General features: G+C 68.4%; 54 protein-coding genes and 1 tRNA gene (1 of these 55 cut by a window edge). 30 read left to right on the top strand and 25 right to left on the bottom strand.

The features are described from left to right. A partial coding sequence (locus ACFYE3_RS05990; RefSeq protein WP_387607008.1) for a serine hydrolase domain-containing protein occupies positions 1-652 on the top strand: 652 nt, incomplete at its 5' end. A gap of 572 nt (positions 653-1,224) precedes the next feature. Here ACFYE3_RS05990 and ACFYE3_RS05995 read toward each other — a convergent pair. The 3 genes from ACFYE3_RS05995 to ACFYE3_RS06005 form a co-directional block, all read right to left on the bottom strand. Beyond that, on the bottom strand, positions 1,225-2,469 hold the full coding sequence (locus tag ACFYE3_RS05995) for an alpha/beta hydrolase family protein (RefSeq protein ID WP_387607010.1): 1,245 nt from the start codon (positions 2,467-2,469) through the stop codon (positions 1,225-1,227). A 417-nt stretch (positions 2,470-2,886) separates the two neighbouring features. Then, complete coding sequence (locus tag ACFYE3_RS06000) at positions 2,887-3,222, bottom strand: AI-2E family transporter (RefSeq protein ID WP_387607012.1); 336 nt, start codon at positions 3,220-3,222, stop codon at positions 2,887-2,889. A 60-nt stretch (positions 3,223-3,282) separates the two neighbouring features. Further along, entirely contained in the window at positions 3,283-3,876 is a 594-nt protein-coding gene (locus tag ACFYE3_RS06005; RefSeq protein WP_387806079.1) for a recombinase family protein, read from the bottom strand. A gap of 239 nt (positions 3,877-4,115) precedes the next feature. Here ACFYE3_RS06005 and ACFYE3_RS06010 point away from each other — a divergent pair, with 239 nt between their 5' ends. From ACFYE3_RS06010 to ACFYE3_RS06020, 3 genes are all read left to right on the top strand, one after another. Next, positions 4,116-4,607, top strand: a complete 492-nt coding sequence (locus tag ACFYE3_RS06010; RefSeq protein ID WP_387607015.1) for a hypothetical protein — start codon at positions 4,116-4,118, stop codon at positions 4,605-4,607. A gap of 607 nt (positions 4,608-5,214) precedes the next feature. Beyond that, positions 5,215-6,051, top strand: coding sequence for a hypothetical protein (locus tag ACFYE3_RS06015; RefSeq protein WP_387607016.1), 837 nt, complete (start codon positions 5,215-5,217; stop codon positions 6,049-6,051). Between the two features lie 892 nt (positions 6,052-6,943). Continuing rightward, complete coding sequence (locus tag ACFYE3_RS06020) at positions 6,944-7,324, top strand: hypothetical protein (RefSeq protein ID WP_387607017.1); 381 nt, start codon at positions 6,944-6,946, stop codon at positions 7,322-7,324. Between the two features lie 485 nt (positions 7,325-7,809). On the opposite strand, the gene ACFYE3_RS06025 is transcribed toward ACFYE3_RS06020, so the two are convergent. Both ACFYE3_RS06025 and ACFYE3_RS06030 read right to left on the bottom strand, forming a co-directional pair. Next, entirely contained in the window at positions 7,810-8,103 is a 294-nt protein-coding gene (locus ACFYE3_RS06025; RefSeq protein WP_387607018.1) for a hypothetical protein, read from the bottom strand. A gap of 461 nt (positions 8,104-8,564) precedes the next feature. Next, positions 8,565-8,873 (bottom strand): hypothetical protein, encoded by a 309-nt coding sequence (locus ACFYE3_RS06030; protein ID WP_387607020.1) that lies wholly within the window; start codon positions 8,871-8,873, stop codon positions 8,565-8,567. Positions 8,874-9,659: 786 nt separating this feature from the next. Between ACFYE3_RS06030 and ACFYE3_RS06035 the strand changes: the two genes are divergently transcribed. Beyond that, entirely contained in the window at positions 9,660-9,941 is a 282-nt protein-coding gene (locus ACFYE3_RS06035; RefSeq protein ID WP_387607021.1) for a hypothetical protein, read from the top strand. Positions 9,942-10,321: 380 nt separating this feature from the next. Continuing rightward, entirely contained in the window at positions 10,322-10,741 is a 420-nt protein-coding gene (locus tag ACFYE3_RS06040) for a hypothetical protein (protein WP_387607023.1), read from the top strand. A gap of 334 nt (positions 10,742-11,075) precedes the next feature. Here ACFYE3_RS06040 and ACFYE3_RS06045 read toward each other — a convergent pair whose 3' ends face one another. The 4 genes from ACFYE3_RS06045 to ACFYE3_RS06060 form a co-directional block, all read right to left on the bottom strand. Next, positions 11,076-11,315: a DUF6953 family protein gene (locus ACFYE3_RS06045; RefSeq protein ID WP_387607026.1), complete on the bottom strand. Its 240-nt coding sequence runs from the start codon at positions 11,313-11,315 to the stop codon at positions 11,076-11,078. Positions 11,316-11,565: 250 nt separating this feature from the next. Next, entirely contained in the window at positions 11,566-12,753 is a 1,188-nt protein-coding gene (locus tag ACFYE3_RS06050) for an FAD-dependent monooxygenase (RefSeq protein ID WP_387607028.1), read from the bottom strand. A gap of 426 nt (positions 12,754-13,179) precedes the next feature. Beyond that, the gene (locus ACFYE3_RS06055; protein WP_387607031.1) at positions 13,180-13,527 is read right to left on the bottom strand and encodes a hypothetical protein; all 348 of its coding nucleotides are present in this window, start codon (positions 13,525-13,527) and stop codon (positions 13,180-13,182) included. Between the two features lie 169 nt (positions 13,528-13,696). Next, positions 13,697-14,299, bottom strand: a complete 603-nt coding sequence (locus tag ACFYE3_RS06060; RefSeq protein ID WP_387607032.1) for a hypothetical protein — start codon at positions 14,297-14,299, stop codon at positions 13,697-13,699. 500 nt (positions 14,300-14,799) lie between these two features. On the opposite strand from ACFYE3_RS06060, the gene ACFYE3_RS06065 reads away from it, so the two are divergent. The 4 genes from ACFYE3_RS06065 (at position 14,800) to ACFYE3_RS06080 (ending at position 18,180) form a co-directional block, all read left to right on the top strand. Next, positions 14,800-15,072 carry a hypothetical protein gene (locus tag ACFYE3_RS06065; protein WP_387607034.1) on the top strand — a complete coding sequence of 91 codons (273 nt, stop codon included), beginning with the start codon at positions 14,800-14,802 and terminating at the stop codon, positions 15,070-15,072. A 473-nt stretch (positions 15,073-15,545) separates the two neighbouring features. Next, on the top strand, positions 15,546-16,760 hold the full coding sequence (locus ACFYE3_RS06070) for an NAD(P)/FAD-dependent oxidoreductase (protein WP_387607036.1): 1,215 nt from the start codon (positions 15,546-15,548) through the stop codon (positions 16,758-16,760). 546 nt (positions 16,761-17,306) lie between these two features. Continuing rightward, entirely contained in the window at positions 17,307-17,786 is a 480-nt protein-coding gene (locus ACFYE3_RS06075) for a hypothetical protein (protein WP_387607038.1), read from the top strand. 61 nt (positions 17,787-17,847) lie between these two features. Further along, complete coding sequence (locus ACFYE3_RS06080) at positions 17,848-18,180, top strand: histone-like nucleoid-structuring protein Lsr2 (protein WP_387607907.1); 333 nt, start codon at positions 17,848-17,850, stop codon at positions 18,178-18,180. 99 nt (positions 18,181-18,279) lie between these two features. Here the strand turns inward: ACFYE3_RS06080 and ACFYE3_RS06085 are convergent, their stop codons facing one another. Beyond that, positions 18,280-18,756 (bottom strand): hypothetical protein, encoded by a 477-nt coding sequence (locus ACFYE3_RS06085; protein ID WP_387607040.1) that lies wholly within the window; start codon positions 18,754-18,756, stop codon positions 18,280-18,282. A gap of 1,611 nt (positions 18,757-20,367) precedes the next feature. On the opposite strand from ACFYE3_RS06085, the gene ACFYE3_RS06090 reads away from it, so the two are divergent. Further along, positions 20,368-20,787, top strand: a complete 420-nt coding sequence (locus tag ACFYE3_RS06090; RefSeq protein ID WP_387607042.1) for a hypothetical protein — start codon at positions 20,368-20,370, stop codon at positions 20,785-20,787. Between the two features lie 817 nt (positions 20,788-21,604). Next, complete coding sequence (locus tag ACFYE3_RS06095; RefSeq protein WP_387607043.1) at positions 21,605-22,405, top strand: hypothetical protein; 801 nt, start codon at positions 21,605-21,607, stop codon at positions 22,403-22,405. 95 nt (positions 22,406-22,500) lie between these two features. Here the strand turns inward: ACFYE3_RS06095 and ACFYE3_RS06100 are convergent, their stop codons facing one another. After that, positions 22,501-22,770: a hypothetical protein gene (locus ACFYE3_RS06100; RefSeq protein ID WP_368823689.1), complete on the bottom strand. Its 270-nt coding sequence runs from the start codon at positions 22,768-22,770 to the stop codon at positions 22,501-22,503. Between the two features lie 369 nt (positions 22,771-23,139). Continuing rightward, positions 23,140-23,210 (bottom strand) — tRNA-Gln (locus ACFYE3_RS06105). A 399-nt stretch (positions 23,211-23,609) separates the two neighbouring features. Here ACFYE3_RS06105 and ACFYE3_RS06110 point away from each other — a divergent pair. After that, positions 23,610-24,029 carry a nuclear transport factor 2 family protein gene (locus ACFYE3_RS06110; protein ID WP_387607045.1) on the top strand — a complete coding sequence of 140 codons (420 nt, stop codon included), beginning with the start codon at positions 23,610-23,612 and terminating at the stop codon, positions 24,027-24,029. Positions 24,030-24,106: 77 nt separating this feature from the next. Here ACFYE3_RS06110 and ACFYE3_RS06115 read toward each other — a convergent pair whose 3' ends face one another. Beyond that, entirely contained in the window at positions 24,107-24,739 is a 633-nt protein-coding gene (locus tag ACFYE3_RS06115) for a recombinase family protein (protein WP_387607048.1), read from the bottom strand. Positions 24,740-25,142: 403 nt separating this feature from the next. Between ACFYE3_RS06115 and ACFYE3_RS06120 the strand changes: the two genes are divergently transcribed. From ACFYE3_RS06120 to ACFYE3_RS06140, 5 genes are all read left to right on the top strand, one after another. Continuing rightward, the gene (locus ACFYE3_RS06120) at positions 25,143-25,745 is read left to right on the top strand and encodes a TetR/AcrR family transcriptional regulator (protein ID WP_387607051.1); all 603 of its coding nucleotides are present in this window, start codon (positions 25,143-25,145) and stop codon (positions 25,743-25,745) included. Next, a complete protein-coding gene (locus ACFYE3_RS06125; protein ID WP_387607053.1) occupies positions 25,745-26,824 on the top strand; it encodes an alpha/beta hydrolase family protein in 1,080 nt (359 codons plus the stop codon). The genes ACFYE3_RS06120 and ACFYE3_RS06125 overlap by 1 nt, the downstream gene beginning before the upstream one ends. A gap of 5 nt (positions 26,825-26,829) precedes the next feature. Next, complete coding sequence (locus tag ACFYE3_RS06130) at positions 26,830-27,237, top strand: hypothetical protein (protein WP_387607055.1); 408 nt, start codon at positions 26,830-26,832, stop codon at positions 27,235-27,237. 112 nt (positions 27,238-27,349) lie between these two features. Beyond that, on the top strand, positions 27,350-27,733 hold the full coding sequence (locus ACFYE3_RS06135) for a VOC family protein (RefSeq protein ID WP_387607058.1): 384 nt from the start codon (positions 27,350-27,352) through the stop codon (positions 27,731-27,733). 260 nt (positions 27,734-27,993) lie between these two features. Next, positions 27,994-28,416 carry a hypothetical protein gene (locus tag ACFYE3_RS06140; protein WP_387607060.1) on the top strand — a complete coding sequence of 141 codons (423 nt, stop codon included), beginning with the start codon at positions 27,994-27,996 and terminating at the stop codon, positions 28,414-28,416. A 760-nt stretch (positions 28,417-29,176) separates the two neighbouring features. Here ACFYE3_RS06140 and ACFYE3_RS06145 read toward each other — a convergent pair. Next, positions 29,177-29,524: a hypothetical protein gene (locus tag ACFYE3_RS06145; RefSeq protein WP_387607062.1), complete on the bottom strand. Its 348-nt coding sequence runs from the start codon at positions 29,522-29,524 to the stop codon at positions 29,177-29,179. Positions 29,525-30,149: 625 nt separating this feature from the next. On the opposite strand from ACFYE3_RS06145, the gene ACFYE3_RS06150 reads away from it, so the two are divergent. The 3 genes from ACFYE3_RS06150 (at position 30,150) to ACFYE3_RS06160 (ending at position 32,414) form a co-directional block, all read left to right on the top strand. Beyond that, the gene (locus ACFYE3_RS06150; RefSeq protein WP_387607063.1) at positions 30,150-30,491 is read left to right on the top strand and encodes a DUF1801 domain-containing protein; all 342 of its coding nucleotides are present in this window, start codon (positions 30,150-30,152) and stop codon (positions 30,489-30,491) included. A gap of 88 nt (positions 30,492-30,579) precedes the next feature. Then, the gene (locus tag ACFYE3_RS06155) at positions 30,580-30,852 is read left to right on the top strand and encodes a hypothetical protein (RefSeq protein WP_387607065.1); all 273 of its coding nucleotides are present in this window, start codon (positions 30,580-30,582) and stop codon (positions 30,850-30,852) included. Between the two features lie 176 nt (positions 30,853-31,028). Then, positions 31,029-32,414, top strand: coding sequence for an FAD-binding oxidoreductase (locus tag ACFYE3_RS06160; protein ID WP_387607067.1), 1,386 nt, complete (start codon positions 31,029-31,031; stop codon positions 32,412-32,414). Positions 32,415-32,726: 312 nt separating this feature from the next. Here the strand turns inward: ACFYE3_RS06160 and ACFYE3_RS06165 are convergent, their stop codons facing one another. Beyond that, positions 32,727-33,407 (bottom strand): hypothetical protein, encoded by a 681-nt coding sequence (locus ACFYE3_RS06165; protein WP_387607069.1) that lies wholly within the window; start codon positions 33,405-33,407, stop codon positions 32,727-32,729. Positions 33,408-33,851: 444 nt separating this feature from the next. Between ACFYE3_RS06165 and ACFYE3_RS06170 the strand changes: the two genes are divergently transcribed. The 3 genes from ACFYE3_RS06170 (at position 33,852) to ACFYE3_RS06180 (ending at position 35,900) form a co-directional block, all read left to right on the top strand. Next, positions 33,852-34,316: an OsmC family protein gene (locus ACFYE3_RS06170; protein WP_387607071.1), complete on the top strand. Its 465-nt coding sequence runs from the start codon at positions 33,852-33,854 to the stop codon at positions 34,314-34,316. A 194-nt stretch (positions 34,317-34,510) separates the two neighbouring features. Further along, the gene (gene ppk2 / locus ACFYE3_RS06175; protein WP_387607072.1) at positions 34,511-35,446 is read left to right on the top strand and encodes a polyphosphate kinase 2; all 936 of its coding nucleotides are present in this window, start codon (positions 34,511-34,513) and stop codon (positions 35,444-35,446) included. Positions 35,447-35,456: 10 nt separating this feature from the next. Then, positions 35,457-35,900, top strand: a complete 444-nt coding sequence (locus ACFYE3_RS06180; protein ID WP_387607075.1) for an anthrone oxygenase family protein — start codon at positions 35,457-35,459, stop codon at positions 35,898-35,900. A gap of 103 nt (positions 35,901-36,003) precedes the next feature. Here the strand turns inward: ACFYE3_RS06180 and ACFYE3_RS06185 are convergent, their stop codons facing one another. Together ACFYE3_RS06185 and ppc are read right to left on the bottom strand one after the other, a co-directional pair. After that, the gene (locus tag ACFYE3_RS06185) at positions 36,004-36,456 is read right to left on the bottom strand and encodes an SRPBCC family protein (RefSeq protein WP_387607077.1); all 453 of its coding nucleotides are present in this window, start codon (positions 36,454-36,456) and stop codon (positions 36,004-36,006) included. Between the two features lie 61 nt (positions 36,457-36,517). Next, entirely contained in the window at positions 36,518-39,343 is a 2,826-nt protein-coding gene (gene ppc, locus ACFYE3_RS06190; protein ID WP_387607079.1) for a phosphoenolpyruvate carboxylase, read from the bottom strand. A 227-nt stretch (positions 39,344-39,570) separates the two neighbouring features. Between ppc and ACFYE3_RS06195 the strand changes: the two genes are divergently transcribed. Then, a complete protein-coding gene (locus ACFYE3_RS06195) occupies positions 39,571-40,110 on the top strand; it encodes a hypothetical protein (RefSeq protein ID WP_387607082.1) in 540 nt (179 codons plus the stop codon). Between the two features lie 39 nt (positions 40,111-40,149). On the opposite strand, the gene ACFYE3_RS06200 is transcribed toward ACFYE3_RS06195, so the two are convergent. Beyond that, positions 40,150-40,653: a phosphoribosyltransferase gene (locus ACFYE3_RS06200; protein WP_387607083.1), complete on the bottom strand. Its 504-nt coding sequence runs from the start codon at positions 40,651-40,653 to the stop codon at positions 40,150-40,152. A 122-nt stretch (positions 40,654-40,775) separates the two neighbouring features. Here ACFYE3_RS06200 and ACFYE3_RS06205 point away from each other — a divergent pair, with 122 nt between their 5' ends. Both ACFYE3_RS06205 and ACFYE3_RS06210 read left to right on the top strand, forming a co-directional pair. Continuing rightward, a complete protein-coding gene (locus tag ACFYE3_RS06205; RefSeq protein ID WP_387607085.1) occupies positions 40,776-41,351 on the top strand; it encodes a cysteine hydrolase family protein in 576 nt (191 codons plus the stop codon). A 321-nt stretch (positions 41,352-41,672) separates the two neighbouring features. After that, positions 41,673-43,664 (top strand): hypothetical protein, encoded by a 1,992-nt coding sequence (locus ACFYE3_RS06210; protein WP_387607087.1) that lies wholly within the window; start codon positions 41,673-41,675, stop codon positions 43,662-43,664. A gap of 191 nt (positions 43,665-43,855) precedes the next feature. Here the strand turns inward: ACFYE3_RS06210 and ACFYE3_RS06215 are convergent, their stop codons facing one another. The 4 genes from ACFYE3_RS06215 to ACFYE3_RS06230 form a co-directional block, all read right to left on the bottom strand. Then, complete coding sequence (locus ACFYE3_RS06215) at positions 43,856-45,532, bottom strand: peroxidase family protein (protein WP_387607089.1); 1,677 nt, start codon at positions 45,530-45,532, stop codon at positions 43,856-43,858. Positions 45,533-45,697: 165 nt separating this feature from the next. Next, positions 45,698-46,237 (bottom strand): signal peptidase I, encoded by a 540-nt coding sequence (gene lepB / locus ACFYE3_RS06220; RefSeq protein ID WP_387607092.1) that lies wholly within the window; start codon positions 46,235-46,237, stop codon positions 45,698-45,700. A 69-nt stretch (positions 46,238-46,306) separates the two neighbouring features. Beyond that, positions 46,307-48,079, bottom strand: a complete 1,773-nt coding sequence (locus tag ACFYE3_RS06225) for a multicopper oxidase family protein (RefSeq protein ID WP_387607094.1) — start codon at positions 48,077-48,079, stop codon at positions 46,307-46,309. A 107-nt stretch (positions 48,080-48,186) separates the two neighbouring features. Next, positions 48,187-48,738 (bottom strand): hypothetical protein, encoded by a 552-nt coding sequence (locus ACFYE3_RS06230; RefSeq protein WP_387607096.1) that lies wholly within the window; start codon positions 48,736-48,738, stop codon positions 48,187-48,189. A 331-nt stretch (positions 48,739-49,069) separates the two neighbouring features. Between ACFYE3_RS06230 and ACFYE3_RS06235 the strand changes: the two genes are divergently transcribed. The 3 genes from ACFYE3_RS06235 (at position 49,070) to ACFYE3_RS06245 (ending at position 52,238) form a co-directional block, all read left to right on the top strand. Beyond that, entirely contained in the window at positions 49,070-50,029 is a 960-nt protein-coding gene (locus tag ACFYE3_RS06235) for an AfsR/SARP family transcriptional regulator (protein WP_387607099.1), read from the top strand. A gap of 209 nt (positions 50,030-50,238) precedes the next feature. Further along, positions 50,239-50,853, top strand: a complete 615-nt coding sequence (locus tag ACFYE3_RS06240) for a response regulator transcription factor (protein ID WP_387607101.1) — start codon at positions 50,239-50,241, stop codon at positions 50,851-50,853. Continuing rightward, positions 50,850-52,238, top strand: coding sequence for a sensor histidine kinase (locus ACFYE3_RS06245; RefSeq protein WP_387607103.1), 1,389 nt, complete (start codon positions 50,850-50,852; stop codon positions 52,236-52,238). The genes ACFYE3_RS06240 and ACFYE3_RS06245 overlap by 4 nt, the downstream gene beginning before the upstream one ends. Positions 52,239-52,283: 45 nt before the next feature. Here ACFYE3_RS06245 and ACFYE3_RS06250 read toward each other — a convergent pair whose 3' ends face one another. The 3 genes from ACFYE3_RS06250 to ggt form a co-directional block, all read right to left on the bottom strand. Then, positions 52,284-53,333 carry an LLM class flavin-dependent oxidoreductase gene (locus tag ACFYE3_RS06250; RefSeq protein WP_387607105.1) on the bottom strand — a complete coding sequence of 350 codons (1,050 nt, stop codon included), beginning with the start codon at positions 53,331-53,333 and terminating at the stop codon, positions 52,284-52,286. A gap of 94 nt (positions 53,334-53,427) precedes the next feature. Then, the gene (locus ACFYE3_RS06255) at positions 53,428-54,114 is read right to left on the bottom strand and encodes a hypothetical protein (RefSeq protein WP_387607107.1); all 687 of its coding nucleotides are present in this window, start codon (positions 54,112-54,114) and stop codon (positions 53,428-53,430) included. A gap of 131 nt (positions 54,115-54,245) precedes the next feature. Then, positions 54,246-56,032, bottom strand: the 3' portion of a protein-coding gene (gene ggt, locus ACFYE3_RS06260) for a gamma-glutamyltransferase (RefSeq protein ID WP_387607109.1). The gene runs 64 nt beyond the window's last position; only the last 1,787 of its 1,851 coding nucleotides appear in the window; its start codon lies beyond the right edge, outside the window — the gene reads right to left on this strand; the stop codon is at positions 54,246-54,248.

The raw sequence follows: 56,032 nt of genomic DNA on the forward strand, positions 1-56,032 counted from the left end.
CGGTGAGCAGTTCGACTACTCCAACACCAACTACATCCTGCTGGGCCTGGTCATCGAGCAGGTCACCGGCCGGACGGTCGAGGAGGTGCTGGAGGAGCAGATCTTCGACCCGCTCGAGCTCGACGAGACCGTGTGGCCCGGGGAGTCCACCGAGCTGCCCGCCCCCTACGCCCAGGGCTTCACCCTCCAGGGCGACACCGCGACCCCGGAGGCCCCGGCCGACGCCACCCACTGGAACCCCTCCTGGGGGTTCACCGCCGGGGCCCTGATCTCGGACGTGGACGACCTGCTGGTCTTCGGCCGGGCCGTGGGCACCGGGCACGGGCTGCTGGGCGACGACGCCCAGCGGGAGCGCCTCACGTCGTTCCAGCCCGCCGAGTCCGGCTACGGGCTGGGCTTCGGGTGCATCGACGGCTGGGTCGGGCACACCGGGGAGCTGCCCGGCTACAACACCACCGTCTACTACGACACCACCAGCGACACCACCGTGGTCGTGCAGGTCAACAGCGACATCGCCTCCGGGGACTGCCCCGAGTCCCCGGTGCTGGCCGATGACCCCAAGACCTTGCCCTGTCTTTCGCCGGCCACGCGCATCTTCGCCGAGGTCTCCACCGCCCTGGGCCACACCTTCACGCCCAACCCTGAACGCTGACCACCACGCACCAGGACCTCATGGGTTACGCATCTTGAGCCTGCAGCGATGCTCAGCACGGGCAGCAGGCGGCTGGACTGGCCGCGAGCCCGCCGGGACTCGGTGAGCATCCAGCCGATAGGGGTCGCCCGACACGAGGGGAAGCGATAAATGTCATAACTGCGGTAGGAGCGATTATCAGCATTTGTGCTCGACGGCGGAACGGTGTCGTTCGAGGTGTGCAACATGCACAATGCCCTCGGCCCAAGAGACCAAGTGCCAGCTTTCGAAGGTAGAGCGTCGTCGCGCTGAACCAGGCCGCGCACGACCTGACGAGCAGTGCTGAGACGGTGGAGCTGACCAACGATCGGACCGGCAGGTCATGGCCGTACGGCCGACGACCACGGGGTCTCCGGGCCGCGGCCGCACTGGCCAGAGCGTCGAAGACGCACACAGCGCCGCACACCAAGAGGCAGTGGCAGCAACTCGCGCAGGACATTCGCCGGGCCCAGAGAGTTGAAACGATTCCTCGGGTGCCCTCGACTTCGTCCCTGGGCTCAAGCCGACGCTACTCATGGTCCAGGGCAGTACGCCTATCGTCGCGACTTCAGGATGTCGTCGAGCCAGTCGAGCACCCGGCGGTTGAGCAGGGAGCGGTTCATCATCTCGCAGTGCTCGCCCGCTCCTTCAGCCGCGCTGAAGTCGACGACCGTGGCCGGGGCCGACAATGCGGCCGCGAACCGCTCGACCCCCGCCGCGAGAGGATCGTTCTCCGCCCTGGTCAGCAACACCGGGCAATGGATGTCGACGATCCGGTCGCGGAGGGTGAACTGCGCGGTCTTCTCGAGGAAACCGCGCATGTCGCTGACACCGTTGACCCAGAAACCGCGCTGGAGAATTCCCCACGTCAGCTTGGGGTTGGCGCGCACGGCTGCGGTGATCCGCTCCAGCAGGGCGTCACTGATCAGACGCGGATCCGCGGCCTCCTCCGGTGTCGCCCCGAACCGGTGCACGAAGTCGCGGATGTTCTCACCCAGATCCCACTGGCCCGGGTCGGCGATGCACGCAGCGATCCGGGGGTCTCCGGATGCCGCGCGCGGGGCGAGGTAGCCGCCCAGGCTCCAGCCGCTCACCGCGATGCGGTCGGGGTCCACGATCGGGGAGCCCAGTGCGTGATCGATCAGGGCCGAGACGACCACCTCCCAGTCAGGCCGTAACGGCACTCCCTGCTCGTAGAGGACCCCGCCCTGTCCGGGCCCGTCGAACAAGAGGCAGTGGTATCCGCGGCGCAATGCGGCAACCGCGGAGGCGAAGTAGACGTCCGTGATGGTGGCGTCGTAGCCGTTCACGAGGATCAGCAACGGCCGGACCTCGGTCTCGTGGCCGGGGGCGGGAATGAGGTAGACGGGCATGCGGACCGAATCGTGGACCGGGTCCGTGAGAATGACCTCGTCTCGTGGCACCGGAACGACGCGCAGCGCCATGCCCCGGTCGAAGGCCTGCATCTGCGCCCGGTAGGCGTGCAGCAACCGGGGGTCGACCGGCGCGCCGTACAGCGGATGATAGGCACTGGCGTAGAAGGCGCTGGCCCGCAGGTACAGATCTTCGGCGCTTGAGCGGCGCCCGGCAGAGGCTGCGGCCTCCGCTTCTGCCACGGCCCGGTCACCGGCGGTGACCCAGGCGCCGTAGAACGCGCCGTCGTCGCCGTCGCCCACCGCTGCAGCCACTGCGGCGACGTCACCGTGGTCGCCGCCGCCGTACGGTGTGTACCCCAGCATCCAGGTGCCGAACTCGTCGTGCATCTCGTCGCTGAACAGTTGACCGGAGACGTTGCCCATCGCCTGAGCGTACCGCCGGGGGCACCCTTATTCGCTTGCCCGCCGACCGTGACGCAGCTCCGCTCCGATTGCAGGACGACGTCGATGATCGGCTTCGGCATGACGATCTGCCGTTCCCGGACCAGCCCATCTGCTGGTCCCCGAGAACGATCTCGTCAGCCAGGTCCATTGGTGGGCCGGGGCCCTGTCGGGGCCACTTCCCACGACGCCTCACACCAACCTGTCCTGCCGGCTGTGGCCGCCCAATAAGTGGACGGTGCCATGGAAGGTCAGGGCGAGGTCGGGGTGTGGGAGGGCATGCGCGGGGTTGGAGGCGTGGCCCAGGGCGCGGGACGGGTTTGGCCGCGCATGCGCTGGTATCGGCGGCGGTTCAGCCGGCTGACTTGGTTAGCCGGACTCTCCTTCGGGGAGACGGGATCAGGCCCCAGCACCGGGTCCTCCCCTGCCTGGTAACGAGTGGTCCAGACCTGCAGCACCGCCCAGGCCACGGCGGTCAGCGGCACGGCCAGGACCGCTCCGGCGACCCCGGCCTCCCGAGTCCCGGCCCGAGTCAATAACGTCATGCCCTCTTACAGCTAGCAGCACCACCAGACCGTGCAGACGCAGGGTGTGACCCATGACCACCGGGTGCAGGAAATAGCCCTCAAGGTGATTGACGACCACTACGATCAGCACGACGATCAGCGCTGCGGCCGGGCCGTTGGTCACCAGCGCCACCAGCGCGGCCAGTGTTCCGGCGACCAGGGCGCCCACGATGGGAACGAAGGCGGTGAGGAAGGCGACGCCTCACTCAATCTGCCGACAACCATTGGCTCACACGGTTGTCGGCATGGGAAGTTCCCGGATCCGCCGATACGGGGTCGCCCTGGACATCCCGAGGTCGCGGGCGACCTGGGTGGCCGGCTCCCCGGACTCGATCAGCCGCAGCGCGTTGCGGATCTGAGAGTCGGTGAAGGTCTGGCGCCGTCCGCCGAGGTCCTTGCCGGCGGCCCGGCGCTTGGCCACCGAGTCGGTGATCCGTTCCCGTTTGATCTCCAGTTCCATCTGGGCCAGGGCGGCCATGACGGTGAACACCATCGAGCCCATCGGGGTGGCGGTGTCCACGTCTCCTCCACCGAGGTTGAGCACCCTTAGCCCCGCTCCCCTCGCCCGCAGCGTTTCGGCGAAGGCCAGCATGTTCTGCGTCGAGCGTCCCAGTCGGTCCAGCGTGGTGATGACCAGCGTGTCGCCCTCTTCGAGCGCGGCCACCGCTCGGTCGAACTGCGGACGCGACGCACGGCCTCCAGACACTCCACTGTCGACATAGATGTCATCGCGCCGCACGCCGGCACCCAGGAGGTCAGACACTTGACGGTCCGCGTCCTGCTGCCGTGTCGACACCCGCGCATAGCCGATCATCTTCCCCACGTCCACCCCATCTGTCTCGCAACCAACGTTAAGTATCCGATTCTAGGGTGACAGATAAAGAACATAGCTACGAGACAGGCTGGACCGCGGGAACATGCGGGCGAAAATTTTCCGACGAGACGTCTTGCATCCCTTGCCTTCCAAGACGTTGCACTACTGACGGTCAGCAGTCATACATGCAACCCCTCCAATGAATACGATGCACACTGCTGAATTATCCGCCCTATTTAGAGGGCACCATGCCGTTCGAAGTGTTCGATAAGAGAATGACTCCACTGGCGAAGACCCCCAGTGTCACTGTCCAGAAGCGCGGGGTGATCTCGCTGAACAAGGCCGCTCATGATCTGATCGATAGCGCTGAGACTGTGGAGTTGCTCTACGACCGCGGCCGGCAGGTCATGGCAGTGCGGGCCACAGATGACGCCTCCCCCCACGCCTATGCAGTCCGCAACGGTTCCAAGCGGGGCCCCGGGCAGGCCATCATCTCTGCTACCGCTTTTACGCAGCACTACAGCATCGACACCACTGCCACGAGTCGATGGAAGCCTTTCGTTGAGGACGGCATGCTGTGCGTGGACCTCAGCATCGAGGGCACCGTCATCACCGGCAACCGCACCAAGACCACCGCAGGCCCCAACCCGGCAGAAGCAGCCGAGGACGCAGATGTCGCTGAAGCTGACGCGGATGTCGCTTCCGCGGTGCCAGCTGCGGACACCTTCGAGCACTCCTGAGCCTGCGCCCTCAGCACACCAAGAGCATCCTGGTTGAGGCGGAAGGAGCAGGTGCGCGACCGTCACCGGAATGCACTTTCGTCTCCCATAGGTTCAATACCCCCCATCAGAGTGGGGCGCTGTCGTGTCGTCCCCACATGTAGCCACGCACCCGAGAGCCCTCCCGCATTTACCGGACAGTAGAGTCGGAAGCAGCAGGCGCCAGGGTGCCGTCGGCGGCTTCGCTGCGACACATGTCCCTGGGGGGACAGCGAAACCCGCCCCGGATCACCCCTTGGCCTGCCGGAGCATCTCTGTCCTCCCCGGGCAAGGATGCTTCCCCCGTTCCCTCCCCACGGAGCCGGGCCTCTGGTGGGCAACGGATCAAGGGACCCGGTGCCCTCTTTGTCCCCCGACCGACCGACCTCATCATGCCGGGGTCCCACCTCCGGAGTTGATGAGGGGCGTTGGCGCCACGACACCGGTCTCATTCAGGTTTTCCCCCGTCACGAACCCGTCAGCGGTAGCGGTCTCACTACGGTGGAGGCCATGGACCCCGGGGTCGCTGCTTCCACCACCGTGGCCGATTCCCCACCACTGAGCCCGCTCTTTTCTAGGACCTCAAGCCATGCCGATGACCCACTACCGGCGCATGACCCACGCCCAGGCCGCCGCCGCCCTGGGCGAGTTCCTCACCGAACGCCCCACCGCCCTGGAAGGCCTGCGCGCCGAGCTCACCAGCCACGGGATCGACCCGTCTGCAATGCTCGATGCCACCCCGGGCTCCTTGACCCCGTTGTGGCAATGGGTCACCGACCGGCGCGCGGAGTTGGCCGCGGACCCGGCAGGTGACACCCCGGTGGAACCCCGGCAGATGTGGCCCTCCTGGGCCCGCCACACCGTGACCGGGATGAGAGTGCCCTCGGCCACGATGTTCACTCTGCTAGACGGCCTCGTCTCCTATCTCACTCTCGTCATCACCACCGGCGCCCCCAACGCGGCCTGGCGGCTGGGCTCACCAGAGGACCCGTCCCACCATCTGCACCACTACCCGGTGCTCACCGGGGCCGGACACCAGATCTTCGTTCCCACCCTGCCCATGGTCGGCGTGGTCAGGCTCAAGCGCGCAGAGAGGTCCCTACGCGCCTCCGAGCTCACCGAGTACGCAGCGGCCGTGATCGAGGCCCTGCGGGAAAATCCGCACGAGACTGCGCCACCGGATCCGCCCGTGGTGGTTGTGGCCGAACCCGAGTTCTTCGACGTCGGTCTGCGCGCCGACATCGCCACCAGCCACTCACAGCTGGTGGACCACATGGTTACCGAACTGGCCGTCCAGGACGGTGTCACCGCCGTCTACCGTGACGCCCATGATGCGCTGGTGGTCAATGCCCCGGACTGGGACGCCGAGGACTTGCAGCGGTGGTTGCAGGCCTGGTTCGAGATCCGGGTTCCTCTCGCTGGCTGAGTGAGGCACACCAACTCTGGGTCTCCAGTACGGAACCCGACCCTGTCCAGACACGTTCCCGTCGGCGTGGTTGTCCTACCTCGGTGGGCGGGGTGCGTAGTCTCTGGCTCGTCGCCACCTCGATGTCACAGCAGGTCCCGGCGACACGGAGGAGAAAGGGCCCCCGTGCTCGCGCAGCACGGGGGCTTCACCATGGGCGGGCAGCTGCACCTGAGCAGGAGGGCTTCAAGGTGGCTGCCGCCCACCATCCGTATCTATCTAGGTATGAAGGCCATGACAGCTGGCTCCTCGACGAGCTCACCCTGCGGTCGCTCACACAAGTCCATGTGCGCCGCAATGAAGTGCTGACGTGCGGTGGTAGGCACGAAAACCCAGCCGACAGGGGGACGAGCGGCGATGAATCCGCCAGGATAAAGACTCACCACTGTTCTTGCGGCGGTCGTGAAGGGCCACACCACCATGACAAGCACCAACACCGGGGAGCCAGCACCCCCATCCACCACCCCACCGGCTGAGCTGGTGCCCGGTGACCAGGTGAACGCCTGGGCCCAGGAAGTGCTGCACTACTCGGGCACCGTGGAGATCCTGGCGGCTGAGCTGGGACTCATCTGGATCCGTGAGGACGGAACAAACGGAATGGGAGCCCGCCGACTGCTCGACGTCCGCGAGTATCAGATACACCGCCAAGGCCCCCGCCACCCCCGTCGCGCAGTGACCCCCGGTGAACCCGGTCCCCGGCCATGGCCTCGACCGCAGCACCCCGAAGCCACCCCGGCGCGCGACACCGGGACACCGGGCACGACGAAGCACGGACCGGTGCAGGACGGGTGCACGAACACGCCCGCCCATGCCAGGGCACAGTGGTGCATCAGCGCGAACGTAGGATCAGCCCATGGATGACCCGTGGGGAGAGGAACAAGCCCGGCTACTGCACCAGGCCCTGACACGGGCAGGGATCACGCTCGAGCAACTGTGGCCGTTCTACCTGCACTTAGGTGGTGCCGCTCACAGCGTGGAAATCGAGGCTTATCTGCACAACTCGCTGAAGCTTCCCCGCGCCCAACGGGATCTGCTCGCCCATGCCGCGAACCTCTTGATCGCCCGCCTGCCCCCGCCCCAGGCGCCGTACAGCACCGAGCTCCAAGCCCACCACCCCAACACCTCCTACCCACCAACCCGACCCCACCCCGGGACAGGGCACGAAGACACCCTTTGCACCCCTGAGACGGCATCCCCGCCGTACGAGGCGCCCCCGACAGATCCCAGCGCCTGAGGCGTTCTTTGGGGGTGTCTCATCAAGGACTGTCGCACATCCGCTGGGTGTGGGGCGGGGCGTGGGGAGTCCCCGGGCAGGGCAGGCGCCACCGGGTGAGAGCGATGGAGCACTTTCGTTACCCCTGGAACCGGCCCAGGTCCAGGTGCTCGGCGTAAAATGCGTAGTCATAGACCTGTTTCCGCCGATGGTCCCATGAACTGTTGAGGACTCCGACGGCACCCACCCCAGCAACCCCCTTGCTGGGCGGTCTGGCACCCCCGTACTGGACCAGGAAGCGCCCCCGGCCGTCCCCCGGCCCCGGGGCGCTTCTGTCATGGAGACCCGGCCAGAGCACCCGCTGTTGGCGGGCGGTCGCGGACGCTTTCCACGGGAACCGGCTCTGATAGCAGCAGGACACGTCACCTCCCTGTACCCGCTCCACCAGGCCTGCCCTGATCCACACGGACTGTCGGCCCAAGGAGGCGCTGCGGTCACGAAGTCGTCTACGCCTGCGGTCGTTGCCGCAGGCGCACCAGGGTCAGCGCCGCCGGGATCACCAGACCACCCAGCAGCAACACCGCGAAGGCACCCAGTGCCGGGCCCATGATCAGCAACGGGGCCGCGGCGAGCAGCGAAAGAAGCGCCAGAGTGACCGCTGCCGTGCGGCGCCGGGCTGTGGCCGGTTCCCGCCGCAGGATCGGTGTCTCCACGAGGAGTCCGACGGTGATCAGCACCGGGTAGCCCAGCACGGGCAGGACGAGGGCAAGAACTTGAAGGTTAGTGAGGTCGAACATCATCAGCCCCGTTCCCGCCGGCCTGTGATCAGCATGGGCCACCACCCCCACCACCGCCGTCGAAGCTGCCGCCCTCTAAGCCTCCACTTCCGCTGTCGAAGCCGCCGTGGGAGTGCGCGTCGCCGGAACCTTCCAGTGCCGCGGTGAAGCCCTCAGCGCTAACCCCGCGACGGGCCCGGGTGCGGTCATCGAGGCGTTTCGGGCGGTAGAGACGCAACAGGATCACTACGCACACCACGGCCAGGACCCCACCGAGGACCAGCATGACAGTCACGGACGGGCCCGGGCCGGTGGAAGCCACGGCGGGCACCAGGGGTGGCATGGGCATCTCCTTCGACGTGCCGTGAGGACAGCATGCGGTTGGCCGGCCGATTTTGACCAGCTCACACGCCCTGCTTGGCCATGATGACGACACCGGGGTTTCCCGTCCGCGGCTGCACCCACCACCGCGTACCGGACACGTCTTAGCTGAGGTGTTGGTGCGGGTAGGCCCCGGGGATCTCCGAGAGCCGTTGTCCGGCACGAGCCGGGATCAGTGCCGGGGTGCTCTTGACTCCTTGCTGGCGCATGGCCGTGAGCCGGTGGACACCGTCGGTGATCGCCTCCGTGGAAGCCACGATGGGGTGCCGCCAGACCAGGCCCATCACCGCCTCCTGGAGGTGCCCCGGACAGTGCCGCGGCAGGTTCCGCTCGACCACCACCCCCAACTCCGGCCGCCGCCCCTGCCGGGCGGCCAGCTGGGCCAAGGCACCCCGCAGGGCAGCGTCGGCCACGGTGGTTGCCTCATTCCAGTCCACCGAGTGGTACCAGCAGCACCGCCGGACTGTGCGGTAGGGCCGATGCAACACCGATCCGTACACGGGCGGTGTCATGCACGGCACCCGAAACGGCCGCGTTGTCGGGAGGCCACTGATGCGCAGATGGCCCAGCACCCACGCACCGGCCCCTACAGGCCCATCGCCCGCCTCGTTCACAGCAGCGCCCTCCTGCCCCGGGCGAGAAGCGTTTCCTCCCACGCCCCCGCACGGATGCGATCACCCATGGCGCACTCCGATGGGCGCCCCCTGCGGCCGGCACCAGCCCTGACGGCCTGTCGACCAGGACACCGCAGCTTCTGCGCACCAGCGTGACACGCACGCTCCCACAACACCCAGCACGCCAGGTGTCAGAACGGTTCAGGGGCCCTCGAACCCTATTTGTGACGGGGTGCCAGGGAGAAACCACCGTCTCCACGGTCTTTTCCGCCGCTGCCCGTCCCCGCCCCAGTGGACGCATCACTCCCGGAAGCCGGCTGTTCCGGGCTCGGCTACAGAACCAGCGGCACCCAGGACCTCCACCAGATCTTGGGCGACTCGGGGAATGCCTGGTGCAGTTGATTGGACACCTCCCCGACGCGCAGGGCACCATCAACGCCCGCCTCGCCCAGGTCCGGCGCTCAGTTCCGGCACGACAGCAATCAGCTCACCCCCTTCCGGGGTGTTGGGGTTGGTTGTCACATACCAGACCAGAAGGTTTGCATCCGCGATCATGGGGGTCCCCCCGTTTGAAAGGCACCGCCCATGAGCGAGCACACAGCTCTTGTCCCCCGCCCCTCCTGGGCCACCCACCAGGAAGTCACCGATCCCCAGACGCTCACCAACTACCGGGAACTCCCCGCGTGGTCCATCGCAGGGCCGGCCCCCGTGGTCCTGCTGGATTCCTGGGAGATCATCACCACCGTTGACGGCACCTACGCCCACCCCGACGGGCCCCTCCTGCAGATCGGTCACGACGCCTTCACCCCCGACCAAGCACGGGCACTGTGCGACAGGATCACCGAGGCCCTGGCCATGCTCGCCTGACTACAGCGCACACCGGCGACACTGCCGCGGCACCCCTTGAGGCCGGCGCTTCTCAGGGAAGTCCCACCCCCGCGATCCCTAGGCTGGTGCCGTCCTGCTCACCGAAAGCGCCCTCGCCAGGGCGAGCTGTTCCACACGGTGCGCACACGGCCAGGAGCCCTGTGCCACCGAGAACAAGATTCGCCGCCAGGTCTCACCCATCACCTTGGGAAGGGCCGATCGCACCCTGAGCAACCCTTCCGCACCAGCGGGAGTATTCACGTCCCCCACCTTCGAGCGAACGGCCCCCTCACGGCCGACAGCTGTCGGAACACACCTCGAGTAGGGTGAACGCTTCGGGCCCGAGGCCCGCGTTCCCCGATCCGAACAGGAAACCATCCGTGCCGACACTGCATGCCACCCGATCCGCCGCGGCCCGAGCGGTGGCCGTGACCGCCGTGCTGCTGACCCTCACCGGCTGCTCCTTCGCCGACCGCCAGCCCGAACCGGAGCAGACCGCGGCGCAGGCACCGGTGAGCTCGGCAGCCTCCACCGGACCCGCCGGCGAAGCCTCCGCCGGCACCGTCGACGAAGCCTGCGCCCGGGTCCTGGACACGGTGCGCACAGCACCCGACCAGTTGCGCCAAGACCCGCTGGGACTGCTGGTCGAAATCGACGAGATCGCCAGAACAGCCCCGGCCGAGCTCTCCGGAGAGCTCACCGATCTCCGTGACGCCGTCGAGGGCTTCCGACAAGGCGATGAGTCACTGATCAGCGTCGTACGGAAGGCCCGGGACCTGCAGGAGCGCTGCTCGGCCTGACCCGCCGACACACCCCTGGACCGATCCGTCCTGGACCCGCACGCCGAACTCTCGGCTTCGGCAACGGCGAAATCTTCTCAAACGGACCTCGGGGGGCCAGAACGCGGACTCCCGCATGACAGGGACGACCGTTGCAGAGTCTCCCCACAGCCGCCTCCCACCCTGGAGGATGACGTCCTCAAAGCCACGGCCCTGAAGAAGGCGCCCGAGCACTTGGACGCCGCCACTTATCTCCTGCAGTCATACGAGGACACGAAAAGGTCAGCGAGACGTCTCGCATCCCGACGTTTAGAGACTACTCGTCGTCACGTGGTCGAGACCGGCCGGGTTCGGGCTAGCCCGGGGAGACGGTCCAGCACCGTTCGGAGTTGTCCCACTGGATCGCACCACCATGGATCGTGCGAAAGAGTTTGAGCACGGTCTGCTGGATGGCAGGGTTCCCATTGATGTTGTCGTAGACCCAGTCCGAGCCGAACTGTTGCTCGATGAGGTAGACAGTCTCCTCCTGGTACAACGTGCCCTCGGCGCGGATTTTCCCGATGAGCCATTCGGCGACTGTCTGAGCAGTGGTCATTTCCGCAGGCTACAGCCGGGTGTGGACAGGTCGTACGACGGGACCGCCCCGACTTCCGTTGACCGGCAACCGCACCAAAAACCTCATCCTCGCCAACACAGCGAGCACCACCGCCACGGACACCTCTACTGACGACAGCGCCGACGAAGCCTGACCCACCGGCAGGGTCTCTGTCGCTCTGTCCCGGGCTCCGGCAACGCTCGGGCGGGGGGCAGCCAGTGACGCCGGACGGTGCATGGTGCACGGGGTTCTACTTGGCGATCCTGCCCACGATCCGGCGGGACACCAGCCGGTCGATGCCGGGCAGGTGTGTCGAGCGTATGATCCAGCGGCGCAGGAGCAGTTGGGCGCGGTTGGCGGGAAGGAACGAGGCCGCCGCGCGTCGGCCCGATGCCTGCGCCACCTCCACCACCGGGTGCCAGCGTCGCTCGAACTCCGCCAGAGCCGGGCCGACCCCCGCCGCAGAGTCCACCGGCCCGAGGAGGTCACCCAGCAGGGCGGCCCCGGCGATCGCGAGAGACCCGCCCTGCCCAGCCAGGAGGGAGACCGCCCCGCCGGCGTCCCCGACCAGAACAGCTCTCCCCTTGTGCCAGCAAGGCATGATGGTTTGGGCGACGACGTCGTCGTAGGGGTGCTGCGGGCACAACTCGAGCAACCTGTCCACAGCCTCACCCAGACCGGTGAACTCTCGGCGCAGCCGCTCCTGGGTACCTTCAGCCCGCTCCGGCCCCTCGGCCGTGTTGGCGTCGCGGTAGACGAGGAAAGCCGCCACCTCGTCGGTGCGCAGACTGTACAGGCCGGCCATCCGGTCAACCGTGTCGGTGAGCACAAAGCGGTCCCGGAAGCGGGCGTTGAGGGCGGGATCGGTCGCGATGAAGGCTGCGGCGCGCATACCCAAGGGGCGCAGGTAGTTCTCCTCGGACCCGAACACGTGGTGCCGCACCTGGGAATGGACCCCGTCGGCGCCAATGACGAGGTCCGCTCTGAACACCGCCTCGGGTGAGCCATCGACAGTGACGCCGGCACCGTCGTCGTCGGTCCACGCACCACAGACCCGCGCACCGTAGCGCAGCTGCACACGGCCAGGAGCGACATCGTCGAGGGCGTCCAGGGCCGCGCGCTCCATGTCCGGACGCAGCAAACTCAACACCTTCTCACCGGCCAACCGGGCGAACTGGTCATAGTCGATACGCGCCCTCGGACGCATCTGACCGTCGACGTACTCAACCGCTTCAATGTCGTGAGCGACCGCCGCCAAGCGCGGGTAGAGCCCAACCCTCTCCGCGGCTTCGACCCCGGGGCCGAAAAAGTCCATCATGTACCCGTCCAGACGGGGCGCGGAAGATCTTTCCAAGACCTCGACGTCCCAGCCGGCCAACCCGAGCTGGCGGGCAACGACAAGTCCTGCGATACCCGCCCCGACAACTATCGCGTGCACGACACACCTCGATCATCACCTGACCCACGAGAGCCGCAGGCGACGGCCGCCCCCGCCGACAACTACTGCACCCATTCTTGGACTCTCCCCCTGGTTCGTCCAGACGGCAGGACACCACCAGGACCAGGCCCCGGGCTTTGGATAGCCACGGCACCCGCCACTTTCGCCCGGCACGATCACAAAAACTGACCGGTGAGTGGATAACCCCCACATCCCGCCGCGGGTACAGCACCAACCGCACAGCCGCCATCCCTCACCCAAAGCTTGTCCATCACCGCACACCAGCACTCAAACCATGGTCGAGCCACCCGTCAAAATGTCTCACAACCAGAACGTCTAACAACCCTTGACCTGCGAGACGTGCCAAAGCGCCGAAAGTTCCTAAGACTCGGTCTCATCTGTCGGCGACCCTCAGCAAATGCAGTGTCAGTCGAAGAATCGTTCATAGGCACTCTGCCGGGAAGGGTTCAACTCCCACCCAACGCCGACCCACGAGGCCCCGCTCCCCCGGGCGTCCTCCACGGCATCGTGCAGTGCAACGCCGGCCCCGAGTTCCAGCAGGCGCAAGAACCTCACTCGCTCCAAGGCTCGATCGGTGGCTTCCTCGGTCTTCGCGGCCGCCCACGCATCAGCGGCCATGCGCAGGAACTGGGCCACCACCACCCCGTCACGGTCGTTCACCGGCACGGAATGATCGGCCAGGGCCGCTCCCAGCTCCCATGACGCGTGCGGCGCCGTCACGCCCCGCTTTCCATCGTGCTCGAGCACGTCCACCTCCGGAGTGTCACGAGACCCTGACCCTGTGAGGCCTTCCTGACATCGCGGCAGGGTCGCGCACTCCAAGCCGGCACCAGGTTCCGCCTTTCTTCGTGCCGGCTCAAGTCTCGCAACCAAGACGTCGAGCAACCCTTGGCTTGCGGTACAGGTGGGCCTCAATTCATGACTACTCCGTGTTCGCGGTGCGAGCTCTCCGAGGCCGGCCGGCGCCCAGCAGAACGAGCTCGAAATTCATGACCACCCCGGCGTAGGCCGGGTTGGCCCACGGGCTCCCGAGAGCGGCCAACGCCAGGTATGAAACGGCGTAAACGGCCACGGCGGCGCTCAACAGCAAAGCCGCCGGTGAGCGATCCTTTTGCACGAGCATGGTGATGCCCAACACCGCCGGAGCGATCAGTCCTATCCCTCCGATGAAGATAGTCGAGATGGTGAACCACCACGGGAAGCTGCCCCCTCGGTCCTGCCGGAGCTCACCTACGTCCACACCGGGTATCGCCCACGCAGTGTCGAAGGCCAGGTAGGCAGCCGAGGCCGCGATGATCAGCAGGCGCAGCACCGTCCGTGACCTGCGGCCGGCGTCGATCACCGACCCGTTGTGCACCAGCACCACGATGATTCCCACACTCGCTGCCATGAAGACGAGCCGGAAAATCCACCCCAGCATCGAGGGGTCCGACTGCATGACGACGGAGAAGTGTCCGGTCGTGGCCCACGTGGCGGCATCCAGCACGGTGAGCGTGGAAGCGAACGCGACCAGCACGACGGCCACTTTGTTGACTGATATCATCATTTGCTCCTGAGAATTGGCCGGCCCGCGTCCTCAGGCCATCAGCGTAATCGGCTCCTTTCGGGGGAATTCAGGAATTAATTGAGATGTCTTTCGATGAGTCTCGGTCAAGGGGATATTCTTACTATGAGGACGGGTCCCACTGGTGAGAAATTCGGAGAACCCGAGGCGGCCCCTTGCCTGGTTCAACAGAACTTACGGCGCTTGTCTGTCACCGGGTCGGGGAGGCTGGTTGCCGCCCACGGCGGAAGCGGGATCGGCATGACGGCATCGTGCCTGCTTCCGCCCCCTGGCACCGCGTCCCTGGGGTCATGACTGTCAGGACCCGGCGCGGACGGGGGAACAACCGCCACCACCAGCAAAGGTGAACTGGTGGGAGGGGAAGAGCTATTGAACGCCGCACCCGCGACGGCGAACACCCCATAGGGGCCGGCACCGAGACGCTGGTGACAGCGGGTGGAAAATCTCCGCAGAGGACTGCCATGGACGATCGGGCAATCGCCACAGTACAAGCTCGCCTGATGCGCACCACGATCAGCAATACCGGACTGAGCGTGCACCACCTATGGGCGGCATACGTGCACCTGGGCGGTGAGATCGCCGAACTGGAGATCGACGCCTACCTGCACCACGCCCTGCACCTGCCGCCCCACCACCGAGACACCCTGGTGCAGGCAACCAACCAACTGGTCCCGCGGGCCCGAATCCCGTACAGCCGTGATCTGCACCCGGAGACGCACCCGCCCCAGGCATGACACCGACGGTGCCCGCAACCCCGTCCACCAGAGCACCATCACCAGGGGTCAGAAATGCCGGAAAGATAGTGCCACCGTGCGGTGGTCTAGATAATCAACCCGGGGACTGCCCCGGCGCTGCCTCACTCCCGACACATGAGAACCAAGACGACTACGACCTCCGTGCTGATCCGCAGACCAAGAACCGGCATCTGAGAATATCAAGGGCCTGCAATACTTAAGTCTCGTAACCGTACTGGCTCATAACCCATGGGATACAAGACGCCACTTCGTCCGGGACTCTTTGCGGGATCGGCACCGGCATCGCTCCGTCTCCCAACTGTCCTAACTGGCAAGTTTCTCGACATGGACGTCCAGAAAGCCTCTTAATCCTCGGATGTCTCCCGCTTGGGGTTGGGCGCCGCGGCTCGTGGTCGAATGGTCGGGCGGCCCCTGCCGGGGCCGTAGAGCCGTCCTTACCCCACGGAGTCACGATGACCATCACACCCTCGGACCACTCCACTGATGTCCTCGTGATCGGCGGCGGCAATGCCGGGATCTCCCTGGCCGCACGACTGCGCCGCAAGGGCATCACGGATATTGTGATCGCGGAGCCGAAGTCCACGCACCACTACCGGCCGATGCTCTCCTACGTGGGCGCCGGACTGAAGACCGTGCAGCAGATGTCCCGAGCTCAGCACCGCGTGATGCCCCGCGGCGTGCGATGGATCCAGGACCGTGTCCAGGCACTGGATCCGGCGGCACGGACGGTCACGCTGTCCTCCGGCGAGCACATCGGCTACCGCGACGTCGTGATCTGCGCGGGCTCCACCCCGGACTGGGACCGCGTCCCCGGCAGTGCCGAGGCGATGGCCGGCCCGCACGCCTCGACCAACTACACCGTGGAGCTGGCCCCCAAGACCTGGGAGCTGATCCGCGGGATGCACCACGGCCGGGCGCTGTTCACCATCCCGGACGGACCGGCACCCACGCCGCAGATCGGGCAAAAGATCCTCTACCTGGCCTGCAACTACTGGCAGCGCCAGGGTGTCCTGCAGGACATCGAGGTGACCCTGCTGACGCCCACCGCCACCGTGTTCGGCCAGCCGGACGTGGACCGGGTGCTGCAGCCCTGGGTCCAGCGCTACGGCATCACGGTCCTGACGAGCGCCCACGTGCAGTCGATCGACGCCGGCTCCCGCCGCCTACGGGCCACGGTCGACGGGACGCCCCGGGACCTGTCCTACGACCTGCTGCACCACTGCCCCGTCCATCGGGCCCCGGCCTGGATCGCCGACGCGGGACTGGGTGCCGCACTGGGCCCGGGCACCGCTTGGGACGGCTACGCGGACGTGGATGCACAGACCCTGCGCCACCGCCGTGTGCCCACCGTGTGGGCCTGCGGGGACGCGGCCGCACTGGAGACCACCTCCTCCGGCGGGGCACTGCGCCACCAGACGAAGGTCCTCACCGAGAACCTCCTGGCCACCCGTGATGGCCGGGAGCCCACGGCCTCCTACAACGGGTACACCGTGACCCCCGTGACGGTGCAGCGGGGCCGGGCCGTGCTGGCCGAGTTCGACCGGGACAACGAACTGGCGCCCAGCATCCCCGGCGTGCCGCTGCTGGCCCCAAACCGCGCCTCCTGGTTCTTCGACCTCGAGGTTCTCCCCCAGGACTACTGGAACGTGATCCTCCGGGGCTTCTAGTGGGCCGTTGCGTCCAATAGGTGGGGGTATGGGTGGCGGGTGCGGGCGTCGCTGGTGATGAAGTGCCAGTTCACGTGCCGTTGCCCGGCACTGGTGAGGTTCTGCCAGGCGGTGAGCTCGCGGTTGAGAACCGCGAGGTCGTCGATGCGCCGATTCAGGCATTGGTGAGTCAGGGCGGAGAGCTCGACATCGGCGATGTTCAGCCAGGACCCATGCTTAGGGGTGTGGAGGATTTCCAGGCGCTCGGCCAGGGCCCCGGCCGAGGGACGCCCACCCAAGACCGGTCAACCCGTCGCGCGCCTCGAGCCCGACCGGCCCGACGACTCCGATCGAGCCACATGACCTCGATGCCGCCATTTAGCTCCGTCAGACCACCGTCACTTCTCGCTGCAGTTAACAGTGCGGGCACAAAACAGTTCGACGAGACGTCTCGCAGCCCATGCCTACCAAAACGCATCGCTGCGCGGGCCTCGAGATAATGCATGCATACGGTGCCATGAATGCGATGCATACAATGTGGCGCATCCGACGATTACAGGAGGGCCTATGCCATTCGAGGTGTTTGACAAGAGGATGACTCCGCTGGCCAAGGCGCCCAGTGTCACCATCCAAAAGCGCGGCGTGATCTCGCTGAACAAAGCCGCTCACGACCTGGTGGACAACGCCGAGACGGTGGAGCTGCTCCACGACCGTGACCGGAAAGTCATGGCGCTACGCGCCGCCGACGATTCCTCCCCGCACGCCTATGCGGTGCGCAACGGCTCCAAGCGCGGCCCCGGCCAGGCCATTGTCTCGGCCACCGCCTTCACCCAGAACTACGGCATCGACACCACGGTCACCAGGAGGTGGAAGCCGTTCATGGAGGAAGGAATGCTCTGCGTGGACCTGAGCGAAGAGGGCACTGTCATCACCGGCAACCGCGCCAAAACCTCTCCGCTCACTGAGGCGGCGGAACCGGCGGCGAACATCGACGCCGCCGCTTCCCGGGAGGACCCGGCCGGCGATGACACCACCGACGATTCCTGACCCCCCGTACGCCAGTACAGCCCTGTTCTACGACCCGCTCACCCGACAGGCCCCCTCACCCATGGCCCAGAAGGTTGAAGTACGCCTTGAGGACCACCTCGGCGGCGGCCCCGCCGACCGCACCCTCACCTTCGCTCTGGACGGCAAGGATTACGAGATTGACCTCTCCACTACCAACGCCGAAAGGCTGCGCGAGGTACTGCGCCCCTACGCCGCCGCCGGCGGCAAGACCACCCGCGGTGGAGGCCCTCGCAGCACCCGCGCCCGCCCCGCGGGCAGCGACCCGGACACCGCGAGAATCCGCGCCTGGGCCAAAGCCAACGGCCACCAGGTGTCCGACCGCGGCCGCATCCACCAGCACATCCGCCACGCCTACTCCGCCGCCCAGAACTAGCAACACCACGCGAGGGGAGGACCGGTCGCCCGGTCCTCCCCCAGCTCTGCTTGCTCGCCCCCCGAGATGGCCCATCGCACCGGGTAGCGATGGAGCGGATCAGGGCGCCGAGGTGCCGGAGGTCGCCTCCTCCGTCGTGGTCTCGGCTGCTTGGTCGAGCAGGTCGCACAGGTCGAAGACGTACTCGGTGGAATTCTCCAGGATCTCCGCCGAGACCACCGCTGGCAGCTCTCCTCCGGGCTGGGGCGCGGCGGCGAAGGTCACGGTCTCGGTCAGGCGCCCGGACAGATATACGAACGCCTCGGGCAACCCCGCCTCGGCGAAGGCCGCGGCCTCGGCCTCGTCGAAGGCCACCACCACCCACGTGCCGGGCCAGTCGTAGGTCACGCTTCTCCCGTCAGCGGAGTAGGTCTCGAACCCCGACTCGGTCAGGGCCAACTCCTCCAGCCTCGCCCCGTCGGAGGCCCGGGTGAGGTCCACCGTAGCCACACCCCGGTACTCCACCACGGTGTCGCCCTCGGCGGTGACCAGCGCACGGTATTGGGTGGTGTCGATGTCCCCGATCGAACGCGTCACCTCGGACCCACACGCTGGAAAGGTCCAAGGTTCCGAAAACGAGGCGGGAAGAGCGCGGAACTCCCCATGGGTGCTGGGCGGGGGCCACTGCTGTGGATCTGCTTCCGCCGCAGCCCCGGAGGCCGTCGGGGCGAGCAGGCCGATCACCAGGACAGCACCCGCGCCGACGAGTCGATGAACAGGGAACATAATGGGACCCTCCGTGCTGGACACCGAGAGCAGCACACGCCGAGAGCCCAGAACAGGGCCCGGCGGCGGTCCCACGGCGTGAATCTATGTGGTTCTCAGACACAAGGAGCACCTTGTCTCACGAGGGCTCCCTGGCGGTAGCGGCCCCCCGAACCCCGGGGGACTGCGATCGGTACCTCTCCACGGGATCGAAGCGCTCTCCACTCGGCCCGTACCTTCAGTGTCCCCGCGGGAACAGAAAAGGTCCCGGAACCCCTACCGGACAAGGCGCGATCGTTATGGCCCGCCCTACTTCACATGTCACAAAGTCGCCACAGCTGTCCATTCACCAGGAGGCCACGACACCGCCCCTGACCCATAAGCGATCGCTGTCCGGGGCTCTCACGCAACTTTCATACCCCCGAAACGACTCCCATGATCACGTCAATTCACCCCGGGACTGCCTCACCACCCGACCGCCTCATAATCCCTTGCGCTGCGAGACGGGTGGTTGACGCAGTCACTAGCCTGACCCGCCCGGCCCTCTTTTTTACTCGCACGCTCACCAAGTTCAGGCCCACCCTTAGCCAGTCGATCGGGCCGTTCTGGCCGAATTGCTCGAGCATGGCGTAGTAGAACTTCTCCGACACGCCGACTTATGTCAGGCCCGTAGCCTGCGCCAGCAGGTGATCCCGGGCCTGACGCTTAGCTCGGACGTCAGTTTCTTCCAGGCGACACTGTTCCCGGTCACGAACAGGATGCCCTCCAGCTAGGCCGGTCATCCACCTATGGTCTGCTGGTCCGCCCCTTCTTCGCCGATAGGGGAAGGGGATCAGTGGTTCCGGCAACCTTTACGACTGGACGCTGACCCGCCTCTCAGGAGTTCTCTGCCTGGCCATAAAAACCATGATCGTCATCGACTCGAAGCCCTCGCCATCCCCCACCCAAGATATTGAAATCATTTATAGGACCTCGGACTCCCCGCGCGCACCGAACAGTGGCGACGCCCTGCCATCGGTCGACCCCTTGGTACCACTCGGGATGTACGTCATAAGTCAACCTGCAGGTGGACGTGAGAATCGGATCAAACTACCAGAATGAATTTACGCCGGATGGTTTTAAAGTCCGGATGAATGCAATAAACAAACATGTCATTCAACGCTTCGAGAGGAGGGTTACGACAGTTTTTTACTGGAAGTGCAGGGCCATTATTATCGCGGCTCGTATTTTGCAAAGAATCCAATTTCCAAAATAGGGCAAGGCTTGACGAAACCCTGTTCACCGGTAAGCACCAGGCTGCACAAGCTCAGCTTATGTCCATCACGAAGAAATCACCCGGGGTCAAATTTATTCAAGGATAGCAGGCGAATAAATATGTTTGATATTCGAGCTTTTCGTAGGAAGGTAGTCTCTACCTCGCGGGCAGCGGCCACGGTTGCGGCCGTGTCCGTTGCAGCAGTGACCGTCCCGACGATTCTCGCTCAACCAGCGCAGGCCACGACGACAGAATGGGGATGTAGCGTCACCCCGCACAGGCCTGAACATAATGGTTTCAATTCTGCAGGCGTCAAGCAGGTGAAGTTCCCATTGCACATTAAGTGCAAAGAAAATCGCACCATCCATTGGCAGCAAAGGTATTATGAATCCGACGGAGCCACCAGTGATCATGCTGGCGGCTACAATGGAACATGGAATTTCCATCAAGCGGGAAGCAAGACCTTCAACCCGTCGAGATCCCTGCCAAATACTGAATCCGGCGACGAGGAGATGTACCAACAGGCGCGTTTTAAGGTCTGCTCCAATGACGTCTGTTCACCCTGGACCTCCTGGGAGAAGTCCGGCATAAGGGTAATGCCGAACTAAAAAAATTCTGGTGCGTTGAACTTGGGGGTTACGAGTTACTTCGCTGTGCAGGTCGTGTGGTACGTCAGGATTTTATAGGAGCATTTGAAGGTTGAACTGCCTTCGCCGCAATGGTCCCCGCACCTATTAAGTACGGGGACCATTGCTCATTTTTTTGAACAATGCTCTTCCGTTCCAGCCTTACCTGAGGCCTTCGGGAGACCGCGTTTTTGGATTGTCGCTCAATAGGGCGGGATGCTTCATGAGCAATGGAGCAAAGCACGCACTTGTCTCGCAAGCTTGTCATCTCATAACCCTTGCTTTCCCAGACGCCCACTTCGCCGTTATCGGCTCCATTCGGCACCGGATTTCATCCACCGCAATTTGCTCGCTGTCACAGCAGTCTTGCCGGCAGGACGTCACCGCAGTGCCTCCCAGCTGGGCCGGATATGTCATGATCCCGGTCGCTCTTGACCCGTCGGCGCACCGGGCCCATCCTGACGTGACCTGGCGATACACCGGGTGGTCGCCGAAGAACTCCGTCACCGCGTCCTGCGGCCGCACCCGCTTCCGGGGGGATGACGGGCCACCGGCCGCACGATCCGGGAGCACGGCGGGACGGGACAGCTGAGAAGCTGTCCCGCCCCGGTTTCCTCACCGACCAGCCGCAGTCTGCCCGCGTTCCTTCCCGCAGGTCTTCTGGAGCCATCCCACCTGCGGGTTGGCTTGAGGGTCGCTCCGACCGGGCAATCACCAGGCGGGCGTCACGCCGCATTACTCACCCAACGGTCCGGGAGCCGTGTGCGCCTCGGGGCCTGCAGCGCCGAAGGAGCCGACCATGCCCCTGGAACACCCGATCGAAATCAAGATCACCGTCGGCGGCGATCCTGCCGAGTCTCCCCCGGGCACCGTCGACAAGGCCGTGCAGGACCTGGAGCTCTCTGGCGGCCGGGCTCGGCGGATCTGGTTCCTCGAGGACCTCACCCCCGGTCTGCCCCAGCACCTGCCGATGCTGGAGACCGGACAGATCTTCCGGGTCCGCCTCGACGAGAAGAAGAACGGCAGCTGGGAAGCCGACGCCACCGTGAAACTGCGCCCGGCACGCCGCACGCAGCTGCCCCGCCCCTGGGACCGAGCGCACACGGCAGATGACGAGACCGACGGCTACGAGTACCGCATCGAGGAGGACTGGGCGGGGACACGACGGTCCCTGGCCGCCTCCTTGAAGGTCGACATCCACCCCGATCGGCTGACACCAGGGCAGGCACCCCGAGACAGTCTCCGGGGCGGGTTCCCACCCCAGGAGGTGTTCAGCGAGCACCACCACAAGTTCCTGGCCGCCTGCGCCGATCTTCGTGTGGTCCTGGACGCGCTCACTGCCCTGGGCCCCATCGAGGCCACCCGGTGGAAGGACGTGGAGGTCGGGAAGTTCACCACGATGGTGGAGCGATGGGCCCTCGAGGGGTTGGACTTCCTCGAGCTGTCGATCCAGCTCGAAGCAGGCAGCGAGGAGGACCCACTCGATCGCCTGATCGCCTTCTCGACCGCCGTAGCCGCCCGCGGGCTGAACCGCTTCAGCCGTCAGGAAACCAAAACCCGCCGCGTTCTCGAGCACCTCGCCCACCGTGCCGGCGCCTGAGCGCACACCCCCGAACCCACCAGGATCCGCGGAACCCCAGGCGCGTGCCGGGACCAGGAAGCGCCTGCACCGATCCGCGGCAAGGATGCCCGGACTCAGGGGGCCCCGGTGATGCGGATGAGGGCGGTGTGCACCGCCTGAGCCTTCGGGGTCCTCATCGCCTGGAGGTGCGCGCAGATCTGCTGGACCGTCTGCGGGTCCAGGCGGTGACCTTCGGCGCTGTCCCGGCACACCGTCCAGTCCACCGCGGCCGCGTAGCGGTCACTGATCAACGGCTCGTGGACGGGACAGTACTGATGCAGCGGTGCCGTGGTCAGTTCCGGAAAGGTCGCCGCCGTCCAGGCCACCACCGGAAGGACGGTCACGGCTTCCTGACCGCACCCACTCACCGCACAGGCTATCCCCGACGTCATGGCGCTACTGTGCCGGGACGAACCGGCCCACCGATAGAGGTCCGTGCATCTTCATGTGTTTATGAAGCCGTTCTCCCCCACCCGACGGGGAGGAGTAAACCGCCTTCACCTCCAGCGGTGACCGCTGGAACGGGTGCTCGCGGATTCCCCGGGTGAAAACCCCGGGGGTGCGCAGCTGGTCCTGCCCACGCACCAAGACACCCCGTGATCTATCACCCCGGACGTAGCCGCAGCTTCCGAGCCATAAGTATTCGTGGAGCGTCAGGGGAAAGAATCGCTGGGGAACACAACGAGCAAAGTGAGAGCCAGGGGTTTTGAAAGCTCCGGCGCGAGGGATCGAACCTCGGATTGCTGATCCAAAGTCAGCCGTGTTGCCGCTACACCACGCCGGAATGGTGTTGAGCGGGAACGCGAAGGAGCTAGCGCCGTCGCCGCTCAACAAGCAGCACGCGTTGGCGTTGCTCTGGGTGGTTGCGGCAGAAGTTCACGGCCCCAATATACAAGGCGAACCCACGGCTTGGCCGGTGGCTCGCATCCCCCAGGCCCGAAAGCGAGGAAAGCCTCCACCGACCCAGACGGTTATCGCCTTGGACAGCCACGGCGTGTCCGACCCACTCGTCGAGGTCGCCACGCTCGGGCGGAGCCAGATTGTGATGCAGCCCCGGGTGGTGGGGGGTGGTGGCTCCGGAGGACGATGGTGAGGGTGCAGAGCAACCATGGCGTGACCGCGGTGCCGACTGACTCTGCCGAGGGCTAACACGGTGCTGCGGAAGGCGTTCCGGGAGGAACTGATGGACATCATCGCTGATCCCTGTGAGTCCGCGCAGGCTTCCGTGCAGGCGCGGATCGAGCAGGTCCTGGATGCTGTGGCAGCCAAGGACTTCGACCGTCTGGCGTCCTACCATCTGGCGGGACCGAAGTTCACGAAGTTCGACGACGTCGAGCCGTTGGACCGCCAGGACGCCGAAACCGGTATGCGGCTGGAGGCGGAGCAGTTCACCGGGATGGAGGACTTCCACGGCCGGTTCGATGACCTGAAGATCGATGTGTTCGGCCCCGTGGCGATCACCACCGGGATTTTCGTGTGGGACTGCCGGGTCGAGGGGGAAGTCGCCTCGGGCCGGACCCGATCGACCTTGGTCTTCGTGAACAGCAACGAGCAGTGGTTGATCGCCCACGAGCATCACTCCCCGTTCCCCACCAAAAGCTGAGAGACGGTTGCAGCCGGCTGTCGACGCCGATCACCGGCGACGGCATCTCGGCAGGCCCTCCACGGAAGTGACCCCCGTCAGGCCGTCGCACCGGGATCGGACTCGGCGACAGTGACCGGCCCAGCGGTCACCGGCTCCGGGGGCCGGGGTGGGAGGTGGCGGTAGAGGGTGGTGCGCGTGATCCCGGTCTTGGCCGCGATCTCCGCGATCGTGTGCCCGCTCTCGCGCAGATGCGCCGCGTAGGCCAGCTTGTCCGGGTCCACCACCGAGGGCCGCCCGATCCGCCGGCCCTTGGCGGTGGCCACCGCCCTCGCGTGAGCGGCGCGCTCGAGGGTGTAGGTGCGTTCCATCTGCCCGAACAACGCCAGCAGCACCACCGCCAGCTGAGCCATCGGGTCGTTGGGGTTGGTGGAGTCGACTTTGATCGGGTCCGCCAGATTGCGGACCCCGACCCCTCGCTCGGCGAGGTCGTGGATCAGATTCAGAGTGTCGCGCACGGCGCGCCCGAGCCGGTCCAGGGTGTGCACCACGATCACATCGCCCTCCCGGGCGTAGGCCAGGGCCGTGGTCAGCCCGGGGCGGTCGGTGGTGGCCCCGGACTTCTTGTCCACATAGATCCGCTCGGGCGCGATGCCGACCTGCCGGAGGGCATCGATCTGCCGGTCGAGGTCCTGTTTGGCCGTCGAGACCCGCGCGTACCCTAAATCCATGCGGTCAGCGTTCCGGAACTCGACTCCGTACGAACTAAATAAAACATCGCTTTTGACCTAACTTATGGGACACGACTCGCCGACCATGGACCTCGAAGAAGAAACTCAGTCCAGACCGTCCCACTACCAAGGACGTGGGACGGTCGCCCGAGAGCGATCAACACGTCGATCACCTCGAGCTCGGCCGGTCCGACGACTCCGATCGGGAGGCAAGACCTCGACGCCGCCATTTAGCTCCGCCAGAACACCGCCACTTGTCGCTGCGGTTCACAACATGCGGGCGCAAATTTCTTGGACGAGACGTCTCGCATCCCATCGCTTGAAAGACATTCGGTAGTGGGAAGGGGGTGCTCTCCCATCACCGCATCTATACGATGGAAACTTTCCGTCATAAAGTTCGAGTATGAATGCATACCACCACGGAGACCTGCGACGGGCAGTGCTGGATCGCGCCTTGGAGGTGGTGGCCCAGGACGGTCCGGCGGCGCTGAACCTGCGGGCGATCGCCGGGGACATCGGAGTCAGTCACACCGCCCCGCGCTATCACTTCAGCGGTCGCCGGGGAGTGCTGACGGCGATCGCCGCCGAAGGCTTCGAGAAGCTGCGTGACCGCCTCTCCCAGTTGCGGCGGGAGAGAGCTCCTTTCCTGGAGCTGGGGGTGGCCTATGTGGAGTTCGCCCTGGAGCACCGGGCCCACTTCGCGGTGATGTTCGATCCCTCACTGCTGGACACCGACGATCCGGCGTTCGTGGAGGCCTCCGACGGCGCCTTCGCCGAGCTGCGCATCGGCGTCGATACTCTGAGCGCCCCGGATGCCCAGGAGGATGCTGCGGCTGCGGTCATCGCCGCCTGGTCGCTGGTGCACGGATTGGCGACTCTCGCCCTGACGGGAAACCTCGACCGGGCCCGCATCCGGGACCTGGTCGCCGGCGGGGATCTGTCCTCCATCACCCGACGCGCAGCGGGAATGCTCTACGGCTCCCCTGCTCGCAACGACGGTGCGTGATGGGCCGGCTGCTGCACACCGTGGCCGTGGTGACCGCCGTGGTCCTGTCCACGAGTGCGGCCACGATCGTCATCACCGCGCAGCTGGATCCCGGCTGGCAACAGCGCAGAGCACTGGAACAGCTCCACCCCGATCACCTGGTGGAGGCGCCGGCGACGCCCGACCTCGAGGTCATCCACACCGAGGTCGCTGTCCCACTCATCGGCGGGGACACCTCGGCCGCGCTCGTCTCCCCTGCCGGCCCAGAGCCTGCGACCACGGGGGTGGTTCTGGTCGGCGGCTCGGGACCCTCGACCCGTCGCCAGCTCCTGCCCCTGGCCGATGAGCTGGCGGCCAGGGGCGTGGCGGCGCTGACCTACGACAAGGGCGCCGGCGACTATTCCCTGACCCACCGTGACTACGATCAGCTCGGCGCCGACGCCCCGGCGGCCGTCATCACCCTCAGGCAGAAGACAGGGATCGATCGGATCGGCTTGCTGGGAATCAGTGAAGGCGGATGGGTCGTCACTGCAGCGGCCGCTGAGCCGGGTACCCCGATCGACTTCGCCGTGCTGGTCTCCGCCCCGGTCGTCAGCCCATTGGAGCAGATCTCCTGGACCGTCGACCGCCGTATCTCTGACGCACCACCAGGCCTGCGCCGGATCCCGGCCAGCGTGCTGGCCGCAGGACGCACCATCCTCGACTATCTCGATTTCGACTCCACCCCACGACTGGAGAACATCCAGGTTCCCGTGCACGCAATCTGGGGGGCAGCGGACTCGACCGTGCCCGTCAACGCGGCCTACCGCAGACTTTCCTCCACCCTGGAGACACCGCTCACCGCGACCATCGTGGCGGCTATGGGACACGACCTGATGCCCGGTACGAGCCGCTGGGCCCCGGCCCTCACCGCGTGGATGAACACACCCACCGCTCCGGTACTGACCGGGGTGGAGCCCGACAGGGCCCTGGGGGTCGCCGTGCCACCGCGGAGCATCTGGTTCACCGATCCCCGTCTCCATCTCGCCCTGACGACCGCGACCACCCTCACGGCTGGGCTACTGCCCTGGCGGCACCAGTCACCCCGGACGACAAGGTGAACGACATGGACAACGCACAGCTCATCTCGACCGGCACGATCCTGCTCACGGTCGTGGCCATCGCCTACGGCGGGTCGTTCCTGCTGCGCATCGTCAACGGCACAGCACCGGCCAACGACCTGCAGAGGACCTATTACCGGGCCGGACACGCCCACGCCGGGGTGCTTGTCATCCTCGGACTGGTCGTCCAGCTGTATCTCGCACAGGCACCGGTCGCTCCCCTGCTGGCGCACCTGTCCAACGGCGTCCTGTGGGCGGCGATCCTCATGCCGGCAGGATTCTTCCTCAGCGTCATCGGTCAAGACCCGAAAAAACCCAACCGGCTGCGTCACCTCATCCCCGCCGGCGGCACCGTGCTCACCATCGGACTGATCTCCGCCGGCGTCGGACTCATCGCCGCAGGAACCAGCTGATCTTTTCAACAGACCCCTTCAGGGCCAGCCCTGGCCTGTCACCCAAGAACCTGCAGGAACACCTGCAGCACCAGCACAATCACGATCACGATCACGATCACGAGGAGACATCATGAGCCCGCAGTTCCGCGGAGGACTCAACCTTGCCATGAAACTGCCCAAGGCCCAGTTCGAGGCGACGGTGGCGTTCTACCGCGACGTCCTCAACATGGAGGTCACCGAAGTGCCCAGCCAGAGCCTGGACGGGACGGTGCCCCAAAGCGTGTCCATTCCGTTCGGTCCGGTCACCTTGTGGCTGGACCGAGTGGACAACTACGCCCAGGCCGAGATCTGGCTGGAGCTGTTCACCGACGACGTCGAGACCGCCACCCAGCACCTGGCCCAGCACGGGGTGCCCACCCAGGACGAGCTCGAGGCGCTCCCGACCGGCCTGCAGGCGCACTGGATCAGCAATCCGGCAGGCATTCCCCACGTACTGCGCCATCCCGACTCCTGAGATCCCTCTTTGGCCAGAAGAAGGCGCGCGGTTGCCCGCCAGGCTCCAGGAGGACCAAACCGAGAAATGCTCTCACGAGACATCTCGCATCCCTTGGCTTGGAACACGACCCGATGTCACATTGCTCAGCCTGCTTCCATAGTCATCAGCCCAGGGCCTACCCTGGTCAATCATCACCGAGCTCCCTCCGGCCCGCCGGCGCGACCCCGCCCCAGGTCGCCACCACGAGACAATCCGTCGTCTGCAAACAGGAAAAACGCATGACCACCTCTGCACCTGGGGCTCTGGCCGTCGAGCTGCACCTCGCCTCTCCCACCCAGTGGGTCGCCACCTACTACCCCATGGCGGTCACCCCCGCGGGCCGCTGGGCCGAGGTCACCTGGGATCTGCACCAGCATCTGATGCCCACCACGTCCGCCCTACTGGAGCCGGCCCGGTGGCTGGAAGCGCGCAGCCCCGACCCCGACCACCCCTGCTACGCCGGCCATCAGGCCTGGGCCGCCCACCTGGCCGCCGGCTACGTCATCGCACTGGCCGTCCATGACACCGAGGCCAGTGAGGCGCCCCTCTCGGCCCAGGAGGCGCAACTGTTGCGAGAGGACACGTTCGTCGTTCCGGCCGGTCAGCTCTCGGAGTGGGTGCTCGATGATCTCAGGGGCGAAACCGCAGACGTCTGCGGCTGATCCTGCGCACAGACCAGCCCTTCTCGCTCCGCAGCCCGCCCCGGCCACCGCTATTCACAACTGCACATTGATGTGTCCTGTTGTGAACACCACCACATCCCCGAAATTGCCGGACGGGGCGGGGACGAGCATCCTGGCCTATCAGGGGGACAGGGGATCTGCATCAGACCATCCTCCCGCTTCTGACGCGTCGACCGGTTGCACCGTGGTTCCGGGGGGATCCGAGGTGCGAGCCAGACAATGGTCCGCGACGAAGCAGCACGGGGCGGGGTGGCCGGGGGGCCACCCCGCCCCTGCCACACCCGAGCTCGACACCACAGCGACCGCAGGCGAATCCACCCTCCAGAAGACGCCTTTCAGCCCAGCCTCAGGCCGACGAGTCGTCCCTCCACCCCGGCCAGGCCAGGCACTTCCGAGCGGAGTTGCCCCCGGAGGAACCCGCCTCTTCGAGCTGCCCTCCCCTGGACTCGCCAGGTCATGCGCTTCCGCCACGGCACGAAACCTCTGGTCAGCCACCCTCACGGTGCTTCACACTGGTGCTGTGGCGGAAGGCATTTCCCACACAGAAGGCCGGACACCATCCCATGTCCGGCTTTCTGCATACCCAGCACACCGCTCATCGACGCCGCGGATGACGCTGGTCGAGAATGACCTCCGAAGGAAGGCAGCTAGCCGGCAAGGCGAGCGCTTTGGTGGGCAGGCCCCACACCGCGCACGGCGACAGTACTGCGTGCACCGACTCGGCAATCCGGCAAGGACATCAGAAGCGTGTGCCGGGCTTGTCCCATCCGCCCAGCACCACCGGCTCGAGGGCGGGTTCGAGATAGTCCACATCGCCGGTCGAGACGAGAGCGCCGGGGGCGTGCCCGTCGGCCTCACAATGCACCAGCACGACCATGCCCAGCTCAGCGGGTTCATAGGGGGCGCACAGCACCGTCTCACCGGCACGCAGATTCAACCCCGGCCGATCAACGCGCATCCTGTAGCGGGACAGCTCGGAAACATCGACCCAGGGCATCGGATCGAAGACAAGGCCGACGCCGATGCCCGGTGAGCTCGGCACAGGCCCGGCGCCGGACAGGACGGGCAGCAGATCACAGACACTCATGGCAGTGGTCCTTCAAGTGGTCGAGTGCACCAGGAGCTACAACGAGCTCAGGTGTCGGCGGGGATACTCGACGACGCTGTCCACTTCCAGGCTAGGGTTTCCCACCAGACAAGAGAAGCCGGCTGTCAGACCTGTCATCAGCTGTTCATCTTCCACCGAGACATCAGCACCATGCGTCCGCCGGAAGAACAGCGACGAGACGTCTTGCAACTTTTGACGTCTGAAACGTCTGCTGCAGCCTCGGACCTCCCCGATGCGTGACAACTGCGCGCAGAGCCGGTCCGCCCTGCAGGTTGCCGCCACTGGCAGACCGGGCAGGACCGTTGCTACCCAGGGCACCGAGGGCCATGTCGCGCCACCAGCCCGAGGCAAGCGACCACTGCCGGGGGCGGCGACCTCGTGGCGCGCGCCCTGACAGGTCTCGACCACGAGTGGCATCGCTGCGGCCGATGCGAGAGCCCGGACTAGACTGGGTCGCGTCGATGCCGGCACGGCACATCTCGGCAGCTGCCACGGACCGATTCAAGGGGCGTGATCCGATGAACGATCGCCATGAGGAAGACGCGGGACCGAAGCTGCTCTCGGGGGCAACCCTCAGATCCCCAAGGGTGAGGGTGACGGCCCGGTGCAGGACTACATCGCGGCCATGCCCGGTTGGAAAAAAGATCTCGGGCGAGACCTCGACGACCTGATCGTGCACACGGTCCCCGAGGTGCACAAGGCCGTGAAATGGAACCAGCCGTTCTACGGGTTCAAGGACGAGGGCTGGTTCCTGTCGTTCCGGTGCTACACGAACTATGTGCAGGTGCAGTTCTTCAAGGGGGCCTCGCTGGATCCGGTGCCGCCCAAGGCCTCCAAGCACGCGGAGGTGCGCTACCTGGACATCCGCGAAACCGATGAGCTGGATGCAGTCCCGCTGCGGTCCTGGATTGAGCAGGCCAGCAGGTTGCCCGGCGAAAAGCTGTAGCCCAGCTGCTGGGCGGGCTCGAGTCCGGAGTCCGTTCTTCGTCGAGCATGCCGACAACAGTGCACTCCAAGGAAAAGGCGGAGGGGCAATGATCGCCACTATCGCCCAGGTCACCGACTTCGATCAGTTCCTGGGCACCTTCTCGACCATCGGCGTCGAGAAACGGAAGGAGCACGGGTGCAAGGGTGCCTACCTGTTCCGGGATCCCGATGACCTCAACCGGGTGTGGGTCGTCTTCGACTGGAAGATCGAGGACTACCAGAGGTTCCTCTCCGATCCCGAGATCCCGGCCATCGCACGGGAACTCGCCCTCGCCGAGCCACCGGTGAAGATCGACCCCATTGCGCAGTACGACGCCTGACTCATCCGACTCGACTGCCGGCGGGCGGCGGCGGAGCCTCGGAATCGGGGTTGTCGGGGTCGTTCGTGTCCGGATGTGACGCCGGCGCTGATGCGGCCGCCACGCGTTCCGGGCCACCCTTGAGGCATGCCCCCCGCCCGTTTCCGCGGGGCGCGCACCACCAGAGGGAGTCCTTGATGAGCTCGTCCAACATTTCCCCGGCCGCTCTGGCGGAGCTCGGTCAACAGGTCACCGGGCCCGTGCTCACCGTGCAGGACGATGGCTACGAGCGGGAGACCTCCGCCTACAACCTCGCGACGGCGATCCGCCCGGACGTGGTGGTGGGAGTGGCGGACGCCGGCGACGTCACCACTGCCGTCGCCTGGGCGGCTGTCCATCGCGTGCCCGTCGGTGTGCAGGCCACCGGCCACGGCGCCGACCGGCCCATGCAGGGAGGCCTGCTCATCAACACGGCCCGGCTGCAGGAGTGCACGGTGGACCCGGACACCCGCACCGCGCGCGTGGGCGCCGGCGTACGGTGGCGCACCGTGCTCGAGGCCGCCGTGCCGCACGGCCTCGTCGGCCTCAACGGATCCACGACCGACGTCGGCGTGGTCGGTTACACCCTCGGCGGGGGCATGCCCGTCCTGGGACGGACCTTCGGCTTCGCCGCCGACCGCGCCTGCTCCTTCGACGTCGTCACCGTGGACGGAGCACACCGTACGGTCGACGCCGAGCACGAGCCCGAGCTGTTCGCTCTGCTGCGCGGAGGCAAGGGCAACCTCGGGATCGTCACGGCGATGGAGTTCGAGCTGGTCCCGCTGGATGGTCTCTACGGCGGGGGCATCTTCTATCCCGGCGCTGACGCACGTGAAGTGCTCACCACGTGGTCGCGGTGGTCCGCGGACCTGCCAGAAACAGCCTCCACCTCGATCGCCTTGCTGCGGCTGCCGGAGATGGACATCGTCCCCGAACCGCTGCGCAACCAGTTCGTGCTCCACCTGCGCTACGCGTGCACAGCCGATGAGGAGGAGTCGGCCCGGCTGCTGTCACCGATGCGGGCTGTTTCCCACCCGGTGATGGACACGGTGGGGCCCATGAGCTACCGGGACGTGGATGCGATCCACATGGACCCGCCCGTGCCCCTGCCCTACCTCGACGCCGGGCGGCTGCTGGAGGACATGGGCGAGGCCACCGTCGAGGCGCTGCTGGCACACGCCGGACCGGGAACCGGCTGCCCCTTGCTGCTGGTGGAGATCCGCCTCCTGGGCGGGGCTCTCGGCCGCGCCCCCGAGGGCACGGCCGATCTGGTGGCCGGCCGGGAGGGGTCCTACCTGCTCAACCTGGTCGGTCTCGCGGTGCCTCCGGCCGCCCAGCAGGTCCCGCACGCGATCACCGGCCTGCTGGACGCACTGGAAGGCCACGTGTCCGACAGGACACTGGTGAACTTCCAAGGTGCCCTGGGCGGGGACCCAGGCTCGGCGCGCGCCTGGACCGACGAGGGCCACGCCCGGCTCGTGGCAGCCAAGGCGAACTACGACCCGGAGAATCTGCTCCGTTTCCAGCACGCGGTCCATGCCTGAGCCGGCGCCTGACGGTCGCCACGGAGCACTCCCAGGTGATTGATCGCCCACGGCGTCCGTGTCCTGCGCCGATGGGCAAGAGGCGACCTGGAGGCACCACCCCTCCCCCGGTGAGTTCGTGCGCGAAGAAGTTGCCGGCACTGACGCACGGCTGGGCGACATGGATGACAAGGGTGTCCAGCAGCCAAGTGGTCATGTGCACCGTCCCCCGTGATGTGTTCCGGGAGCGCAGCGGAGTTGCCACCGATGCCGGGGCAGCAGCCGATGCTGGTGGTGTTCCGGCGATGACGCCCGTCGCCCTCGCTCAGGTCCTCAGGGGGACGTTGGTGCAGTGTTCGTGGGCCGCTGTTGCCCCGCGGCAGCCTGGTCGAGCAGCTCGCACAGATCGAAGACGTGCTCGGTGGTGTTCTCGGTGATCTCGGCCGAGACCACCGGCGGGTACTCCTGATCGGGCCCGGGGGTGGATTCCAAGGTCACCGTCTCCACGATGCGACCGGAGAGGAAGAACGAGGCCTGTGGCAGCCCGGCCTCCTCGAACACCTCGAGCTCGAGGGGGTCCAGGGCGATGACCAGGGCCGAGCCGCGGTAGTCGAAAGTCGCCGTCCTGCCGTCGGCGTGATAGGTCTCGAAGGACCGCCCATCCATGCTGAGCTCGTCCAGGCTCGCCCCGTCCGAGGCGCGGGTGACGTCGGCGGTGATCGTTCCGCGATACTCCACCACGGTGTCCCCTGCGGCCGTGACCAGGGCCCGGTATTCGGTGGTGTTGACGTCCCCGGGACTGAACGTCACCTCGGATCCGCACAGTGGCAGGGTCGCCGGCTGGGCGAACTGGTCGGGCAGGGGGCGGAAGGCCCCCTGGGTGCTGGCGGGGGGCCACTGCACCTCCAGCGGGGCCTCGGGCGGGGCGGGTTCGTGCATGGTGGCCGACGCCGGGGTGGCGACACCCAGGAGCAGCGCGGCGGTCGCGGCGGCACAACAGTGAGCAGTACGCATGATCGGTCCTCGGATCGTGGTGCCGAGGACAGGCCGTACAGTGCCAGGAAACGGGTCGGACGCTGTCCACGGCAGCAGCGGTGGCTGGAGCGCAAACGCAGGCGGGCCCCGACATGGCACGCCCGTGGCACCATGGTGCCCGCCGCTCAGGGCCCCGCACCGGACACGGGCACAGGGAACCACCGGATCGTTACCAGCACAGCAGCGGGCCCGTCACAATCAGGATCCGATCGGTTGCTCCTGCGGGCGCCGCGGTACCGGCCTTCCGCGCGTGGTGAGTCGCACGCGGCCCGGAAACACCCTGGCACCGACCACCCCGCCAGCGGCCGCCGCGCCTCTGCGCGACCCGGTCGCCGTGACGGGAGGCCCGGACCAGGCGGCACGCAGCGCGCACCGTTCTCGGAATCCGTCGGCCCATGGGAGCGCGGTTGGCATCATGGGCTCATGAGTGAGATCAACGACCCCGCACCACGCTCCGTCGAGCTGACCCGCACCGCCACCGGCCACTACACCGCCCGCAACTCCGAGGGGGCCGAGATCGCCTTCGGCCGGGGCGAGGGCCTGCTGTCTCCCGTGGAGCTCCTGCTGGCCGCCATCGCCGGGTGCTCGTCCATCGACGTGGACATCGCGACCTCCCGCAGCGCGGAACCCTCGGAGTTCCGGGTCGAGGCCACGGGACAGAAGATCCTGGAGGAGAACGGCGCGAACCGCCTCGAGGACCTGCACCTCTCGTTCCACCTCTCCTTCCCCGACGACGCGCCCGGTCGCAAGGCGGCCGGCATGGTCGAGCGCCTCGTCGCCCTCTCCCACGACAAGTACTGCACGGTCTCGCGGACGGTGGAGCACGGAACCGCCGTCAGCCACGACGTCAGCGTCGGCATCGACGGACCCGCGGACCAGGCTCCGTAGACGCCCCACGGGCGGCCCCGCCCGGGAGCGCTCGCCGGGCGGTTATCCGGCCCCGCCGCGGGACCACGGACCGGCGGGGCGACCGGACCGGCCTCCTGGTGTTCACCGGGAGGTCATGAGCCCGCCGCCCGAGCAGGTCAGGATGACCACGCCTACACTGCGCTGAAGAGATCCTGACCGGAGAGGAACGGCCGATGCCCGACGGAAAACGGCAGTGGATGCCCACCGATCAGTGGGCGGTGCGGGAGAACCTGCGGGAGTTCATCGACCACCTCACGCAGATGGGCTACACCGTGCCCCACGGGCACGAGGAGGACCCGGAGCTGATCGACCCGGGGGGCTCGGCGGTGGAGACGTGGCGGGAGGACCACCCCTACGACGAGCTGATGAGCCGGGAGGAGTACGAGCTCGAGAAGTACAAGCTCCAGATCGAGCTGCTGAAGTTCCAGTACTGGGGACAGGACCACGACCTGCAGCACGTCATCGTGTTCGAGGGCCGGGACGCCGCCGGCAAGGGCGGGACCATCAAGCGGTTCACCGAGTACCTCAACCCCCGCGCCGCTCGGGTGGTGGCCCTGACCAAGCCCTCGGACCGCGAGGCCGGGCAGTGGTACTTCCAGCGCTACATCCGCCACCTGCCCACCGCCGGGGAGATGGTGCTCTTCGACCGCTCCTGGTACAACCGCGCCGTCGTGGAACCCGTGATGGGCTTCTGCACCCCGCAGGACTACGCCTGGTTCATGGACCAGGCCCCGGTGTTCGAGAAGATGCTCGTGGACTCCGGCATCCACCTCACCAAGCTCTGGTTCTCCGTGACCCAGCAGGAGCAGCGCACCCGGTTCGCGATCCGCCAGATCGACCCCGTGCGCCGGTGGAAGCTCTCCCCCCAGGACCTCGCCTCCCTGGACCGGTGGGAGGACTACACCGAGGCGAAGGAGGAGATGTTCCTGCGCACGGACACCGACCACGCCCCGTGGACCACGGTGAAGTCCAACGACAAGAAACGGGCGAGGATCAACGCGCTGCGCTTCTTCCTGGACCAGTTCGACTACGAGGACAAGGACCCGGACGTGGTCTATCCCACCGATCCGCTGATCGTCCGCCGCGGCCGTGACGCCGTCGGCGACTGAACCCCGGATCGTGGAAGCGTGGCTGGTGCTCGCCGCCGGAGTCGGCTCGGGCCTCGTCGGCGGGTTCTACCTGGCGTTCTCCCTGGTGGTGATGCCGGCGCTGCGGCGCCGTCCCGCCGGGGAGGCGGCCTCGGCCATGATCGCGGTCAACCAGGCTGCGGTCGGGGCGCCGTTCCTGGTGCTGTTCTTCGGCACCGCCCTCGCCTGTCTGGCCGTGGTCGGCGCCGGCGTGTCCGAGCCCGGTGCGCTGGTCCGCGTGCTGGGCGGCCTGGCCTCCCTTGCGGGCTGGATCCTGACCATGGCGGTCAACGTCCCGCTGAACACCAGGCTCGCACGCACCGATCACCGGACCATGGCGTGGTCCGTGTACGCGCGGCCGTGGACGCGGGCCAACCACCTCCGGGCGGGACTGTCCGTGCTCGGGGCCCTCGCCCTGCTCCTCCCCCTGCCCTGACCGCCCGGGGGCCCGGCTGCCGGAACGCGGAGCAGCGGTGTCCCCGGCCGTGGTGGTCATCGAGGGCTCCCGCAGCCGAAAGGTCCCCACCACCCGGAAGGGACTAGGAGCCGGGCCCGAGGAGTCCCCGCAGCCTCTCGAAGCTGTCCGTCCAGCCGCGGCGGTGCAGCTCCAGCCGCTCCTCGGTCACGAAGGGCCCCTGGGTCAGGGAGACCTCCGTCGCACGGCCTCGGGCCTCCAGGGACAGGCGGACGACCGTCTCCTGGTCGTCCGCCGTGGGCTCCTCCCAGCGGAAGGTGCAGGCCAGGCGCCCCGGCGGGTCGATCTCGAGGAACTCGCCCGAGAGGTGGAACAGGTCTCCTTCGGGCGGTTGCATGGAGAAGCGGTAACCACCTCCCACCCGGAGGTCGAGTTCGGCCTCCGGCATCGTGAACCCGTGGGGCCCCCACCACCTCGCCAGCTGGCCCGGATCGGTCAACGCCCGGAAGACCCGGTCACGCGGCGCCTCCAGCATGCTGCTGAGCGTCAGGAGCAGGCCGCGGTCATGCTTCCTCATGCCGCCACTGTGGCACCCCGGGGAGCCGCACGGAAGACCGCGCGGACTGCCTCCCGGCTGGTCAGCCGGTGTTGCGCAGGCCGGCGGCCACCCCGTTGATGGTGATGAGCAGGGCGCGCTGCAGGCCCTCGTCGACCTCCTGGCCCTCGGCGTCCTGCTCCCGGATCCGGCGGAGCAGCTCGACCTGCAGGTAGGAGATGGGGTCGAGGTACTGGTCCCGCACCTCGAGGGTCTGCTTCAGGGTGGGGTTGCCGTCCAGCAGCTCCGCCTGTCCGGTGAGCCGGGAGAGCTCGTCGAGGGTGAGCTCGTACTCGCGGCGGATCGCCTCGAACACGTGCTGGAGCCGCTCGGGCACGAGCGCCCGGACGTAGTGGGCGGCGATCTCCAGGTCGGTCTTCGCCACGGTCATCTCCACGTTGGAGATCACGGAGCGGAAGAAGTGCCAGCGCTCCAGCATGGTGCGCAGGTCCTCCTCCATCCCCGCCTCCCGGGCGGCCCGCAGGCCCGAGCCCACCCCGAACCAACCGGGCACGATCTGACGGGACTGCGTCCAGCCGAAGACCCACGGGATCGCCCGCAGCCCGGACAGGCCCTTGTCCGACGACGGGCGCTTGGCCGGGCGGGAGCCGATGTTCAGCGCACCCAGCTGCTCCACCGGGGTCGCGGACAGGAAGTACTCCGGCAGGTCGGGGTCCTCGACCAGGCCCGTGTAGGCGGCGAAGGCCGCGTCGCTGACCACGTCCATGACCTCGCCCCACCGGTCCAGCTCCTCCTCGGTGGAGCGCGGATCCTGGTGCAGCGCCGTGGCGCGCAGCACGGCGGCCAGGGACAGCTCGAGGTTCTCGCGGGCCAGGGCGGGGAGGGAGAACTTGTCGCTGATCACCTCTCCCTGCTCGGTGAACTTGATCTCGCCGGCCAGCACGCCGCTGGGCTGGGCGAGGATCGCGTCGTGGGTGGGCCCGCCGCCGCGGCCCACGGACCCGCCGCGGCCGTGGAAGAGCCGCAGCCGCACGCCGTGCCGGGCGGCGACGTCGCGCAGCCGGCGCTCGGTCCGGTGGATCTCCCACCGGCTGGTCATCACCCCGGACTCCTTGTTGGAGTCGGAGTAGCCGAGCATGACCTCCTGGATGTTCCCGCGCGCGGCGACCACCCGACGGTAGGCCGGGTCGGAGAGCAGCTCGTCGATGACCTCCGCGGAGCGGCGCAGCTCCTGGACGGTCTCCAGCAGCGGTGCGAAGCCGAGGGTGGCACGGTCCTGCGCGCCGGTGAGGTCCACCAGCCCGGCCTCGCGGGCCAGGATCACGGGGGCCAGGATGTCGTCCGCGTCGCGGGTCATGGACACGATGTAGGTCTCGACGATCTCCTCGCCGTACGTCTCCTGGGCCCGGGCGATCTCCCGGAAGACGGCGAACGTCCGGTCCGCGTCGCCGTCGAGCTGCACGGCACCCGTGGACAGCCCCGGCGGGGCGAGCGGACGGCGGCCGGCGAGCTCCCCGGCGAGCACCACGGCGCGCGCGGCGCGGTCCATGTCCGCGTAGGGCTGGTCCAGCTCCCCCAGCCGGTCGAGCAGCTGCCCCACGGCTTCGTGGTGGGCGTCGGCGTGCTCGCGGACGTCCAGGGTGGCCAGGCCCAGGCCGAAGCCGGCGATGGTGCGGGTCGCCGCGGCGAGCGAGCCGCCGGCGGCGAGCGCGCCCGCGTGGTGGCGCAGCGAGCGGGCCACCACGTCGAGGTCCGCCACGAGCTCGGCGGTGGTCCGGTAGTCCCGGCCCGGTTCGTGGACGGTCTCCTCCGCGAACCGGCGGCGGGTGTTGATCAGCTTGGCCTTGATGCAGGTGAGCTTGAGCCGGTACGGCTCCTGCGCGTTGAGGTCCAGGACCCGCGGGTCCAGGCCGGGCAGGTGCGCCACGTCCCGCTCCACGGACTCCCGGAGCTCGGGGTCGACCTCGACGATCGCGGTGGAGGGGGACAGCCGGGAGACGAGCACGTCCAGGAAGCTCAGGGCGATGTCGACGGCCGCCTGCCCCTGCAGCTGGAGGACCCGGCGGGTCATCTCGGGGGTGACGTTGGGGTTGCCGTCCCGGTCCCCACCGATCCAGGACCCGAAGCGCAGCGGCGGGGGGCCGGCCGGCAGGTGCACGTCGTGCTGCGCGAGCTGGTCCTCGAGGTCCGCGAGCAGCACGGGCATGGTCTCGATGAGGACCTCCCGCAGGTAGTACAGGGCGTTGCGGGCCTCGTCGAGCGGGGTGGGCCGGTTCTGGCGCAGCTCGTCGGTCTGCCACAGGAGCTCGATCAGCTCGGCGAGGCGCCGGTCCTGGCTGCGGCGCGCGGCGGAGCCCTCGGGGGTCTCACGGGCCAGGATGTCGGAGAGGTGCCGGATCTTGGTCAGCACGGAGCGCCGGGAGGCCTCGGTGGGGTGGGCGGTGAACACCGGCCGGACGTCCAGGCTGCCCACGGCCTCCCGCAGGGCGTCGGGACCGGCCTCGGCGACGACGTCGGTGACGGCCGCGGCGAGCCATCCCTCGTCCTCCGGGCGGCGGCCGAGCACGCGCACGCGGTGCACCTGCTCGGCGGCGTTGGCCAGGTGGAAGTAGTGGGCGAAGGCCCGCACCAGGTCCGTCGCCCGGTCGAGGGGCAGGGAGCCGAGCAGGTCCCGGACCTGGCCCGCGGCGTCGTCGGCCCCGGAGGCCTTGGCATCCTTCGCGTCCTTCGCGTCCTTGGTGAGCCGGCGGACCTCCTCGACCAGCTCCAGCAGCTCCTCGCCGCGCTGGCGGGCCAGGGTCTCCCCCAGCAGGGTGGTGATGCGGCGGACGTCCGCACGCAGCGGCGCGTCGATCACCTCGGCGCGGTGACGGTCGGGGGCGGCGGTGCGGTCGTGCTGAGTCGTCATGTCGCGGCTGCTCCTGGCTGGTCGGTCGTCGCGGTGGCGCGCACGACCGACGAGCGGTCGCGCCGTCGGTGCCTACCGTGCCACCCTACCCCGGGTGATCCACGTCGCAGGAGAGGCCCCGCAGAACGCGCTCGTGGAAGGCCCCCGTGGAAACCCGTGCCGGGCGGACCCCGGGGGCGGTAGGTTCGGCGGTGAGCACACCCAGCACGCGCCAGGAGGCACAGGCCATGAGCCAGCACCCGCACGGTCCCGGCGGCCCGCACCGTCCGGACGGCGGGCCGCCCCCGCAGTTCCCCGGCGGACCGGGCGCACCAGGTCCCGGGATGGTTCCGCCCCGGCCGCCGATGACCGCCCAGCTGCGGCTGCTCCTGCGGCTCACGCTGCTCTCGCTCGGAGTGAGCGTGGCGGACACGTTGGTGCAGGCCGTCGCGGGTCCCAGCACGCTCCTGCCCGGCATGGAGGAGCTGGTGCGGGTCCCGGGGCTGCCCGGAGGCGGTCTGGCCGCCGTGCTCGCGCTCTTCGGCGTGGTGCTGACGACGGCGCTCTACGCACTCGTCTGGTTCCCGCTGCGGGAGCAGCTGCAGTGGGGCTGGATCCTCGGCATCGTCTTCTGCTCCCTGGCCGTGCTGGGCGACCTCTTCGACCTGGCGGTGTTCCTGCTGGGCGGGCACCTGCTGCCCGCGCTGAGCACCACTGCCCTGGTGGCGGTCAACGTCGTGTGGCTCGTCTCGGCGAGCCGTCCCGGGGTGCGCGCGGCGCTGCACTGACGGAGCGCGTCTCCGGCGAGGGGCGCGGCCCGGACGCGGTCAGGAGCCGGCGGTGACCGGCGGGGCGGCCGACCACGGGAAGACGATCCAGTCGTCGGTGGCCTTCCACAGGTAGTCGGGCCGGATCACGGAGCGGGGCTTGCCGTAGATGACGGCTGAGCGCGCCTCGGCGCCCAGGCCGCGCAGCAGCTCCAGCACCAGGGCGAGGGTCCGCCCGGAGTCGGCCACGTCGTCGACGACGAGCAGCTTCCGGCCCGCGATGGACTCGGTGTCCAGCATCGGGGCGAGCAGCACGGGGTCCGGCAGGGTCTGGTGGACGTCCGTGTAGAACTCCACGTTGATGGCGTCGGAGAGCTTGACCCCCATCGCGTAGGACAGCGCCCCGGCCGGGAGCAGGCCACCGCGGGCCACGGCGATGATGATGTCCGGCAGGAAGCCGCTGTCCACGACGCTCTGGGCGAGCTCCTGGGTCGCCTCACCGAAGCGTTCCCAGGTGAGGATCTCCTTGCCCTCGGGCTCGAGGGCGTCCGCGTGATAGGCCATGCGCCTCAGGCTACCGGAGCCCCGAACGGGTGGAACCGCGACCCCATTGGTAGTAAGTTCGCTGATCAGATCGTTGCCCACGGGAGTTCCCCTCGGGATCTCCCCGCATCCGAGAGGACGCCATGACCCAGCATCCGGAGCAAGGCCGCACCGCCCTGCTCGTCATCGACATGCAGAACTCGTACTTCGACTTCCCCGAGCTCGAGGAGCAGCGGGAGTCCGTGACGGAGAAGGTCAACGAGCTGATCGCGGCGGCCCGCGACGGCGGCTGCCCGATCCTGCTGATCCGCACCCAGCACGAGCGGGACCGCTCGACGTGGACCGTCAACATGCACGACGACGGGCAGGGCTTCGCGTTCCCCGGCACGGAGCAGTCCGAATACGTGGCCGGTCTCGACACCGAGGGCGGGACGGGGCTCGTCAAGACCCGGGACAGCGCGTTCTTCGACACCGACCTCGCGGCCCGGCTGCGCAACCTGGGCGCCACCCACCTGGTGCTGTGCGGGATCTCCACGCACAGCTGCGTGTCCCAGACCGCGGTCGACGCGTTCGCCCACAACTTCCGGGCCGCCGTGGTCCGGGACGCCGTGGCCTCCGAGAACACGGACCTGTCCCGGGCGCTGCTGGCGTTCCTCGAGGACGAGATGCGCCAGGACATCCTGGACCAGGACGACGCCGTGGCCCAGTTGCGGGGCTGAGCACCGCCACGTGCGCACCGGTTCGGTGTGACGTCGTGCGTCGCAAGTGCGAACGCGCTGTCGCACCGTGCCGCCGGCGCGGTGCGACGGACACCGGCCCACCCCTCCCCTGCAGGTCATCGGTGGCCGTGTCCCGCGGAACGCCGGTCCGGCGCAGCCCTCCCGACCAGCTCCGGATGCCGGGGCGCGGGTGGTCGCCATCTGCCGGGCGGGCGGCAAGCTGTGACGAACGTGTCGTTCGGCGCAGGTGCGACAGGGTTTTTCCAAGCGCCGATCCACATATTTGCGGTGTTATCACCACCCGCTCTATGAGGAGACATCATGAGCACGTCAACCCGCCCCAGGGAGCTCTTCCGGGACCCACCCAGGCGATCTCACGTCCGCCGGGGTCTCGCAGCGTCCTTGGCCCTGGCCCTGGGGGTCACGGGCGTCAGCGCATCGGCCGCCGCGACCAAGGTCACCGAGACGAACAAGAATCAGCTGGAGGCCGTCGGCCCGGTGAACAGCAAGTACGGGTTCCCGGCCTGGTACGAGGACAAGACCGGGACACGCCTGGAACTGTGCGACGACGGCGGCAACCCACTGTGCGGCCTGGCTCCTGAGGAGGGCTTCGACCCGGAGCAGCCTCTCGCGCTGCCGGGCAACTTCCCCCACGAGATCTTCTACATGCTGGCCGGTTCCGAGCTGGACCTTCCCGGTGGGGGAAGTGCAGTGCTGACGCTCGGTCTGGAGGCCGCCTTCGGCAACGAGGTGGCGCCCGGGGAACAGATGGTGTTCGCCCGCCAGCGACTCGTAGTCAAGGACGGGCCGGCCAACAGCACGTTGTCGTTCCCGCACCCGTACGGGACCATCGAGGTCGACACCGACGCCGAGGGCAACGCCAAGCTCGTGGAGGACATCGCTCCGGCTGTCGGAAACTTCACCACGCCGCTGGGGAGCAACCTCGGCCCGTTCCTGAAGTGGGACACCGGGGCTCCCGCGGGCTACCTCGGCAACCCGGACGTCCCGCACAGGATCGTGGGGGGTCTTCGGAACACCTTCTCCATGACCGGCACGAACTCGGCGACCGGCGCGGCCGTCTCCGCGAGCACCGACCTGTTCACCGTCCAGGGCAAGATCGCCACCAACACGGGGGTGAAGGCGGAGCAGGCCGTCGTGAACGACGGCTTCCTCGACGTCTTCGCGACCAGCCGAGGCGATGTCCTCGAGGTGTCCGGGCAGAACATCCCGACCACTCCGCTGGAGAAGGCACCCGGGGACTCCGAACTCGCCTATGCCCGCATCCAGCTCAACGGCGCAGCACCCAGCGAGGTGACCGTCACGAACCGCACCGACGACCCGCAGAGCACCAGCACCGTGAGCGTGAGCGACGTCTCCATCCCCACCGCCGCCACGTACGACGGCACGAAGCTGACGGTCACGGCGAAGACGTCGCCCGGGTCCACCCCGAAGGTCGTCGGCGTCAAGGGATTCGACGGCACCATGGTGGCCGGCGCCGACAGCACCCACGAGGGCTCGTACGAGACCGTTGCGCCCCCGGTCCACGTCACCGTCGAGACCGGCTCCGGCAAGGCCACGGTTCCCGTGGTGGTCACCGGCGGCGAGGTGTCACCGGCCGCGGTCCCTGCTCCCCCTGAAGGGGAGAACCCCGGTCCTGTCACGGAGACCGAAGGAGGCGCGGGCGGAGGCACCGGCACGCCGGCCGACGACGCCGAGAAGCCGACCGCTGCCGTCGCCGCGCTGTCGACCTCCGTCGCCCGCGCCGTCGCGACCGAGCTGGACGGCAGCGGTTCGACGGACAACGTCGGCGTCGTCAGGTACGAATGGTCCCAGAAGGAGGATCCCAGCGCTCCCAAGGTGACGTTCGACCGGACGGACGTGGCGAAGCCCAAGGTGACCGTGCCGTTCTTCACGACGGCCGCCGCCACCGCGCCCAAGGCACCGGACACGGACCCGGTGCTGCAGCTGGTGGTCATGGACGCCGCCGGCAACAGGAGCGATCCGGTGACGATCACGCTGAAGAGCGACGACACGGTGACCGCCGCCGCCGCCTCCCGGCACCGGGTGGGCAAGGAGATCCGGCTCTCCGGCACGGCCGTGGTGGCCGGCGCTCCGACGCTGCTGAACCCGGTCTCGTCGGTCAACATCTACAACACCAGCACCGGTACGCCCGTCAAGATCGCCTCGGCGCCGGTGGACACCCTGGGCAACTGGGAGTACCGGGCCAAGCCCGGCCCCGGTCAGCGGGTGTCCAGCATCCTGGTGGAGTCGACGCGCGGCGGCACCGCAAAGGGGGTGGTCGCAGCCGGATAGCAGCACAGACGCAGTAGATCATCCCCCGCCGGGCCCCTGTTCCGAGAACCCTCGGAGCAGGGGCCCGGCCCCGTTCCTGCGTGCCGTGGTCCGCCGTCGGATCGCGGCACGGGGGACACGCACAGGACCGTCCTGCCCGGAGGGGCAGGACGGTCCTGTGCGTGTGCTGATGCCGGCCGTGCCTGACGGGCTCAGCCCGCCCTCTCGACCTCCGTCTCGTCCTCGTGCGGCTCCTCCGTCTCGTCCTCTGCGCCCTCGTCCTCTGCGTCCTCGTCGCCGACCGGCATGTTCTCGAGGGCACCGGCCATCTCGAGGAAGTCGCCGCACTCGAACGGTGTCCTCGCAGGCGCCCATCCGGTGGGGGCGTTGAGGAACGAAGTGCGGTCCAGGGAGAGGATGCCGAGGACGACCTCCGCGATGATCCTCCCGCCGACGGGACCCAGCGTCCTGCCGCCGAGCAGCTCAGCCTCCTTGAGGATGTAGTACCAGAGCGGTGCCCGGCCGTTCCAGCCGGGGTCCGTGAGCCCGAGCCTGTCGTTGGGGATGGGGGCCACGCCCATGGCCTTGGCGACGTCCTGGCCGGCCGGCAGGCCCAGCCGCTTGCCCCGCAGCAGGTTCCGGTGGGCCAGGGAGAGGATGGCGCCGTCGACGTGCTGCACCACGGTCGGCGGGAGCTCGTCGAGCGGGAGCGCCAGCTTGGTGTCGATCAGCCGGGTCATGTTGCGGTCGTCCGGTTCGCTCATCCCGGGGACGTCGAAGAAGTAGTTCCAGTCGGCCCGGGCTCTGGTCGGCAGCGGGCGGGAGCCGCGGAGGTCGTTCGACGGGTGCCCGAAGAAGGGAATGGTGACCGCGTCGTGCATCTCGTACTCGGCACGGATCATGCTGTGGCCGAACCGGTAGGCGGCCACCGAGTACTCGATGGGCATCATGGGCCGGGTGGGATTGCCGGGTTTGTAGAACTTGCAGTCCACTCCGGTCGGTCCGCCCCGGCGCGGCCTGAGCATGCCGCTCACCAGGCCCTTTCCCACCATGCGGGGCAGGAAGTCGTGCACGATCAGCCACTGGTAGTGCCACCGGGTCAGCTGCTGCGCCTGCTGGAACGTCCTGCCCTCGTCCACGAACCTGTTGTGCAGCTGCAGGAAGGTGAGGTGGAACTGGGCGACGATCAGGTTCTCGTCGTTGCGGTGGTCCCCGATGATCGCGGTGCCGTCCGCGTTGCGCGGCAGGTCCGGGAAACCGTCGTGGTTCTGCCCGATGCGCATCCGGCGCCGATCGGCCGGGTCGTAGAGCTGGGGGTCGGCGGCCGGCCCCCTGCCGTAGACGGAGCCCAGCTCGAAGAAGGGGGTGTCGAAATTGGTGAGGCCCTTCGGGTCCATGTCCTGCTGCGGCATGGGCGTCTTGTCGAGCGTCATGTCGTGGTCGATGAACTGCCCCAGGTAGGCGTAGCCGGCGGGAATGTCCGGGTTGTCGAACCCGTCGTTGCTCAGCGAGACGTCGGCCAGCGGCGGGGTGCGGTCGACCATCTGCTGCGCGAGATCCGCCAGCAGGTCGTCGCTCGGGGCGAAGGCCGGGAGCTTCTTGAACATGACCCCGAAGCGTCCCTCCTTGGTCCGCCCCGCGGTGACCGCGATGTCGGAGCCGCGTGGCGCCCCCGTACCGTGGCCCGACCTGGCCGCGCTCAGCACCCGGGCCGTGGCGGGAGCCGTGGGTGCGGGAACCTTGGGTGCGGGAGCCCTGGGCGCGGCATGGGCCTGGCCGGTGACCGGCAGCGCGGCCAGGCCGGCCATCACGCCGGTGAGGACACCCCGGCGCGAGACGCCCTCCCCCGCCGTCCCCTCCGGCACGCGGATCCTCTTCGTGGTTTTCATCGGATGTCCTTCTCCCCCAGCTGGTGCATGTGCAAACAGACAACGGTGCGGGTCTTGGAAATACCTTGCAGATGCCTGGTTCATGACATGGAGGAGCGGGACCGGGACGAGGGGGGTGGCATGTCCCGGGCCCGCTGGTGCGGTTGCCGTCGGGCGGCGGCGGACTCAGGGCCGGGGCAGCAGGACCGTGGCTTCCAGGTCCTCGGCGGGAACGGTGCCGAAGTGCCGGGAGTCGACCGACACCCCCCGGTTGTCGCCCATGACGAAGACGTGCTCGTCGGGGACGGTGACCGGGCCGAAGTAGGTGCCGTCGATCCGGCTGTGGTCGACGAACGGCTCATCGACCGTCCTGCCGTCGACGACGAGGCGGGAGTCCTCGATCGCCACGGTCTGTCCGCCGGTGGCCACCACCCGCTTCACGATCGTGCTGCCGTCATCGGGGTGGGGGAAGACGACCGCGGTGCCCGGGGACACCGCGGCGGGATCGGGGTCGAGCTTCAGCAGCAGCGCCACGCTCCTCTGCCCCATCGTGGGCTCCATGCTGTCCGAGGCGACGACCACGGGGTCGATCAACCAGACCCGGACGGCCAGGACCAGGGCCACGCCCAGCAGGACCGCCCAGACCGTCCGCGGCCCGATGGGGCGGTGACGGGTCCGGTCCGGCTTCTGTCGGGTGGGGACGGGGACCGGGCTCAGCTGCAGCATGTCAGCTCATCCTTTCTTCTCGGGACAGCGCGTCCGCTGCGCCCGTACGGCGGCGACAACAGGTGAACGTCATTTGCCGGCACGCGGATCCTTGGTCTGCGACTTCTTCCCGGAGTTCTTGGTGGGCGTGGGCGACGGCGTGGGCGACGGCGTGGGCGACGGCGTGGGCGACGGCGTGGCCGACGGCGTGGCCGACGGCGTGGGGGAAGGCGTGGGGGAAGGCAGGGTGCCGCTCGTTCCCGCCGGCACCGCCGGGGCCGCCGTCATCGGATCGTTGGGGTCCGGGTCCACGGACTCGCCGACCTGGTACTGCACCATCATGTCGTGGTCCTCGTGGACCAGGTTGTGGCAGTGCACCATGTACCGGCCCTGGTGGGGGCCGAACTTCATGAGCAGCCGGACGGTCTCGCCCTCCCCCACGTAGACGGTGTCCTTCGGCCCCTTCTCGTAGGCGAACGGGGCCCTGCCGTTGCGGCCCAGGATCTTGAAGTCCACCAGGTGGATGTGCATGGGGTGGAACCACCCGCCGGAGCTGTTCTCGAACTCCCAGATCTCCGTGGCTCCCAGCGGCACCTCCGCTGCGACCTTCCGGTAGTTGCTGGCGATCACCTGCTCCCACGTGACCCCGTCGATCGTCCACATGCCGTTATCGCGCTTGACCCGGAAGCGCCGCGTCCTGGACGACCTGCTCTCCTGCAGATCCATCACCTCGCTGCCGGCGAGAGTGGTGGGAATCCGGTTCCAGGTGGGGTCGGACGTGTCCACGGGCTCGTCCACGACGTCGAAGGCCATGATCTTGTTCGTGAAGTCGTAGTCGACGTTGTTGTCGTTGGACAGGTTCTGGAGCTCGACCCTCTGTCCCGCCCGGTACTTGCTGAAGTCGACGAGGAACTCGTAGCGCTCGGCGCTGGCGTGCCGGTACTCGCGGACAGGCTGGGCGGTGGGCATCAGCCCGCCGTCCGTGGCGACCATGACGAGCGGGTCGCCCGTGCTGAGCCGGGGCCGGAAGGACCGGGAGATGCAGCAGTTGAGGAAGCGGAACCGGTAGACCCGCTTCTGCACCTTCATGACGGGCCAGGGCCTGCCGTTCACGAGGATGACGTCCCCCCACAGCCCCGACTGGCTGTTGTCGTCGTAGCCCAGGGAGCCGTTGGCGGCGAACATCGCGTCGGAGACGGTCAGTGCGACGTCGTACTTCCCCCGCGGCAGGAGTCGCTCCGAGGCGGCGTCGTGCATGTGGTACTGCCCCGCCAATCCCGAATAGGCGTTGAGCGCGGTGTGGTGGACCCCGTGGTCGTGGTACCACAGGGTCCTGGCGCCCTGGAAGTTGGGGTACTTGTACGTCTTCTGGAACCCCGGGCGCGTGATGTCGCTGGCGTAGCCGTCGTACTGGGGCAGCGACGCGGAACCGTGCAGGTGGGTGGAGGTGTCCAGGCTGTGACCGTCCAGGGCGTGCTGGCGCGGCAGCTTGTTCACCACGGTGAGCTCGACCTTCGTGCCCTGGTAGACGTCGATCGTGGGGCCCGGGAAGATGCCGTTGTAGCCGAGAATGGGCGTCAGGAGACCCGCCTTCGGCAGGATCTGGGCCGAGGCGGCCTGCTCCGTGACCGTGTAGTACCTGATGGGCTTCCCGTCGGCGGGATCGATCGTGGGTCGACCGAGCGGGTCGTCAGGACCGAGGACGGGCGCCTGGGCGAACTCGGTCCGGAACGGCCTGGGCATCAGGGAGTCGGCGAGCGCGCTCGCCGACTTGGCGTTGACCGCTGTCGTCGGCACGCCCAGAGCCGCCCCTGCGACTCCCAGCCCGCCCAGCAGCAGGACGTTTCTTCTCGAGACGGCCATGATGTTGTTCCCCCTTGGATCGGGACCGTTGCGCTTCGCGCGGTCCCGCGCTCTTGTCAAGACGTGTGATGGAACGACCTGTCCCCCGACCGGGTCGTTCGGTGCGGTCAGCGTCCTCTGCTGCCGCTGTGGTGTTCGGTACCCATCGACAGACGCACGTCGCCGGCTCCGGCGAGGGTCAGCTCGAGGGCTTTGTCGGGCACCTCGAAGACCAGCTCCGCCTGCACGGTCTCGTTCTGCGCGAGCGGAGCCTCGGACGGCGACGCCCAGACCACCTGCGACGTGCGGCCCCCGAGCCGCTCCACCACGTAGTCGTCGGCGTCGAACTCCAGGCCTTCGGGCTCCATGGCGGTGAGCTCGAGCAGGACGATCACCAGGTGGGCGCCGCTCGGAACGTCTCCGGCGAGCTCCGCCGGCACGTCCCGTCCCTCCTGGGCGACGAACTGCGTGTACGGCATGACCCCGTTGAGACGCGCGAGCCCTCCGGGCACGGACCCGGAGGCGCCGAGCATGGTGCCCGGCTCCTTCTCCGCGGAGAGGGCACCGTGCGCCAGCACCAGGAGGACCGCCAGCAGGAACACCGCCGGCAGCATCCAGCGGTGACGTCTCCGCCGGGCCGGTGAGGTGTCGATGACGGCTGTTGATTCCAGAGTGGTCATGACTCCACGGTCGGCACGGGACCTTGGAGAAACGTTGCGGTGCGGACCGATCACCTCCGCACGTCGTCCGGTCGGGGGACAACCACCCCGTGTTCATGACGTTCCATGTCAGCGACCGGCGCCTGCGAGGGCTGCGGTCGGGTCCGTCCGGCCCTCCGGGCGGACTGCTGCCGGGCGAGCCAGGCCCGGACCCGCGGGGCCGGCGTCCCGCGCACCGGCCGTTCCCTATGGCACACCCCTCAGATGGGGGGGTGCCCCACCCCCCACCCGGTGCTGTTGGCCGAGGGGAGCCGACCGCCATAGTGGAGGCACTTCGGGGGGAGTGATCACGATGAATATTTCTACTGTCGACGTTCGAACCGCAGCCGGTGCCAAGGGGGCCAGGCTGTCGGTGCAGGTCATCGGTCCGTTCGTGGTCCGGCGCGGGAGCCGGACCCTGACATCCAAGGAACTGGGGGGCCCCCGGCAGCGGCGGATCCTCGAGATCCTGCTCCTGCAACTGGGGACACCGGTGTCGAAGCAACGACTTGTCGATCTGCTCTGGGGGGCCGACGCACCCGCGGCGGCTTCCGCGAACCTGGAGAGCTACGTCAGCGTTCTGCGCCGGCACCTCCAGCCCGGACAGGGCAAGAACGGTCCGCTGAGGACCACGAACGGCGGCTACGTCATCGACGCCTCCCTGGTGGATCTGGACCTGCCCCACTTCGAGCGGCTGCTGGACACCGCGATGCGCTCCTCCGCCCGCGAGGCGGATCTGCTGCTCCACCGCGCGCTGGGCATGGTCTCGGGTTCCCTGCTGGAGGACGAACAGGACTGCGAGTGGATCGAGTCCCAGCGCAGCGCCTTCGCGGCTCGAGTGACCGAGGCCCGGGTGCTGCTGGCCGAGGCAGACCTCGAACTGGGCCGCTGCGAGGAAGCCGTGGTCCAGGCACGGAAGGTGCTTGCGGCCGACCCGTTGAACGAACGCGCCTGGACCGTGCTCGTGCTCGGGCTCGAGGGAGCTGGGCGCTCGGTCGAGGGCCTGCAGGCCTACGAGCAGTGCCGGCGGACCCTGGTCCACGAGCTGGGATGCGCTCCCTCCGCGTTGCTGCAGGCGTCATACGCCCGGATGCTGCGCGCCACGGCGGCCACCGGCGACGAGCTCGGTCAGGCCCTGACGGCCCTCCTGGTGCTCCACGGCCGGGCCGGCGCCCCGGACTGGATGCCCGGCACCCTCCTGCCGCTCGCCCGGCAGGAGGCGGCCTCGGTGCTCCAGGCCTTCCTGGGCCGCAATCTGAGCACGGCGGCCTAGGGGGTGGAGGCGTGAGAAAATGCAGCCGACAGCGTTTCCGAACAGAATGCCCCCTTGTCAACCCCCGAATAGATGACATCCGCCCGCTTGGTGCCCATGATTTGCAATCGGCATACTACTCCTACGTAATACGGGGTGCAGCGGGAGGCAGGTCGGGGATGTCGGATGGAGCGAACGGGTCGTGCGACACGCGCACCTCGATACTGGTGGTGGACGACCACACCACGTTCGCGGAGCTGCTGACCGGCGCGCTGGGTCAGGAGCCGGACCTGTACAGCGTCGGCGTGGCCGGCGACGTCGAGTCGAGCATCCGCCTGTGCGCGGCGCTGCGGCCCGACGTGGTGGTCATGGACTACCACCTCGCCGGCGGCAACGGCGTGACGGCCTCCGCGCGGATCCTCCGGGACCGGCCGGGGACCCGGATCGTGATGCTGACCGGCGACCCCACACAGCACGTCCTGGAGGCCGCCGCGACCACCGGGATCTGCGCCTTCCTGCCGAAGGACGGCTCGCTCGCGACCCTGCTCGAGACCATCCGCAGCGCCCGCTGCGGGACCATGGCGGTCCACCCCTCGCTGCTCGCGGCCACGGATCCGGCCCGCCGGCCGGCCGCCGGGGTGCCGGCACTCACCCGGCGCGAGCTCCAGGTCCTGCGCCTCATGGCCGAGGGTCACGGCGTGGGCGCGAACGCACGACTGCTGAACATCACGCCGAACACCTGCCGCGGCTACGTGAAGACGATCCTCGTCAAGCTCGGGGCGCACTCCCAGCTGGAGGCGGTCGCCGTCGCTTCGAAGCTGGGGCTGGTGACGAACCGATCGTGAGACGGCTCCTGGCGCGTGCGGACCGCACCGCACCCGAGATCGCCGCCCAGCTCCCCGACTGGCCGGTCGCCCCGCCGCCGGTCGTCGACCGGTCCGAGGTCCGGGTCGCCGTGCTGCGGTTCCTGCTCGCCGGACTGATGGTGGTGCTCGTCGCCGCCGTGCCCGCGACGTGGTGGATCCGGGCCGTGGCCGAGGAGCACGCGGTGGAGCACGTTCTGCGCGTCACGCAGCGGCTGGCCAACTACGCCGTGGCGCCGCTGATCACCGACGACCTGCTGGTGGGTGACGCTGACGCCACGGCCGTGCTGGACACCCGGCTGCGACCCTGGCTCGCCGACGGGACCATCCGCCGGATCAAGATCTGGGACCAGGACGGGACGATCGTCTACTCCGACGAGCACGAGCTCATCGGGCAGAACTACGGTCCGCCCTCGTGGGACGAGGACCTCGTGGCCCGGGGCGAGGGGGTCGCCGCCATCGAGCACCAGCAGGATGCCGAGAACTCCCGCGAGTCCGGCGCCGGGCGGCTGGTCGAGGTCTACGTGGGGTTCGTGGCCGCCGGCGGCGAACAGCTCGTCTTCGAGGCCTACTACGACGACTCGATCGTGCGTGCGGAACAGCACTCCGTGCTCATGGGCATGGCCCCGGCGTTCCTGCTGACCCTGGCGCTGTTCCAGCTGGCGCAGCTCGCCCCGGCGGTGGGTCTCGCCCGCCGGATCCAGGACCACCGGACGGCGCGCGCCCAGCTGCTCCAGCACGCCGTGGACGCCGCCGAGCTGGAACGGGTCCGGGTCGCCCGGGACCTGCACGACGACGTGATCCAGGACCTGGCCGGGCTGTCCTACTCCCTGGAGGCGCAGGAGATGACGGCGGCCGTCCCCGAGCAGCGCAGCGCGCTGGGCCGGTCCCGGACGATCCTGCAGGGCAGCCTGCGCACCCTGCGCGGGATCACCACCGCCCTGTACTCGCCGGACCTGCTGACCCTCGGCCTGCCCAAGGCCCTGGCCCGCCTCGCGGACCCGCTGGCTCAGCGGGGGATCGACACGTCCGTGCAGATCAGCCCCGCGGTGTTCCTCACGCCCGAGCAGGAGGGCATGGTCCTCAAGGTGGCGCGGGAGGCGTTCGCGAACATCTCGAAGCACGCCCACGCGTCCACGGTCAGCCTGCGCCTCGACGTGGAGGCTGGTGCCACGGTCCTGATGATCAGCGACGACGGCACCGGCTTCGACGACTCGCGGGGCTCCCCGGAGGGCCATCTGGGGCTGCGCATCATGCGGGACATCGCCGACGCCGCGGGGGCCGGGCTGGAGGTCCGGTCACAACCGGGCACGGGGACCACGGTGGTCGCCACCCTGCCCCACGATGCGGTCACGAGCCGGTTCTGAGCGACCCGCCCCCGCACGGCACGCCCCGCACAGCACGTGCCGGCGTCACACGGCGGCACCGGCCCGGTCGGCGGTCATGTCCTCGACGTAGCGGCGCACCTCGGTGCCGTACAGCTCGATGCTGCGGCGCATCCGGGCGTGGTCCAGGGTGCCCACCGCGTACTTGAGGTCGAACCGGGAGGCGCCGAGCGCCGCCGAGGACCGGACGATCTTGCGGGCGACCGTCTCCGGGGAGCCCACGAAGTAGGCGCCCTCGGGCCCGCACATCGCGTCGAACTCCGAACGGGTCAGGGGGCCCCAGCCGCGCTCCCTGCCGATCCGGGCGTGCGTGTAGGCCTGGTGCGGGAAGAACTCGTCGCGGGCCTGCTCGTCGGTCTCCGCCACGTAGCCCGGGGAGTGGAAGGCCACCGGCTGTGGCTCCTTGCCGAAGTGCTCGAGGGCCTGGCGGTAGTAGTCGGCGAAGGGCGCGAAGGCCGAAGGGCTGCCGCCGATGATCGCGAAGATGACGGGCAGCCCGTAGTGGGCGGCGCGGACCACCGAGTTGGGCGAGCCGCCCACGGCGATCCACGTGCGCAGCGCGCCGGCCTCGGTCTTGGGGTACACCTCCAGGCCCTGGACGGGCGCGCGCAGCCGGCCCTGCCAGTCGATCCGGCCCTCGGTGCGGAGCCGGTCGAACAGCTGCAGCTTCTCCTCGAACAGCGCCTCGTACTCCTCGAGCGGGTACCCGAACAGGGGGAAGGACTCGGTGAAGGAGCCGCGGCCCAGGATGACGTCGGCGCGGCCGGAGGAGAGGGCGTCCACGGTGGCGAAGCGCTGGTAGACGCGCACCGGGTCGTCGGAGCTGAGCACCGTCACCGCGGAGCCCAGGCGGATCCGCTCCGTGACCGTGGCGATGCCGGCGAGCACCGTCTCGGGCGAGGAGACCGCGAAGTCCTCCCGGTGGTGCTCGCCGATGCCGAAGAAGTCCAGGCCCACCTGGTCGGCCAGCACCGCCTCGGCCACGATGTTGCGGATCACCTGCGCCCCGCTGAGCATCCGCCCGTCCGGCCCGGGGTAGAGGTCGCCGAAGGTGTTGAGGCCGAGCTGGATGGTCATGCGGAGCTCCTCGTCACAAATTTTGTGGATGCATCCATGAAAGTCGTCGCCGTGCGGACTTATTCCGGCAGCGCCGCCGCGCCCCGAGACCGGCTCAGCGGGTGAGCCACTCCCAGGCGGTGTGCTTCTCGGGGCCGGGGACGCCGCTGACGATCCACGCGATGTCGTCGGTGGAGAGCGGGAACGGCGGCTGTCCCTCCTGGTCCGCGGGCTCGAGCTCGTCCACGTGCTCGAGGCTCCACAGCTCGGCGAACACCTGGGTGGGGCCGCGCCGGTCCACCAGCCGCTCACGGACCTCCTCGGCGAGCTCGTCCAGGTGGTCCTGCAGGAAACCGGCGAGCTCCGCCGCGAACCCGTCAGCCCCCGCCTCCGCCGGGTCGACGTCCCACGTCTGCCGCACGACCGCCGGGACCTCGTCGTCGTCCAGGGGGGCACCGTCCCGCCGGGGGTCGGGCGCCTCGGCCGGGGCCGGCTCACCGGCGGCGACGGCCAGGAAGCGCTCCTGGAGGACGAACAGCGCGGCGACGGTCATCAGGTCGCGCACCCGCCGGCCGAGCGCGTCGTCGCCCTCCGGTCCGGCGCCCGCGCCGACGAGGCCCTCCCAGGCGTGGCGCACCCAGGCGCGGACACGATCGGGCTCGCCCGAGCGGATCGACGAGGGGCGGATCGAGGACGGACGCCACCCGGCCGTCGCCGCCCGCCACCGGTCGTCCAGGGCGGGGTCCCCCGGCACGACGGGCTCGGAGGGGCCGGGGCGGTCGGTGGGCGGGTGGCTGAACACGGTGCGGCTCCTGGGTCGGACGAACGGGGCGCGCGGCGCGCGGTCCGGACCCAGCGTAGGACCTGCCCCGGCAGGACCGCGGGCCCCGTCCGTGGCGGACGGGGCCCGCGGGCGTCACCGGCCGAGCGGGGTCACGGCCCGGGATGCACCACCATGGCGGAGCCGCCGTAGCCGCGCTCCGTCTCGGCCGCCGCCTCGAAGCGGTCGTCACCGAGGATCCGGATGGCGGAGGCGTTGCCGATCCACCGGCGCGGGGGCGGGACCAGCTGGTGGCCCAGCCCGCTCAGCTGCCGTCCGACCTCGGAGTCGGCCAAGCCGAGGTCGACCTCCTCCGGCCCGTTGCGGGAGCTCAGCCGGGGCGCGGCCACGGCGTCGACGAGGGCGAGGTCCCGGTCGATGTGCCCGGTGAGGATCTGCGCCACCGTGGTGATGATCGTGGCGCCGCCGGGCGAGCCCACCGACATCCACGGCTCCCCGTCCCGGAGCACGATCGTGGGGCTCATCGACGAGCGGGGCCGCTTGCCCGGGCCGGGCAGGTTCGGGTCCGGCACGCCCTCGGTGACGGGCGCGAAGCTGAAGTCGGTCAGCTCGTTGTTGAGCAGGAACCCGTGCTCCGGGACCGTGATCCCGGAGCCGCCGGTCTGCTCGATGGTGAGGGTGTAGGAGACCACGTTGCCCCACCGGTCGGCCACGTTGAGGTGGGTGGTCGAGACCCCGCCGACGGGCTCGGGCTGACGGGCCTCGGACGTCCCGCACGCGGCGTAGTCCCCGTCGGGCTCGCCGAAGACGATCGGGCGCTCCTGGGCCGCCGCGGGGTCGAAGAGGCAGGCGCGCTCGTCGGCGAACTCCTGGCTCGTGAGCTCCTCCACGGGCACTCCCTCGACGTCGCCGATCCACCGGTTGCGGTCGGCGAAGGCGGTGGCCGTGGCCTCCGAGAAGCGGTGCAGGTACTGGGTCCCGGAGACCTCGGCGAGGCCGATCCCGGTGCGCTCGTCGTAGGCCTCGAGCAGGTTGAGGGTCTCGGCCACCGTGATGCCGCCGGAGCTGGGCAGGCCCATGCCGTAGACGTCCAGGCCGCGGTACTCGGTGGAGACCGGGTCCTTGAGCAGGGCGTCGTAGGACGCCAGGTCCTCGAGCGTCAGCTCTCCGGGGAGCACCTCCACGCCCTCGGCGGTGGTGGGTTCCCGGCTCTCGTCGACGACCGCCGCCCCGATCGGCCCGTCGTAGAAGGCGCCGGTGCCCTCGTGCCGGATCGTGCGGTAGGTGCGGGCGAGGTCGGGGTTGCGGAACACGGTGCCCACCGCGGGCGCCTCGCCGTCGCGCAGGAAGACCTCGGCCGTCTCGGGGAACTTCCCGAAGCGCTCGGCGTTCTGGGCCGTCTGCTCCCGGAAGTTCTCGTCCACCACGAAGCCGCGGGCGGCGATCCGCTCCGCGGGCCGCAGCAGCCGGTGCAGGCCCATCGTGCCGAACTCCTCGGCCGCGGTCTCCCACGTGGCCAGGGTGCCGGGCACGCCCACGGACGCCCCGGAGCTGACCACGGTGGCGAAGTCGAGGGGCTCGCCAGTCTCGTCCAGGAACTCGTCCTCGGTGTAGGTCGCGGGGGCGGTCTCGCGCCCGTCGATCGTGCGGACCTCACCGGTCTCCGCGCTGTAGTGGACGAAGAACCCGCCGCCGCCGATGCCCGCGGAGTACGGCTCGGTGACGCCCAGGGCGGCAGCAGCGGCCACGGCGGCGTCCGCGGCGTTGCCGCCCCGCTCCAGCACGTCGATGCCGACCTGGCTCGCGAGGGGGTCCACGGAGGAGACCGCGCCGCCGCCCCCGGTCATGGCGGGGACCTTGGGCAGCTCGGCGGTGACGGGCGAGCCCCGGCCCCCGTGCGGCCGGTCGTCGTGGGCGACGGCCGCGGAGCCGCCGAGAA

The organism is Kocuria arenosa (genome assembly GCF_042879215.1).
Taxonomy (GTDB): domain Bacteria; phylum Actinomycetota; class Actinomycetes; order Actinomycetales; family Micrococcaceae; genus Kocuria; species Kocuria arenosa.

Bases quoted from the DNA above. Each gene is read 5' to 3' on its own strand.
- ACFYE3_RS05995 (WP_387607010.1), bottom strand. From the start codon at position 2,469: ATGGGCAACGTCTCCGGTCAACTGTTCAGCGACGAGATGCACGACGAG.
- ACFYE3_RS06010 (WP_387607015.1), top strand. From the start codon at position 4,116: ATGCCGTTCGAAGTGTTCGATAAGAGAATGACTCCACTGGCGAAGACC.
- ACFYE3_RS06015 (WP_387607016.1), top strand. From the start codon at position 5,215: ATGCCGATGACCCACTACCGGCGCATGACCCACGCCCAGGCCGCCGCC.
- ACFYE3_RS06020 (WP_387607017.1), top strand. From the start codon at position 6,944: ATGGATGACCCGTGGGGAGAGGAACAAGCCCGGCTACTGCACCAGGCC.
- ACFYE3_RS06025 (WP_387607018.1), bottom strand. From the start codon at position 8,103: ATGATGTTCGACCTCACTAACCTTCAAGTTCTTGCCCTCGTCCTGCCC.
- ACFYE3_RS06035 (WP_387607021.1), top strand. From the start codon at position 9,660: ATGAGCGAGCACACAGCTCTTGTCCCCCGCCCCTCCTGGGCCACCCAC.
- ACFYE3_RS06045 (WP_387607026.1), bottom strand. From the start codon at position 11,315: ATGACCACTGCTCAGACAGTCGCCGAATGGCTCATCGGGAAAATCCGC.
- ACFYE3_RS06065 (WP_387607034.1), top strand. From the start codon at position 14,800: ATGGACGATCGGGCAATCGCCACAGTACAAGCTCGCCTGATGCGCACC.
- ACFYE3_RS06070 (WP_387607036.1), top strand. From the start codon at position 15,546: ATGACCATCACACCCTCGGACCACTCCACTGATGTCCTCGTGATCGGC.
- ACFYE3_RS06075 (WP_387607038.1), top strand. From the start codon at position 17,307: ATGCCATTCGAGGTGTTTGACAAGAGGATGACTCCGCTGGCCAAGGCG.
- ACFYE3_RS06080 (WP_387607907.1), top strand. From the start codon at position 17,848: ATGGCCCAGAAGGTTGAAGTACGCCTTGAGGACCACCTCGGCGGCGGC.
- ACFYE3_RS06095 (WP_387607043.1), top strand. From the start codon at position 21,605: ATGCCCCTGGAACACCCGATCGAAATCAAGATCACCGTCGGCGGCGAT.
- ACFYE3_RS06110 (WP_387607045.1), top strand. From the start codon at position 23,610: ATGGACATCATCGCTGATCCCTGTGAGTCCGCGCAGGCTTCCGTGCAG.
- ACFYE3_RS06115 (WP_387607048.1), bottom strand. From the start codon at position 24,739: ATGGATTTAGGGTACGCGCGGGTCTCGACGGCCAAACAGGACCTCGAC.
- ACFYE3_RS06120 (WP_387607051.1), top strand. From the start codon at position 25,143: ATGAATGCATACCACCACGGAGACCTGCGACGGGCAGTGCTGGATCGC.
- ACFYE3_RS06125 (WP_387607053.1), top strand. From the start codon at position 25,745: ATGGGCCGGCTGCTGCACACCGTGGCCGTGGTGACCGCCGTGGTCCTG.
- ACFYE3_RS06130 (WP_387607055.1), top strand. From the start codon at position 26,830: ATGGACAACGCACAGCTCATCTCGACCGGCACGATCCTGCTCACGGTC.
- ACFYE3_RS06135 (WP_387607058.1), top strand. From the start codon at position 27,350: ATGAGCCCGCAGTTCCGCGGAGGACTCAACCTTGCCATGAAACTGCCC.
- ACFYE3_RS06140 (WP_387607060.1), top strand. From the start codon at position 27,994: ATGACCACCTCTGCACCTGGGGCTCTGGCCGTCGAGCTGCACCTCGCC.
- ACFYE3_RS06145 (WP_387607062.1), bottom strand. From the start codon at position 29,524: ATGAGTGTCTGTGATCTGCTGCCCGTCCTGTCCGGCGCCGGGCCTGTG.
- ACFYE3_RS06155 (WP_387607065.1), top strand. From the start codon at position 30,580: ATGATCGCCACTATCGCCCAGGTCACCGACTTCGATCAGTTCCTGGGC.
- ACFYE3_RS06160 (WP_387607067.1), top strand. From the start codon at position 31,029: ATGAGCTCGTCCAACATTTCCCCGGCCGCTCTGGCGGAGCTCGGTCAA.
- ACFYE3_RS06165 (WP_387607069.1), bottom strand. From the start codon at position 33,407: ATGCGTACTGCTCACTGTTGTGCCGCCGCGACCGCCGCGCTGCTCCTG.
- ACFYE3_RS06170 (WP_387607071.1), top strand. From the start codon at position 33,852: ATGAGTGAGATCAACGACCCCGCACCACGCTCCGTCGAGCTGACCCGC.
- ppk2 (WP_387607072.1), top strand. From the start codon at position 34,511: ATGCCCGACGGAAAACGGCAGTGGATGCCCACCGATCAGTGGGCGGTG.
- ACFYE3_RS06185 (WP_387607077.1), bottom strand. From the start codon at position 36,456: ATGAGGAAGCATGACCGCGGCCTGCTCCTGACGCTCAGCAGCATGCTG.
- ppc (WP_387607079.1), bottom strand. From the start codon at position 39,343: ATGACGACTCAGCACGACCGCACCGCCGCCCCCGACCGTCACCGCGCC.
- ACFYE3_RS06195 (WP_387607082.1), top strand. From the start codon at position 39,571: ATGAGCCAGCACCCGCACGGTCCCGGCGGCCCGCACCGTCCGGACGGC.
- ACFYE3_RS06200 (WP_387607083.1), bottom strand. From the start codon at position 40,653: ATGGCCTATCACGCGGACGCCCTCGAGCCCGAGGGCAAGGAGATCCTC.
- ACFYE3_RS06205 (WP_387607085.1), top strand. From the start codon at position 40,776: ATGACCCAGCATCCGGAGCAAGGCCGCACCGCCCTGCTCGTCATCGAC.
- ACFYE3_RS06210 (WP_387607087.1), top strand. From the start codon at position 41,673: ATGAGCACGTCAACCCGCCCCAGGGAGCTCTTCCGGGACCCACCCAGG.
- ACFYE3_RS06215 (WP_387607089.1), bottom strand. From the start codon at position 45,532: ATGAAAACCACGAAGAGGATCCGCGTGCCGGAGGGGACGGCGGGGGAG.
- lepB (WP_387607092.1), bottom strand. From the start codon at position 46,237: ATGCTGCAGCTGAGCCCGGTCCCCGTCCCCACCCGACAGAAGCCGGAC.
- ACFYE3_RS06225 (WP_387607094.1), bottom strand. From the start codon at position 48,079: ATGGCCGTCTCGAGAAGAAACGTCCTGCTGCTGGGCGGGCTGGGAGTC.
- ACFYE3_RS06230 (WP_387607096.1), bottom strand. From the start codon at position 48,738: ATGACCACTCTGGAATCAACAGCCGTCATCGACACCTCACCGGCCCGG.
- ACFYE3_RS06235 (WP_387607099.1), top strand. From the start codon at position 49,070: ATGAATATTTCTACTGTCGACGTTCGAACCGCAGCCGGTGCCAAGGGG.
- ACFYE3_RS06250 (WP_387607105.1), bottom strand. From the start codon at position 53,333: ATGACCATCCAGCTCGGCCTCAACACCTTCGGCGACCTCTACCCCGGG.